Raw genomic sequence first — 46,207 nt, forward strand, 5'->3', positions numbered from 1 at the left:
CCGCGGCGAGAAGTTCTAGGGAGTAGCCGATCATGCGTGACAAGATCAAACTGGTTTCCAGTGCCGGCACCGGCCACTTCTACACCACCGACAAGAACAAGCGGAACACGCCGCACAAGCTCGAGTTCAAGAAGTTCGACCCGGTGGTGCGCAAGCACGTGACCTACAAGGAAGCCAAGATCAAGTAAGCCTTGATCGCGGTTTTCGGAAAAGGCCCGCGACGTGCGGGCTTTTTTGTATCTGTCGAAACGGGGGCTGGCGGAGATGGTGGAAGACTGGGCCGGCACGGCCGACGCCGCAGCCCTGCGTGCCTCGGGGCTTGATCGCTTCGCCGCCTTTTGGGAGCTGCCCCGGGACTGGTTCGAAGCGCCCAATCGGCGCGGTGCCGGTTGGAGCGGTGTCAGCCGACATGTGCTGAGCGGGGAGATGGCGATATTCCTCAAGCGTCAGCAAGACTACCTCGTCGACCGGCCCCTGGCTCGCCTGCGCGGCCTGACGACCTTTCGCGCCGAATGGCGCAATCTCCGCCGTCTGCAATTGCTGGGTATCCCCACCGCGCCGCTGCTCTACTTCGGCCTTCGCAAGGAGGCGGGCCGTTGGCGCGCGCTGCTGGTGCTGCGGGAGCTGGATGGCTATCGCTCGCTGGAGGCGCTGATGGCGGCCTGGCGGGAGGGCGAGCTGGATCGGGCGCAGGCCGCCCGCCTCGCCGATGCGCTGGCCATTTTGCTTGGCCGCCTGCACAAGGCGCGGTTGTGCTTCAACGCGCTCTATCCCAAGCATATTTACGTGCACGCGGGCTGGTTGGCGCAGGGGCGCGGTGAAGAGCCGGCTCTGCGGCTGATTGATCTGGAGCGGGTTCGCTGGCGCCCGACCCGTCGGGCCTGCGTGCTGGAAGATATCGAAAAACTCAACCGCCATTGCGAGGCGCTGCCCCGCGGTTTGCGTCTGCGATTCTTCAAGGCCTACCGGGGTGTGGAGCGTTTGGGCGGGAGTGACAAGCGCCTGTTGCGTGCGCTGCTGCGAAAGACCGCGCGCAAGCGCAAGGCCTGACCCTCGGGCGGCCAGGCCCCTGGGGTGGGCTCAGGCCGGTTGCGCCAGCGTGTAGCCGCGCAGGCTGCGGGCGAAGTCCTGCAGTGCCCGCACGCCGCTGGCCTCGGCCTGGGCACACCAGTCGGCCAACTGCTTGCGCAGGGTCTCGTGGCTGTGACTGGATCGGGCCCAGAGCGCCTGCAAACGCTGCTTGTACTCGTAGACCAGCTCCAGTTGCTGGCTGCGGCTTAGTACCTGCTGCAGGCGGTTGCGCTGGCGTTCATTGATCAGCGAATCCTCGCGAATCAGCAGCCGCTTGGCCGGGCGGTAGAGCTTGCGGCAGGTCTGGTCTGCCCGGTGCAGTTCCTCGCGCACGGTGGGCAGCACCACTTCACGGCCATAGCGCGCCAGCACGTGCAGTCGGTTGACCACCACGGCACTGACCGTGTCACGGTCGATCTCCTGTTTCCCCGGGGCGATCACCGGCTTGGGTGCCACGCGTTTCACCCGGGCCAGGCCCACCCGCTCCAGGCCGCGGATGTACGCCCAGCCCAGGTCGAACTCGCCCCGGCGCAGCGCGAATTTGGCGCTGCTCGGGAAAGCATGGTGATTGTTGTGCAGTTCCTCGCCGCCCACCAGGATGCCCCAGGGGGTGAGATTGGTGGAGGCGTCACTGGGCTCGAAGTTGCGATAGCCCCAGTAATGGCCCACACCGTTGATGACACCCGCCGCCCAGAAGGGGATCCACACCATCTGGATGGCCCAGATGGTCAGCCCAATCGCGCCGAACAGGGCCACGTCGATCACTGCCATGAGGGTGATGCCGAGAAAGGGGTAGCGGCCGTAGACGTGGCGCTCGATCCAGTCGTTCGGTGTGCCGTGGGCATACTTGCGCACGGTTTCCTCTCGCGCCGCCTCTTCCCGATACAGCTCGGAGCCGCGCCACATCACCGTGCTCAGGCCTTTCACTATGGGGCTGTGGGGGTCGTCCTCGGTTTCGCACCGGGCGTGGTGCTTGCGATGCACCGCCACCCACTCGGCGGTGACCATGCCGGTGGTCAGCCACAGCCAGAAGCGAAAGAAATGCGCCACACTCGGATGCAGCTCCAGGCCGCGATGGGCCTGATGCCGGTGCAGATAGATGGTGACGCTGGCGATGGTGATGTGGGTCAGGCCCAGGGTTGCGAGCACGTAGCCCCACCAGGGCAAATCGAGGAATCCGTTGAGCATCTGTGTTTATATCCGGGGCGTGGTGATGGAAGCTAGGACAATACGCTACAGTCACTGGTTCCACGCACTATAGTGGATGGCGCCGACTTGCGGCCAGCAATACTCATAAATCCGGGCTCAGTTGCATGCACGATATCTACCTGGCCAGGCAGCCGATATTCGACCGTGAACTGAACGTTTACGGTTACGAGCTGTTGTTTCGCCCGGCGGACACCGACCGGGCCGGTGTCATCGACGGCGACCAGGCGACCTCGGAGGTGATCCTCAACGCCTTCACCGTCATCGGCCTCGATACCCTGGTGGGGCACCGCAAGGCCTTCATCAACTTCACCCGGGATTTCTTTACCAGCCCTCACCGCCTGCCCCTGCCGCCGGAGCGGGTGGTGCTGGAGGTGCTGGAAGACATAGAGCCGGACGCGGACTTCATCGAATCGCTAAGGGGCTGGGTGGGCGAAGGTTACCAGCTCTCGCTGGATGATTTTATCTGGCATGAGCGCTTGCGCCCGCTGGTGGAGCTGGCCAGCCTGGTGAAGGTGGAGGTGAGCGCGCTGAGCGATGAGCAGATCGCCGAGCACGTGCGTCAGCTGCGCCCCTACGGCGTGGAACTGCTGGCCGAGAAGGTGGAGACCCGGGAGCGTTACGAGTTTTGTCACCGGCTGGGTTTCGACTACTTCCAGGGCTATTTCCTTAGTCGGCCGCGGGTGATGCGCGGCCAGTCCATTGCCGGTCAGCGCCTGCCCACGCTGAACCTGCTGGCCGCTCTGCACCGCCCGGATGTGGGGCTGGCGGAGCTCGAGGAGCTGATTGCCCGGGATGTCTCCCTCAGCTACAAGCTGCTGCGTTATCTGAACTCCGCTTTCTTCAGCATGCCCCGGCGCATCGATTCGATCCGCGAGGGGGTGCTCTACCTGGGCGTGCAGAAACTGCGTACCTGGGCGACCTTGCTCGCGCTCTCGGCCATGCCGGGGCAGTCGGAGGAGCTGCTTACCAGCTTGATGATTCGCGCGCGCATGTGCGAGGCGCTGGCCCAGGCGCTGGGGCGAGAGTCGGCGAGTCATTACTTCACGGTGGGGCTGCTCTCCGGCCTGGATGCGGTGATGGATGCGCCCCTGGAGGAGATCCTCGCCGCCTTGCCCTTGAGTGACGAGACTCTGGCGGCGCTGCTGCATCAGCAGGGGCCGGCCGGAGAGCTGCTGGCGCTGACCCTGGCCTATGAGCGGGGTGACTGGGAGGCGTGCCGCGGTGCGGCGCTCTCGGAGGAGCAATTGCTGCAGGCCTACCTGGGGGCGGTGGCCTGGAGCGAGCGGGTCAAGTTCGATTGAGCTTCAGGTGCAGATTGCCCTGCGTATCCACCCGACAGTGCCAGCCCGGCGCCAGCCAGGTGGTGGAAACGGTCTCGGTGATCAGCGCTGGTCCCGCCAGCTCCGCGCCCGCCGCCAGCGCTTCTCGGGGCCATACCGGCACCGCGCCCAGGCCGTGTAGTTCGGCGTGTTGGGGTTGCACCCGGGCATTGCCCGGTGCGTCCAGTGCCAGGTTCGCGCTCGGGCCCTGCAGGCCCAGGCGCAGATTGACCAGTTCCACGCCTTCGCGCAGACGATGTCCGTAGCGCGCGGCGTGGGCCGCGTGGAAAGCCGCCGTGGTGGCCTCCCGGCCCTGCCAGGGCACGCTCAGGGTGTAGGCCTGGCCCAGATAGCGCAGATCGGCGCTGGCCTGTGCCCGCAGTTCTGACGCCGCAAAGCCCTCTTGGGCCAGCGCGGCTTCGCCCCGGGCGCGCAGTTCGCCCAGCGCGGCGTCGATCTCCGCCTCCTCCAGGTCGGCGAGCGGCCCGCGCAGGGTGCGCGAGAGCTGGCGCCCCCGGGGTGCGGCGAGCATGCCCAGCGCCGACAGCACCCCGGCGTGCACCGGGACCAGCGCCCGGTCCATCCCCAGGCTTTCCGCCAGTGCGCAGACATGCAGCCCGCCGGCGCCGCCGAAGGAGCTCAAGGTGAACGTGCGCGGGTCGCTGCCCCGCTGCACGGAGATCACCCGCAGGGCGCGGGCCATGTGCTCGTTGGCGAGCCGGACGATGCCCTCGGCGGTTTCTTCCAGCGCCAGGCCCAGCTCCGTGGCGAGCGCGGCCACCGCCTGCCGGGCGGCGGCCAGGTCCAGTTGCATATGACCGCCCAGGAAGGCGTCCGGGCGCAGCCGGCCCAGTACCAGATTGGCATCGGTCACGGTGGGCCGTTGCCCGCCCCGGCCATAGCAGGCGGGGCCCGGGTCGGCGCCGGCGGACTCCGGCCCCACCTGGAGCATGCCGCCGGCGTCCCGATAGGCAATGGAGCCGCCGCCGGCGCCTATGGTGTGCATGTCCACCATGGGCACCGCCACCGGATACTCGCCGATGCGCCCCTCGGTGGTGAGCTGGATGGCGCCATCGATCAGCGCCACGTCGGTGGAGGTGCCTCCCATATCGAAGGTCAGCAAGCGTTCCACCCCCGCGGCGCGGCCGATGAAACGCGCCCCCGCCAGGCCGCCGGCGGGCCCGGAGAGCAGCATATGCACGGCGAGCGCCCCGGCCTGCTCGGCGTCGGCGGTCTCGCCGGAGCTTTGCATCACCGCAAGCCGCGCGCCGCGCGCACCGGCGGCGAGCCGGCGCAGATACCGCTGGATCAGCGGGCCCACGTAGCTGTTGAGCCAGGTGGTGAGGCCGCGTTCGTACTCCCGGTATTCGGGCAGGACTTCGCTGGAGCGGGAGATGAACAGCTCCTCGGGCAGTGCCGCCGCTACGCGGCGCTCGAAGCGATCATCGAGAAAGGAGAACAGCAGATTGATGGCCACCGCTTCCGGTTGCAGCGCTCGCACAGCTTGGGCGAGCTTGCGCAGATCCGCGTCGCTCAGCTCTTCCACCACCGAGCCGTCCGCCCCCAGTCGGCCGCCGGTCTCCAGGCACAGCGCCGGGGGCACCGGCGGCGGTGTCTTCGGCGGCTGCAGATCGTAGAGCCGGGCGCGGTTCTGCCGGCCCAGAGTGAGCAGATCGCCCAGGCCGTGGTTGCTGATGAACACGGTGCGCACACCCTTGCCCTCCAGCACCGCGTTGGTGGCCACGGTGGAGCCGTGCACCAGGCGGATAGCCTGGTCGGCCAGGCCCAGCTCCCGAATCCCCTGCAGGATGGCCTGTTCCGGGGCGGCGGGAGTGGAGAGCACCTTGTGGATGCGTAGACGCAGGCCGTCGTAATGGACGAAGTCGGTGAAGGTGCCACCGGTATCCACCCCCAGCAGGTGGGGGTTCTCGCGGGCGTTTGGCTGGGCGTCGCTTTTCGTCATAATGGCCGGATGATAACGAATGGCGAGGGTGAAATCCTGCTGCAGGCCGAGGGTCTGACGCGCGCTTACGGGGAGCGCCAGGCCCTGCATGCGCTGGATCTGACGGTACGTCGGGGGGAAGTGCTGGGCCTGCTCGGCCCCAACGGGGCGGGCAAGTCCACCACCTTGCGCCTGCTCAGTGGCTGTCTGCCGCCCTCCGCCGGGCGAATCCGCCTGGGGGGCGTGGACCTGCTGGCCGAGCCCGCCCGGGCCAAGCGACGGCTGGGCTATCTGCCGGAGCATCCGCCCCTGCACCCGGAGTTGAGCGTCCAGGCTTACCTCGCCTTCTGCGCCCGGCTGCGCGGCGTGCCGCGAGGCCGCCGGGCGGCGGCAGTGGAGCGTGCCTTGGAGCGCTGCGGGCTGGGCGAGGTGCGCCGGCGGCTGATCGGTCGACTCTCCAAGGGCTATCAGCAGCGGGTGGGCATTGCCCAGGCGCTGGTGCATGACCCCGCCCTGGTCATTCTGGACGAGCCCACCGTGGGGCTGGACCCGCTGCAGCTGCGGGCGGTGCGGGCGCTGATCGGTGAGCTGCGCGGGGAGCATGCGGTGGTGTTCTCCAGCCATATCCTCTCCGAGGTGCAGGCCCTGTGTGATCGGGTGCTGATCCTCGCCCGCGGGCGGGTGGTCTACAGCGGCGCGGTGCGCGAGCAGGCCCGGGCCGACCAGGTGGTGGTGGCCTTCGCGCCGGATCCCGGTGCCGAGGCGCTGGCCACTGTGGATGGCATTACGGTGGAGCAGGCCGTGGGCGAGGGTGAGTGGCTGCTGCGCCTTGCCAATGAGGCCGCCCGCGAGGCTCTGTTGCGCCGTGCGCTGGCCCGGGGTTGGCAGCTGCGGGAGTGGCGCTCGCCGGCCTCGTCCCTGGAGCAGCTCTTCCTGCGGGCGACCCAGCAGGAGGCGGCCTGATGTACGCCATCCTCGCCCGGGAGTTGCGCAGCCTGTTCGCCTCGCCGCTGGCCTGGCTGATCCTGGGCAGCACCCAGTTCGCCCTGGCCTGGTGGTTCATGCTGCTGGTGGATCAGTACGAGCAGGACTATCAGCCCCTGCTGGGCGGACTGAACAGCCCCCTGGGCGTGACCGACCTGGTGGTGGCGCCCTTCTTCTCGGGGCTCCCGCTGCTGGCGGTGCTTTTGCTGATGGTGGCCCTGCTGGCCATGCGCTTGCTGGCCGAAGAGCGGCGCTCGGGCACCTTGCCTTTGCTGCTGAGCAGCCCGGTATCGGGCACGGGCATCGTGTTAGGCAAGTACCTGGGGGGGCTGGCGTTCCTGGCGCTGCTGGTGCTGCTGTGGTCGCTGATGCCGCTCTCGCTGCTGCTGGTAACGGGGCTGGATGTTGCCCGGGTACTGGCCATGATGCTGGGTCTGCTGCTGCTCGCCGCGGCCCTGCTGGCGCCGGCACTGTACCTGTCCAGTCTGAGCGAGCAACCGGCCGGGGCGGCGGCGGCGAGCTTCGTGCTGAGCCTGATGCTGCTGATGCTCGGCCAAGGGGCGGGTGGCGAGGGGGCGCTGTCCTATCTGGGTGCGCTTGGCCATTATCAGGGCTTCACCCGCGGGGTCGTGGCCAGCCCGGCGCTGGCCTACTATCTGCTGCTCATCGTCGGTTTTCTCGGATTCACCGTGCGGCGCCTGGACGCGCTGCGCCTGCAGGCCTGAACCATGCGCATGAACTCGCGCCTACGCTGGTCGCTGCGGCTCAACGCCGTGCTCTTCACCATCCTCTTCCTGGCACTGCTGGGGGGGCTTGCCTGGTTGAGCACGCTCTACTCGGTGCAGTGGCGCTGGGCGGGGGCGGCCTACACCGAGCTCTCCCAACCCAGCCGAGCCCTGCTGGCCCGCCTGGAAGAGCCGCTGCAGGCGGTGGTCTTCGCACCCCGGGAAGGCACGGTAGCCGAACATCTGCAGCGGCTGCTGCGCCGCTACGCCGATCAGGCCCCCGCCGGCCTGCAGCTGGAGTGGGTGGATCCGCGCACCCGGCCCGATCTGGTGCGGGAGCTGGGCATAGAGCGCGCCGGTGAACTGGTGCTGCGCTACCGGGGCGCCCAGCAGCGGGTGCGGGTGCCCACCGAGCAGCACATCAGCGCCGCCATCGAGCGGCTGTTGCGCACCGGCGAGGCCTATATCGCTTATCTGACCGGCCACGGCGAGCGCTCGCTGGAAGGGGAGACCAACCATGACCTGGGCCGGTTCGGCGAGGCGCTGCGACGCAAGGGCTACCGGCTGCAGGCGCTGAACCTGGCCCGCATGCCGGCGCTGCCCGATAACCTCGCGCTGCTGGTACTGGCCGACCCCCAGGTGGAGCTGCTGCCGGGCGAACAGAGCATCGTCCAGCGCTATCTGCGCGAGGGCGGTTCGCTGCTGCTGCTGGCCGAGGCCGCGGATGCCAAGCATCTGGCCTTTCTGGAGCCGGTGTTGGGGCTGCGCATCCGCGCGGGGCTGATCCGCGACCCGCAGGCCCGGGAGCTGCTGGCCCTGGAGGACCAGCAATTGCTGGTGATCTCCGCCTACCCCGAGCACCCCGCCACCCGGGCGCTGGAGGCGCCCAGCCTGTTGCCTCGGGCCACCATGCTCAGCCCCGCCGGGCAATCGGACTGGGTGCCCTTGCTGCGCACCGGCACGGCGCAGCGCTGGGAGCCGTTGCCGGGCGTGACCGCCAAGGCCGAGGGCGGGCCGCTGTGGGTGGCGGCCACGGCTGAAAGGGCCGGCCATGAGGGCCGGCGCCAGCGCCTGGCGGTGCTGGGGGATGCGGATTTCCTCTCCAATGCCTACCTGGGCAACGGCGCCAACCTGCCTCTGGGACTGAACTTGGTGGACTGGCTGGCAGAGGCCGAGGGCTTCATCGGCAGCTATGCGCGCCCCAGCCCGGATCAGCGCCTGAGCTTTGCGCCCTGGAGCCGGTATCTGATCGGCTTCGGCTTTCTGCTGGGGCTGCCGCTGCTGTTCCTGGGGCTTGCCCTGTGGCGCTGGTGGCGGCGGCGCGCCGGATGAACGCCCGGCGCGCGTTGCTCAATCTGGCCCTGGCCCTGGCGCTGCTGCTGGTGGCCTGGCTGATCGTGGAGGCGCGCAAACCGCCCCCCACGGTGGCGGAGCAGCCGGTTTCGGAGATATCCCGCATCCAGGTCGATGAGCGTTTCACCTTGCGCCGGGAAGGGGCGCGCTGGTGGCTCGCCGAGCCCCGGCGCCTGCCCGCCAGCCCCGAGCAACTGCAGCGCCTGCTGGATTTCCTGGGCACGCCGGTGGGCGAAACCCTGCGCGTCGCGGAGCTTGAACTTGCCCCCTTGGGGCTGGAGGCGCCACGCCTCACGCTGCGCCTGAATGGCGAGTCGCTCGCCTTCGGCACCCTGGACCCGATGAGCAAACAGCGTTATCTGCAACGAGGCGATCAGGTACTGCGGGTGCTGGACCCGATATCCTCCACACTGGGCGGCCCCTGGTGGAACTTCGTGGACCGGCGCCTGTTCGCCGAAGGGGCGAGGGTGCGCTCGGTGGCGTTCTCCGACGGGCGCCGTCTGGGTAGCGAGGACGCCCAGGGCTGGGAGGCGCTGCGCGCCACCATCGTCAGCCCGGAACCCGCCGCGCCCGTCGCGGCCCCATGGGTGCGCATCGTCACCGAGCAGGGCGAGCGCCGGCTACGCCTGCGTCGCGAGACGCCCGCCGGCCTTTGGGATGTGGAGCAGAAAATGCTTTACCAGTTGCCCCGGCGCTGGCTGGATGAATGGTTTGGCCCGGAGGCGGACGATGCCTGAGTTGCCCGAGGTGGAAACCACCCGCCGTGGCGTCGCCCCCCATGTGCTGGGCCGAGCTGTCGTCGAGGTGCGGGTGCGCGAGCCCCGCCTGCGCTGGCCGGTGCCCCCGGAGTTGGCCGAGGGGCTCACGGGGCAGCGCATTCAGGCCGTGGAGCGTCGGGGCAAGTACCTGCTGTTCGCGACCGCCGCGGGCACCCTGCTGCTGCATCTGGGTATGTCCGGCAGCCTGCGAGTGCTCCCCCACTGGGAAGCGCCGGCGCGCCATGCCCATGTGGATCTGGGCTTCGAGCATGGCCACTGGTTGCGCTACACCGACCCGCGCCGCTTCGGCAGCCTGCACTGGTGGCTCGGTGATCCGCTGCAGCACCCCCTGCTCGCCCACCTGGGGCCCGAGCCGCTGGCGGAGGAAGGCGGTTTCGACGGCGCCTGGTTGTATGCCCGGGCGAAGGGGCGGCGGGTGAGCGTCAAGGCGCTGCTGATGGACAGCCGCACCGTAGTGGGCGTGGGGAATATCTATGCCAACGAGGCGCTGTTTCTCGCCGGTATACGCCCGGACCGGGCGGCGGGGCGCATCAGCCGGGCGCGCTACGAGCGGCTGGCGCAGACGGTGCGAGAGGTGCTGGCCCGGGCGATCGAGGCGGGTGGTACGACCTTGCGGGATTTCACCTCCGGCGAGGGCAAGCCCGGCTATTTTGCCCAGCAGTTGCATGTTTACGGCAGGGGTGGGCAGCCCTGCCCCCGGTGTGGCGATGCGTTGCGGGAGCAGCGCCTGGGCCAGCGCGCCACCACCTGGTGCCCACGCTGCCAGCGTTAGGGATGCACGGATCGGCGCCCTGCTGCCCCGCCCAACGCAAGAAGGGCCGCGATGTGCGGCCCTTCTCTTGGTGTCACGCCTCGGCTGACGCTTATCCCTTGACCAGCGGGCACTCCGGGTTCGGCGGGGCGAAGGCCACGTCGCCGGGGATGACCCGCAGCAGCTCGTAGTAGTCCAGGGCCTGATCCACTTCGCTGGGGCGGCGGATCCGCATGTAGTTCATGTCGTGCACCACACGGCCGTCTTCGCGGATGTAGCCGTTGCGGGTGATGCCGTCATCGATGGGGATCTCGCGCATCTTCGCCACCACCTCCGTGCCCCGGTCGGAGCCACTGGCCTGCACGGCCTTGAGGTAGTGCTTGATGCTCACGTAGGCGGAGATCTGCGCCGAGGACGGCGGGCTGCCGTTGCGCTGCCGGAAGCGCTCGGAGAACTCGCGAGCCGCTTCGTTCTGACCCCAGTAGTAGGGTACGCCGAACTGCAGACCGGCGGCGGCGTAGTTGCCGATGGCGCGCACGTCCTGGAGCAGGGTCATGACGCTGGCGAGCTTGTGGCCACGGGCCGTCACGCCCATTTCGCTGGCCTGGCGCACCGCGGCGATCAGGCCCGCGCCGGCGTTGCCGATGGCGATGACGTCCGCGCCACTGTCCATGGCCTTCTGCAGGATGGGGAAGAAGTTCGATTCGGTAAAGCCGTGGTAGGTATGGCCGATGACCTTGGCCCCATGGGGCGCGATGGCCTTCTCCAGCCCTTCCTTGATGCCGTAACCGAAGGGATGGTCCAGGGTTATCACGTACCAGGTCTTGGCGTCGTCCTCGCGAGCCAGGGCATCGCCCAGGGAAGAGGTGAACGCGCCGGTGTTGTACTGCCACTGGATGCTCTGGGCCCGGCAATGCTTGCCGGTGAGCAGCTCCGTGCCCGCGCCGTTGTGGATGACGATGGTGTCGCTGTCGCCGGCGGCGGCCTGCACGGCCAGCGCGGCGGCGGAGGAGGGAATGCCGACGATCACGTCGATATTGTCCTCGTCGATGTAGGCACGGGTTTGCTCGGTGGCCACATCCGGGGTGTTCTTGTGATCGCGCAGCAGGACCTGGATGGGCTTGCCGTTGATCTTGCCGCCAAATTCCTCGGCGGCCATCTCGGCGGCGACCTGCTCGCCCTGGCCGGCGGAGTCGGAATAGGGGCCCACCACATCGGTGAGCACGCCCACCTTGATGACGCCGTCGGTGATATCGGCCTGGCCGATGGCCGGCAGGCCCAGCGCGGCGGCGAGGGCCGCGCCTTGCAGCAGGGGCCGCAGGGTGGTGAATCGATGGCTCAGCATGTCTAGGAGTCTCCCCAAAAGGATTCTGTGCGGTTGCCTGCGGTGGTTACCGGCGATAGTACGCTTCGCGGGGCGTATCTTGCTCTGTTCGCTGGGCGTGGCGGACCGCTGTTCTTGTTACCCCTACAAACATATCAGCACTCCGGGGCTTGCGCACGTTTTGTGATGGGCTCGGCAAAGGCCCATGGGAACTGATCAGTCTCCCGCGTACGGACCCTGATAGCTGATGGCGCTGATCAGGTACTCGCGGGGGCCGGCCGGGGTGTCCAGATGGAAGGTTTCATCCAGCGCCTTGCCGAGCACCGCCCGGCCCATGGGCGAGTCCATGCTGATCCAGCCTCGTGCCGGGTCGAACTCATCCGGGCCCACCACCCGTAAGCTCAGCTCCTCGCCCTGCTCGTCCTCCAGCCGGAACCAGGCGCCGAAGTAGATGCGGGAAGTATCGTCCGGCGGGCGGTCCACCACCGTGATGCCGTCCAGGCGCTTGCGCAGGAAACGCACCCGACGATCGATCTCGCGCAGCTGCTTTTTGCCGTAGATGTACTCGGCGTTCTCGGAACGATCGCCCTGGGCCGCGGCCTCGGAGACGGCGCGGGTGACTTCCGGGCGTTTGTGCCGCCAGAGATAGTCCAGTTCCTCGCGCAGGCGCCGGTGGCCCTCCGGCGTGATGTAGGGCGAGCTGGGCGCTTGGGGTGGACGGTAGCGGCCCATGGGCTCAGCGGCTCGGCGCCGGCGCGAAGACCTGGGCCTGCCCCACGCCCCGGGGGTCGGCGGCGGCCTTGAGACCGTCGCCGTCGCGCCGTACCGCCTGCATGTCGCCATAGCGCCGCTGCCGCGCCTTCAGCGCGTGGCCCATGGCGCGCAGTTGATCCCGCACGGCTTCGGGCAGGGCGCCGGGCTCGAACTGGATATGATCCGGCAGGTACTGGTGGTGGTAGCGCGGCAGGCTCACCCAGCGGGTCGGTTCCTCGCCGTCGGCGAAGCTCAACGCGCCCAGCAACACCATGGTGATGATGCGGCTGCCACCCGGCGTGCCCAGCACGGCGACACGCTCACCGTCGACCAGGAAAGTGGGCGTCATGCTGGAAAGCGGCCGCTTGCCCGGGGCGATGGTGTTCGGCGCCGTGCCCACCAGCCCGTAGGCATTGGCCTTGCCCACGGCGGCGGCGAAGTCGTCCATCTCGTTGTTCAGCAGAATGCCGGTGCCCGGTGCCATGAAGCCGCTGCCGAAGGGATAGTTGATGGACAGGGTGGCGGCCACCCGGTTGCCGTCGGCGTCGATGATGGAAAAGTGGGTGGTGTCTTCGCCGCCCGGGCGCTGCGGGTTGACCGGGGCGAGCAGCTCGCTGGGCGTGGCGCGCCGCGGGTGTATGCCTTGGGCCAGGCCCGCCGCGTAATCCTTGCTCAGCAAACGGGCCAGCGGCATGGCCACATGGTCCGGGTCGCCCAGATACTCGGCCCGGTCGCGGTAGGCGCGGCGCATGGCCTCGACGATGAGGTGAATGCGCTGGGTGGGCTCCAGGGTGCTCAGGTCATAATGCTCGAGGATGTTGAGCATGCCGATCAGCCCCACGCCCCCCGCCGAGGGTGGTGGCGCGCTGATCACCTCGATGCCGTGATAGCGCCCGCGCACCGGTTCGCGCTCCACCACCCGGTATTCCCGCAGATCTTGCAGGCGCCAGATGCCGCCGGCGGCTCGCACCTCCGCGACCAGATCGCGGGCAATGGGGCCGCGATAGAAGCCGTCGTGGCCCTGCGCCGCGAGCCGCTCCAGAGTTTGGGCCAGCTCCGGCTGACGCAGGCGCCAGCCGGGCGCGGGGAGCGCCCCCTGGTCCAGCAGCAGGCGGCGGGCTTCCTCGTTGAGGGCATCACGGCGCCAGTGGAGCATTTGCAGAAAATGCGCGTCCACCGGAAAGCCCGCGCGGGCAAGGTGTATGGCGGGGCGCAGGCTGCGCGCCAGAGGCAGGCGGCCATAGTGTTCCGCCAGGTGCGCCAGAGCCGCCGGTGTGCCGGGAATCGCCGCGGCCAGCGGGCCGTGGAGGGAAGCCTTGGGAAGGACTTGGCCTTCGGCATCTTGGTAGAGCGCTGCATGTGCCGCCAGCGGGGCACGTTCGCGGCCGTCGAGCATCACATCGCGGCCGTCTTTCGCCCGGTGCAGCAACCAGAAGCCCCCGCCGCCCAGCCCCGAGCCGTAGGGTTCCACCACGGCCAGCGTGGCGCTTACGGCGACCGCGGCATCGAACGCATTGCCACCGGCTTCCAGGATCTCGCGCCCGGCGGAGGTGGCCAGCGGATGGGCGCTGGCGATGGCAGCCTGCGGACCGCGCTCGGCGAGCGCCGGGTCGGCAAGAAAGAGCAGCAGCAGGAGCAGCAGGCGGGCCGGGCGCATCGCCATGGGCTCACGCGCCCTGCTTGTAGCGTTCGTGAAGGGCCGCGGCCACATCCGGGTGGACGAACTTCTCGATGTCCCCGCCCAGGACCGCGACTTCCTTTACCAGGCTGGAGGAGATGTACGCATATTGCTCGGAGGGGGTGAGGAAGATGGTTTCCACGTTCTCGATGAGCTGGCGGTTCATGCTGGCCAGCTGGAATTCGTACTCGAAGTCGGACACTGCCCGCAGGCCGCGCATGATGACCTGGGCGCCGCAGTTCTCCACGAAGCGCGCCAGCAGTGTGTCGAAGCTGCGCACTTCCACGTTGGGGACGTGAGCCAGCACCCGCTGCGCCAGTTCCAGGCGCTGTTCGGTGCTGAAAGCCGGGCGCTTGCTGGGGCTGGGGTAGGCGGCCACGCCGATGATCAGCCGGTCGAACAGCCGCGAGGCCCGCTCCACCAGGTCGCTGTGACCGCGGGTGATGGGGTCGAAGGTGCCGGGATAGACCGCGGTGACGCTCATGTTGTTTCCTGTTCGCTGTGTTCCCGCGCCGCCAGGTAATAGGCCACCTCGCCGGCGCGTTTTTCCCGCAGCAAATGCCATGAGGCCGGCAGGGGCGGCAGCGGGCGTTTTGCGGGCTGTTCCAGATAGATGCGCGCGTCGGCGCTCAGCCAGCCGCCCTCTTCCAGGCGCTGACAACACGGGGCGATGATATCGGAGTCGAAGGGCGGATCAAGGAAGACCAGGTGGAAGGGGCGTGCAGGCCCCCGCAGAAAACCCAGGGCGTCGGCCTGCACGAGCTGGGCCCGGTCGGCGCCCAGCCGGGCGATGTTTTCCCGCAGCAGCGTGGCGGCGCGACGATCTCGCTCCACCAGCACCGCTTCCGAGGCTCCCCGGGAGAGGGCCTCCAGCCCCAGCGCGCCGCTGCCAGCGAACAGGTCCAGGCAACGGGCGGCGGGCAGGAGGGGTTGCAGCCAGTTGAACAGGGTCTCGCGAATCCGGTCCCCGGTGGGGCGCAGCCCCACCGTGGCGGGGAAATCGAGCTTTCGGCCGCGCCAGTGGCCGCCGATGATCCGCAGGCTCTGTTTGCCGCCGCTCATGGGGTTTTCGCCGCCTCGGGGCCTACCAGCACCCGGGTCATGCGCGCCGGGTCCAGATGGCGACGAAAGGCCTCGCGGATCTCCTCGGCGCTCACCGCTCGCACCCGGCTCACATAACGCTCCAGATAATCGAGCGGCAGGCCGTAGAAGCCGATCACCGACAGATACCCCACCAGATCGTTGTTGCTGTCGAGCTGCAGCGGAAAGCCGCCGGCGAGATTGGCGATGGCCATATCCAGCTGTTGCTGGCTGGGGCCCTCGTCACGCAGCGAGCGCAGGGAATCGTGGAGTACGCCCAGCGCCTCGTCCGCGCGGTCGGCGCGCACCTGGGTGCTCATCAGGAAGGGGCCGGGGCGCTCCATGAAGCTGAATCGGCTGGCGCTGCTGTAGGAAAGCCCACGCTCCTCGCGCAGCTCCCGGGCGAGCACCGAGTTCAGGCCGCTGCCGCCGAGGATGTGGTTGCCCACCAGCAGCGGGAAGTAGTCGGGGCTGTCGCGGCTCGCCGCCGGTTGGCCGAGGAGGATGTGGGTCTGACTGGCATCGAAGGGGATGTGCACCGCCTGCGTCTCGGCCGGCGGCACCTCGGGCAGGGCGGGCGGCGCTTCGCCGGCGGGGAGCTCATCGAGCAGGCGCCCCACCAGATGCTCGGCCTGGCTGCGGGTCAGATCGCCCACCAGGGCGACCGTGGCATTGGCGGCCACATAGTGGCGGCGGTAGAACTCGCGCAGGTCCTCCTCGTCCAGCGCGCGCAGGCTCTCGGCCGTGCCCGCCGGGGGCGTGGCGTAGGGGTGGTCGCCGTAAAGTGCCTTATAGAAGGCCTTCTCCGCGAGGGCGGCGGGTGATTGCTGCTGGCTGCGCAGGTACACCAGCATGCGCCGGCGCTCCCGCGCCAGCGCGTGGGCGGGAAAGTCCGGCTGGGTGAGGATCAGCTCCAGCGTATCCAGTGCCGGCGCCAGGGCCTCCGCCCGGCTCAGGCTGCGCAGATGCAACCAGGCCATGTCCCGGGCACTGCCGATGTTCAGGCGCGCCCCAACCTGTTCCAGTGCCTGCGCCAGTTCGTCGGCGGAGCGCCCGCCCGCGCCCTGGTCCAGCAGGCTGTTGGTCAGCGCGGCCAGCCCCGGCTGCTCGCCGTCACGGGCGGCGCCGGCGCGGAAGGTGAGCCGCAGATCGACGATGGGCAGGGTGTCGGCGGCGATGAAATACACGTCGGCTCCCTGGGCGCTGCGCCAGTGTTGCACGGGCGGCGTGGCCAGGGCGGGCAGGGTGGCGAGCAGGCCGAGCAACAGCAGGGTCAGGCGCATCATTCGCTCTCCTCGGCGGGCAGCAGGCGGGCGACGGTGAGCCGCTCATCGCGCAGGAAGCGGCGGGCCGCCTCGCGGACCTGCTCGGCGGTGACCGCCCGGACCCGCTGCTCGTAACGGTCCAGTTCCTCCCAGCCGATGCCGGTGGTCTCCAGCACGCCGAGCTGCATGGCCTGATAGAACACGGAATCGAGTTGGAAAAGCGTGTCGGCGATCAGCTGGTTTCGGGCCCGCTCCAGGGTGGATTCGTCCACCAGCTCGTTGCGCAGGCGGGTGATTTCCTCGTCCAGCGCCTGCTCCAGCGCGTCCAGCGTGGCGTCGCCCGCCGGACGGGCGCTGAACAGGAACAGGCTGTCGAGCCGACTGGCAGCGGCGTAGCTTGCAGCGGCTGACGCGGCGATCTCGCGGCCACGCACCAGGCCGGCCTGCAGCCGGGCGGCGGAACCGCCGTCGAGGATGCCGGCCAGTACCTCCAGGGCGTAGGCATCCTCGGGGCGCTCGGCGGTGGCCAGCGAAGGCACGTTGTAGCCGAGCAGGATCTGCGGCACTTCGGCGTTGGGCAGGCGCAGGGTGTAGCGGCGCAGGCCGGGTGCCGTCAGGCGCGGCGGGTCACGGGGGGTGTCGCTGTCCCGCGCGGGCACGGCGCCAAAATGCTTCTGCGCCAGGGCATGCACCACGGCGGGTTCCACATCGCCGGCCACCACCACGGTGGCATTGCCGGGGCTGTACCAGCGCTGGTACCAGCGCTGCAGGTCCGTCAACCGCAGCTGCTGCAGGTCCTCCATCCAGCCGATCACCGGGATGCGGTAGGGGCTGACCGGTTCAGCCTGGAACATGAAGCGTTCGATGAACAGGCTCCGGGGGCGGTCTTCCACCCGCAGGCGGCGCTCTTCGCGCACCACCTCCAGCTCCTTGGTGAATTGGGCTTCGCGCAATTGCAGCCGGTGCATGCGTTCGGCCTCCAGGCGAAAGGCCGTGTCCAGGCGGTCGGCGGCCAGTTGCTGGTAGTAGGCGGTGTAGTCGCGGCTGGTAAAGGCGTTGTCCCGGCCGCCCTCGGCGGCGATCAGCCGGGAAAACTCGCCGGGCTCCAGGTTCTCGGTGCCCTGGAACATCATGTGTTCGAGCACGTGAGAGACGCCGCTGATGCCCCGGTGTTCATAGCTGGAGCCCACCCGGTACCAGACCATGGAGACCGCCACCGGGGCGCGGTGATCCTCGCGCACCAGCAGGCGCAGGCCGTTGTCCAGGGTGTATTCGTGTACCGGGGGCGGGGCGGCGAGAGCGCCGCCGCTGACCAGGGCCAGCATCAGGCCCAGGGAGGCGAATATCGTGCGCATGCTGTCTCTGCCTGGGTTTCGAGGAGTGTTAGGATAGCCGACACTTTCCCCGACCGTTAAGGATGATCATCCGCCACCATGTGGGGTTTCAGGAAAAAGGACAAGACCGGGTCCAAGAAGCCGGTCGAACCGCAGACGCCTGCCGCTGCCGAGGCCCTGGATGAGTCGAGCGCCTCGCCGGCTCCGGAGTCGGCGCCCGAGCGACCGTCCGCCGTACCGGCGCCCGCCGCGCCGGCCGAGGCCGGCGAGCGGGCCGCGCCCGATACGCAGGACGAGTCCGCCGAGCCCCGGCGCCGCCCGGGCCTGTTCGCCCGTCTGAAGGCGGGGCTCAGCCGTACCGGCAGTGGTCTCACCGAGGGGCTGTCGTCGCTGTTCCTCGGCAAGAAGGTCATCGACGATGAGTTGCTGGAGGAGCTGGAAACGCGCTTGTTGATGGCCGACGTGGGGGTGGAAGCCACCCAGCGCATCATCGATGGCGTCACCGAGCGGCTGAAGCGCAAGGAACTCAACGATGTGGAGGCGCTGCTCGCGGGCCTGCAGGCCGATATGCGCGCCATACTCGCACCCTGCGCCCGGCCGCTGGTGCTGGATGAACGTCACCAGCCCTTCGTCATTCTCATGGTGGGGGTCAACGGCGCCGGCAAGACCACCACCATCGGCAAGCTGGCCAAGCGCTTCCAGGGCGAGGGTCGCGCGGTAATGCTGGCCGCGGGGGACACCTTCCGCGCCGCGGCGGTGGAGCAGCTCCAGGTCTGGGGCGAGCGCAGTGGCATACCCGTGGTGGCGCAGCACACCGGCGCCGATTCGGCCTCCGTGTGCTTCGACGCGCTGCAGGCGGCGCGGGCGCGGCAGATGGACGTGCTTATCGCCGACACCGCGGGGCGGCTGCATACCCAGAGCAACCTCATGGACGAGCTGGCCAAGGTCAAGCGGGTGCTGGGCAAGCAGGACGCCACGGCCCCCCACGAGACCCTGCTGGTGCTGGATGCCAGCAACGGTCAGAACGCCCTGGCCCAGGCCCGGCAGTTCCACCAGGCGGTGGGCGTGGACGGGGTGGTGCTCACCAAGCTGGACGGCACCGCCAAGGGCGGCGTGATCTTCGCCATCGCCGAGCAGCTGGGCCTGCCGGTGCGCTTCATCGGCGTGGGCGAGGGGGCGGAGGATCTGCGCCCCTTCGATGCCGACGAGTTCGTGCGCGCCCTGTTGGGCCGGGACTGAGCGGCGGCCGTGATCCAGTTCGATGGGGTCAGCAAGCGCTATCCGGGCGGCCACGAGGCGCTTTTGGATGTCAGTCTGCGCATACAGCAGGGCGAGATGGTGTTCGTGACCGGTCATTCCGGTGCCGGCAAGAGCAGCCTGCTGCGGCTGATCCCGTTGCTGGAGCGCCCCAGCCGGGGCCACATCATGGTGGCGCGCATCAATCTCTCCCGGCTCGCCCCCCGGCGCATTCCGCGATTACGCCGGCGCATCGGCATGATCTTTCAGGATCACCGCCTGCTTCACGATCGCAGTATCTTCGATAATGTCGCGCTTCCTCTGGTGATCGCCGGTGTGCCCCATCGGGAGATGGGCCGGCGTGTACGTGCCGCCCTGGACAAGGTGGGCTTGCTGCATCGCGAGCGCGCGCTGCCGATGACCCTCTCGGGCGGTGAGCAGCAGCGAGTGGGCATCGCCCGGGCGGTGGTGAGCCGCCCGCCGATCCTGCTCGCCGACGAGCCCACCGGTAACCTGGACCCGGAGCTCTCGGCGGAGATCATGGGCCTGTTCGAGGCCTTCAACCGGGTCGGAGTGACCACCGTGATCGCCAGCCACGACATCGCCCTGATCGAGCGCCTGGGGCACCGGCGCGTCACCCTGGAGCAGGGGCGGGTAGTGAACGATCAGCCCCGCAGGTGTGCCTGATGGCAGTGGGCGGGCGCTTGCAGCGGTTGCTCGAGGTGTGGCTGCTCCAGCACCTGCAGGCGCTGGTGGGGGCGCTGGGGCGGCTGTGGCGCACCCCCGTGGCCGCCGCCATGACCGCCGGGGTGATCGGTATCAGCCTGGCGCTGCCCGCCGGTTTCATGCTGCTGCTGGGCAACCTGGAGCGAAGCCTGGGGGGCTGGGAAGGCGGCGTGCGAATTTCGGTGTTCCTGGAGCAGGGGACCGGCGCCGAGAGCTATCGCCGGGTGCACGAATCGCTGCGGGGCCTGGAGCTGGTGGAGGAAGCCCGCCTGATCACCCCGGAGCAGGCGCGGGCGGAGTTCGAACAACTCAGTGGTTTCAGCGAGGCGCTGGCTCTGCTGGAAGAGAACCCGCTGCCCCCGGTGGTGGAGCTCAAACCGGTGGCCGGGGCGCAAGCGCGGCAACTTGATGGGCTGTTGCAACGGCTGGAGGCGCGCCCCGAGGTGGCCAGCGCCCGCATGGACCGGGAATGGCTGCAGCGCCTGCAGGCCATGATGGCTCTTGCCGAGCGGGGCGTGCAGGTGGTCGCGCTGTTGCTGGCGCTGGCGGTGCTGCTGGTGGTGGGCAATACCATACGGCTGGCCATCGAGAACCGGCGCGACGAGATCATCATTCAGAAGCTCATCGGTGCCTCCAACGGTTTCGTGCGCCGCCCCTTTCTCTACGAGGGGCTGTGGTACGGCTTGCTGGGCAGTCTTCTGGCCTGGCTGCTGGTGCAGCTCGGGCGCTGGGCGCTGGCCGGGCCAGCCGAGCGCCTCGCCGGGCTGTACCAGCGGGGAATATCACTCCAGGGGCTGGATTTCTCCCAAAGCCTGCTACTCTTGTTGGCAGGTGTGCTGCTCGGTTTGCTGGGCTCCTGGATCGCGGTGGGCAGACACCTCTCGGCAATCGAACCGCACTGAGCCCGGCAATGGCTGGCAGGCACGCCGGCCCGGGCGCCCCCGGGGCGCCGCAATATCCCGTAGACATGGAGTCATTAGGGGGAATCACGGATGACTACCGCTCAAAGCCTTTTCGGCAATACCGCCCGTTCCCGTTCCACGCAGCCGCGCAGCAAGCTGGGTGTGCGGCCCCGCGCCAGCGTGCGCATTCCGCTGCAGGCCGGCAGCGAGGACGCCTACATCAAGGCCGTCAATCGTATCCAGATGCTCGACGCCGAGCAGGAGCGCCAACTGGCGGTGCGCTACCGCGACCTGGATGACGAGGGTGCCGCCCGCCAACTGGTTATGTCCCATCTTCGCTTCGTGGTGCACATCGCCCGCAGTTACAAGGGCTACGGCCTGCCGTTGGCCGACCTGATCCAGGAGGGCAACATCGGCCTGATGAAGGCGGTCAAGCGCTTCGACCCGGAAGTACGGGTGCGCCTGGTATCCTTCGCCGTGCACTGGATCCGCGCGGAGATCCACGAATTCATTCTGCGCAACTGGCGTATCGTCAAGGTGGCCACCACCAAGGCCCAGCGCAAGCTGTTCTTCAATCTGCGCGGCTCCAAGAAACGTCTGGGCTGGCTGAACCACGCCGAGGTCCAGAAAGTGGCCGCCGACCTGGGTGTCAAACCGGAAACGGTGCTGGAGATGGAAAGCCGGCTCAGCGGCCAGGACGTGGGCTTCGATGCCCGCCCCGATGATGACGAGGACAGCATTATCCGTTCTCCGGCCGCGTATCTGCAGGACGGTCGCGACGATCCGGCTACCGAGGTGGAGGCCATGGACTGGCGTGGCCACCTCTCGGGTGCGCTGTCCCAGGCGCTGTTGGGGCTGGATCCGCGCAGTCGGGATATCGTGCACCGGCGTTGGCTGGGCGAGCACAAGTCCACCTTGCAAGAGTTGGCCGACCAGTACGAGGTCTCCGCCGAGCGCATCCGCCAGTTGGAGAAGAACGCCATGAAGAAGCTGCGCAACGCCATGTTGTTGAATAGCTGAAGGCCCCCGGGAGCCGCTCACAGGGTCGGCCCGCGGGTCGGCCCTGTTGCCAAGCGCCGCGCGAGCCAACACAATCGGCCTGAATCCCGACGGACAGGCCTCATGCCGAACAGCAATGCCGCACGGTCGATTGGCCTCGATGCCGTATTGAACGCTTTTTTCGGGTGCTTCCTTCTGTGGCTCCTGCTGGCTCCCCGGGCCGTGGGGGCCGAGGTGCTGGATGTGGCGTCCCTGGAGCCCAGGCACCGCCTCGGCGAGGAAGTGCGCTGGCTCCATGACCCGCAAGCCGTTTACGGTGCGGGCCGCCTTCCCGGTGGCGATCTCCCCGCCTGGCGGCCGGTCACCCAGGATGTGGCCAATTTCGGCTATTCCGAGGACGCCTACTGGTTCCGCCTGAGTCTGCGCAACAGCGGCGACGAAGCCGTGGCGCGACTGCTGGAAGTGGCCTATCCCCTGCTGGACCAGGTGGATCTGTATTGGCGCGGCGCGCAGGGCAAGTGGCGCGTTTGGCAGACCGGTGATACCCGGCCATTCGATATCCGTCCGGTACGGCACCGCCATTTCGTGTTTCCGCTGAACATCCCGCCGGGCGAGAGCCTGGAGCTGCGCCTTCGCGTACAGAGCAGCAGCTCCACCCAGGTGCCCTTGGTGCTGTGGGAGCCCGATGCCTTCTACGTCCACGCCCAGCGTGATAATGCGGTGGTTGCGCTGTACGCCGGCATCATGCTGGCGATGATGCTCTACAACCTGTTCATCTACATCGGCACCCGCATCCGCGCCTATCTGTATTACGTGGTCTTCATCGGCGCATCGGGCCTATTGATGACCGAATTGCGGGGCTTCACCTATCAGTTTCTCTGGCCCGAGGCGATCTGGTGGCAGCAGCACGGTATCGCGGTTGTATTGTCGGCGTTGTCGGCGGTGGGCGCCCTGTTCGCCGCGGAGTTCCTGCGCCTGCGCCGACATGCGCCCTGGATGGACAGGGCACTGCGTGTACAGGCGACGCTGGGCTTTCTGGGTGCGGTGGCCGCCCTGTTTTTCGACTACGCCATCGCAGTGCGCCTGGGCGTCGTCCTGGTCATACTCTGGGCACCCTTGCTGTTGCTGGCCGGCTTGATCGCCTTGTTGCGCGGCGAGCGTGCGGCCCGATACTACCTGTTGGCCTGGGTGACCTTCCTGGCGGCCGCGTTCTTCACTGCCATCTACCAGTTCGGCGTCATTCCTCGCGCCTTCGTCGGCGAGTACTCCCTGCTCATCGGCTCCGCGCTGGAGGCGCTGCTGCTCTCCTTTGCCCTGGGCGACCGGTTGAATCAGCTTCGCGAGGCCAAGGACACCGCCCAGCGCGAAGCCCTGCGGAACCTGGGCCGTTATCAGACGCTCTATGAGCGGGCCCGCTACGGCATTTTCACCACCAGCCTGGATGGGCGCATCATCGGCGGCAATCCGGCTTTCGTGGAAATGTTGGGTTACGACAGCCTCCCCCGGATGCAGCGGGAGGTGGCGGACCTGGAGCGTGATCTGTACCTGCAGCCCGAGGATCGCCGGCGTATGCTCGCCGAACTCGATCAGCGGGGGCAGGTGCATGCCTTCGAGACGCGCATGCGCCGACGCGACGGCACACCGGTCTGGGTCGCCATCTCGGCCCATCGCCTGGGGCAGGGTGAGGACGGCCACATCGAAGGCTCGCTGCTCGATATCACCGAGCGCAAGCAACGTGAAGCGGCCGAACGGGCGCGGGCCCTGGCCGAGAAGGAGAAGGAAGCCGCCAAGGCCGCCGCCCAGGCGAAGAGCAGTTTCCTCTCCAATATGAGCCACGAGATCCGCACCCCGCTCACCGCCGTGATCGGGTATGGCGAGTACCTGTTGGAGCCGGCGCTGGATCCGGCGCGGCGCGAGCAGTTCGCCCGCACCATCGTGCGCAGCGGCAAGCATCTGCTCGCCTTGCTCAACGACGTGCTGGATCTGTCCAAGATCGAGGCCGAGCGACTGCGTGTGGAATGCCTGCCCGTGAGCCTGTTCAGGCAGATGGCCGATGTGCAGTCGGTATTCGAGGTTCGAGCCCGGGAACGGGGTCTGGGTTTCCGCCTGGTTTACCACTGGCCCCTGCCCGAGACCATCAGCACCGACCCTACCCGGCTGCGCCAGATTCTCTACAATCTTTGCGGCAACGCCATGAAGTTCACCGAGCGTGGTGGCGTGACCCTGGAAGTGCGCTGCCAGCCGGAGACGAACCGCCTGAGCATCGCCGTGGTGGATACCGGCATCGGCATTCCCGCGTACAAGCAGCGGCAGATCTTCCAGGCCTTTACCCAGGCTGATGTGTCCACCACCCGCCGTCATGGTGGCACGGGGCTGGGCTTGACCATCTCCCGCCAACTGGCCGAGCGCATGGGCGGCGAGCTGCGCTGCAGCAGCGAGCCGGGCTTGGGCAGCCGCTTCGAGCTCGAGCTGCCCACCGGGGATCTCGAAGGAGTGCGCCTGGTGCATGACGTGCCGCACACGCCGCGCGCGGAGCTGGCCGACGAGCAGGCCGTCAGGGTGCCGCAGTTGCGCGGCAGCATTCTCCATGCCGAAGATAACCCGGACAGCCGTGAGCTGGTCGCCATGATGGTGCGGCGCACCGGCGCCGAGATCGTCTGCGTGGCCGATGGCGCCGAGGCCGTGGCCCGTGCCTGGGAGCGCCCCTATGATCTGGTGCTGATGGACGTGCAGATGCCGGTGCTGGACGGCTTCGGCGCACTGGCCGAGTTGCGTGCCCAGGGTTTTGGCGCGCCGGTGGTGGCGTTGACCGCCAATGTCATGGCCGAGGACCGGGTCCGCTATCACCAGGCGGGCTTCATCGCCTGTGAACCCAAGCCGATCCGCCGCGAGAGCTTCTATCGATTGCTGGCGCGGCATCTGCCGGCCGCTACAGCGGCGGGCGCGGCACTGCGCGGCCGGGTGCTGCTCGCCGAGGACAACCCGGACAACCAGGCCCTGATCCGCTGGCAGCTGGAGACGCTCGGTGCGGAGGTGCTGGTCGCGAGCGATGGCGAGCAGGCTCTGGCCCTGGCCGAGAGCGGCGAGATCGAGCTGGTGCTCCTGGATCTGGACATGCCGGTACTCGATGGCGCGACCGCCGCCCGCCGCCTGCACGCCCGCCAACCCGAATTACCCGTGTATCTGCTCACCGCCACCGACGCCGCGGAAGCCCGCCGTGTCGCCGCCGAGTGCGGTTGCCTCGGCAGCCTCGGCAAGCCCCTGGATGCGCAGGCACTGCGCGAGGTGCTGGCCCGGCATCTGCGCGCCGAGGCCTGCGCGCCGCCGTCGGAACCACCGACGCCCCCCGCCCAGGACTACGATGATCTTTCCGATCTGATTCAGCGTTTCGTGGATGGGCTGCCGGAGACGCTGCGCGCCATGGATTCCGCGCGGGCCGCGCGGGATTGGGCCGCGCTGCGCAGCCTGGCGCATCAGTTGAAGGGCGCGGGCGGCAGTTTCGGGCATCCCGAGCTCAGCCGTCTGGCCGCATCGCGGTTGTATTGTCGGCGTTGTCGGCGGTGGGCGCCCTGTTCGCCGCGGAGTTCCTGCGCCTGCGCCGACATGCGCCCTGGATGGACAGGGCACTGCGTGTACAGGCGACGCTGGGCTTTCTGGGTGCGGTGGCCGCCCTGTTTTTCGACTACGCCATCGCAGTGCGCCTGGGCGTCGTCCTGGTCATACTCTGGGCACCCTTGCTGTTGCTGGCCGGCTTGATCGCCTTGTTGCGCGGCGAGCGTGCGGCCCGATACTACCTGTTGGCCTGGGTGACCTTCCTGGCGGCCGCGTTCTTCACTGCCATCTACCAGTTCGGCGTCATTCCTCGCGCCTTCGTCGGCGAGTACTCCCTGCTCATCGGCTCCGCGCTGGAGGCGCTGCTGCTCTCCTTTGCCCTGGGCGACCGGTTGAATCAGCTTCGCGAGGCCAAGGACACCGCCCAGCGCGAAGCCCTGCGGAACCTGGGCCGTTATCAGACGCTCTATGAGCGGGCCCGCTACGGCATTTTCACCACCAGCCTGGATGGGCGCATCATCGGCGGCAATCCGGCTTTCGTGGAAATGTTGGGTTACGACAGCCTCCCCCGGATGCAGCGGGAGGTGGCGGACCTGGAGCGTGATCTGTACCTGCAGCCCGAGGATCGCCGGCGTATGCTCGCCGAACTCGATCAGCGGGGGCAGGTGCATGCCTTCGAGACGCGCATGCGCCGACGCGACGGCACACCGGTCTGGGTCGCCATCTCGGCCCATCGCCTGGGGCAGGGTGAGGACGGCCACATCGAAGGCTCGCTGCTCGATATCACCGAGCGCAAGCAACGTGAAGCGGCCGAACGGGCGCGGGCCCTGGCCGAGAAGGAGAAGGAAGCCGCCAAGGCCGCCGCCCAGGCGAAGAGCAGTTTCCTCTCCAATATGAGCCACGAGATCCGCACCCCGCTCACCGCCGTGATCGGGTATGGCGAGTACCTGTTGGAGCCGGCGCTGGATCCGGCGCGGCGCGAGCAGTTCGCCCGCACCATCGTGCGCAGCGGCAAGCATCTGCTCGCCTTGCTCAACGACGTGCTGGATCTGTCCAAGATCGAGGCCGAGCGACTGCGTGTGGAATGCCTGCCCGTGAGCCTGTTCAGGCAGATGGCCGATGTGCAGTCGGTATTCGAGGTTCGAGCCCGGGAACGGGGTCTGGGTTTCCGCCTGGTTTACCACTGGCCCCTGCCCGAGACCATCAGCACCGACCCTACCCGGCTGCGCCAGATTCTCTACAATCTTTGCGGCAACGCCATGAAGTTCACCGAGCGTGGTGGCGTGACCCTGGAAGTGCGCTGCCAGCCGGAGACGAACCGCCTGAGCATCGCCGTGGTGGATACCGGCATCGGCATTCCCGCGTACAAGCAGCGGCAGATCTTCCAGGCCTTTACCCAGGCTGATGTGTCCACCACCCGCCGTCATGGTGGCACGGGGCTGGGCTTGACCATCTCCCGCCAACTGGCCGAGCGCATGGGCGGCGAGCTGCGCTGCAGCAGCGAGCCGGGCTTGGGCAGCCGCTTCGAGCTCGAGCTGCCCACCGGGGATCTCGAAGGAGTGCGCCTGGTGCATGACGTGCCGCACACGCCGCGCGCGGAGCTGGCCGACGAGCAGGCCGTCAGGGTGCCGCAGTTGCGCGGCAGCATTCTCCATGCCGAAGATAACCCGGACAGCCGTGAGCTGGTCGCCATGATGGTGCGGCGCACCGGCGCCGAGATCGTCTGCGTGGCCGATGGCGCCGAGGCCGTGGCCCGTGCCTGGGAGCGCCCCTATGATCTGGTGCTGATGGACGTGCAGATGCCGGTGCTGGACGGCTTCGGCGCACTGGCCGAGTTGCGTGCCCAGGGTTTTGGCGCGCCGGTGGTGGCGTTGACCGCCAATGTCATGGCCGAGGACCGGGTCCGCTATCACCAGGCGGGCTTCATCGCCTGTGAACCCAAGCCGATCCGCCGCGAGAGCTTCTATCGATTGCTGGCGCGGCATCTGCCGGCCGCTACAGCGGCGGGCGCGGCACTGCGCGGCCGGGTGCTGCTCGCCGGGGACAACCCGGACAACCAGGCCCTGATCCGCTGGCAGCTGGAGACGCTCGGTGCGGAGGTGCTGGTCGCGAGCGATGGCGAGCAGGCTCTGGCCCTGGCCGAGAGCGGCGAGATCGAGCTGGTGCTCCTGGATCTGGACATGCCGGTACTCGATGGCGCGACCGCCGCCCGCCGCCTGCACGCCCGCCAACCCGAATTACCCGTGTATCTGCTCACCGCCACCGACGCCGCGGAAGCCCGCCGTGTCGCCGCCGAGTGCGGTTGCCTCGGCAGCCTCGGCAAGCCCCTGGATGCGCAGGCACTGCGCGAGGTGCTGGCCCGGCATCTGCGCGCCGAGGCCTGCGCGCCGCCGTCGGAACCACCGACGCCCCCCGCCCAGGACTACGATGATCTTTCCGATCTGATTCAGCGTTTCGTGGATGGGCTGCCGGAGACGCTGCGCGCCATGGATTCCGCGCGGGCCGCGCGGGATTGGGCCGCGCTGCGCAGCCTGGCGCATCAGTTGAAGGGCGCGGGCGGCAGTTTCGGGCATCCCGAGCTCAGCCGTCTGGCCGCCGGACTGGGCAAGGCGGTGAAGGCCGGCGATCCCTCGGCGGTGGACCAACAGTTGGCGGCGCTGCGCGAGGCGGTGGCGCGTGCCGGCAAGGGCTGAGGGAAGCAGACGGGCAGAGGGCGCGGCAACGGAGCAGCCGCGCACGGGAAAATGCGACGATGTGCTCGGCATCACCCGCCGCTCGGTGGGCTTTCATCAGGGGGTGGGGCGCGGCGCCGTGCTCTTCAGGGGCGATATGCGCGCCATGCGCATACGCTTTCCCGGCGGCCGTCCCTCGCCCCTTTTCCCGGGCGAATCGTGAGGGGCACGAGCCCTTGGTGTGGCAGTCAGCGCCCGAGGAGATGGCTCAGGGGAGGTGAGCAGTGCTTCTCCCCAGTGTTCGGTTGCCGTGGGTCGCCGGCCACCGGCGCCGGGAAATCCCTCAAGCCTGCTCCGGGTCGTCCAGGGCGAGGCTATGGCCCAGCCGCTGCTGTTTGGTGCGCAGATACTCGCGGTTTTCGGGGTTGGGCGCTATGCGCAGCGGAATGCGCGCGTCGATGCGCAGACCCAGCGACTCCAGTTCGGCGAACTTGAGCGGGTTGTTGGAGATCAGCCGCAGGCTCTCCACGCCCAGATCGCGCAGGATGGTGACGCCGGCATCGTAGCTGCGCGCATCCACCGCCAGGCCCAGCGCCTCGTTGGCCTGCACCGTGTCATAGCCCCGGTCCTGCAGCGCATAGGCGCGCAACTTGGCGCTCAGACCGATGCCCCGGCCCTCGTGGCCGCGCAGGTAGACCAGCACACCCCGGCCCTCCTCGGTCATCATCGCCAGCGCCCGGTCCAGTTGCTCGCCACAGTCACAGCGCAGCGAACCGAAGACATCGCCGGTCAGGCATTCGGAGTGCAGCCGAACCAGCACTCCCTCCTGCCCGCGCACCTCGCCCCGCACCAGCACCATGTGCTCCGTCTGATCCGTGCGGTTGCGGTAGATGTGCGCGGTGAACTCGCCATGCCGGGTAGGCAGGCGGGCGGTGGCCACATGGGTCACGTCGCCGGGCGCGCCGGTTCCTGGGGTGTCGTCCTGATCGCTGCTCATACTGAATGTCCTGTGGGGCCGGCTCAACCCGTGAGCCGGCCGTCCCGGTAGTCCTGCAGTGCTTGTTCCAACTCTTCCACGGTGTTCATCACGAAGGGACCGTACTGGCGGATGGGTTCGCCCAGTGGTTTCGCGGCCAGCACCAGGACGCGCCCGCCCTGATCCGCGGCGCTCATGTCTATCGAGTCGCCGTCCCCCAGCACCACCATCTGGCCGCGGCGGATGCCTCGACCGCCGAACACCAGCTCGCCCTCGAACACATAGGCCAGCGCCGTGTGCGTCGTGGGAATTGGCAGGCTGAGCTCGGCGCCGGCGGTGAGCGCCGCGTCCAGCACCATGGGTTCGGTGGCGATGCCGTGCACCGCGCCCTGGGTGGTGCCGCCCGCATGGGCCAGTTCTCCGGCGATGAGCTTGACCCGGGCGCCGGGCAGGTCCACCACTGGGATTTCCCCGGGCGTGATGTCCCGATAGCTGGCCGGTTTCATCTTCTCCGCCGCCGGCAGATTGATCCACAACTGGAAGCCATGCATGCGCCCGGCCTCCTGCTGGGGCATCTCGGAATGGATGATACCCCGTCCGGCGGTCATCCATTGTACGCCACCGCTCTCCAGCAGGCCCTGGTTGCCCAGATGGTCCTCGTGGAGCATGCGCCCCTCGAGCATGTAGGTCACCGTCTCGAAACCCCGGTGGGGGTGGGCGGGGAAACCGGCGATGTAGTCATCGGCCCGCTCGGAGTTGAACTCGTCGAGCATCAGGAACGGATCCAGCGGCTGCTGGGGGTTGAGAATGCGCAGCAGTTTCACGCCGGCGCCGTCGGAGGCGGGCTGGCCGTTGAGGATATGCCGTACTTCGCGCGTTTTCATGGGAGCCTCCCGTGGCTTGTGCCTTGACTTGCACACAGCTTACCGCCTGGCCAGGGTGCGAAGGGGTGCCGAAAATGACTGTTTCATTTTCGGCACTAATTATCGCCTCACGGGTACTTCACCGGTGCCGGCTTGGGCCCCGGCAGGGGCAGCGGGTCGTGCTCATCGGGCACGGCGGCGAAACGCCCGGCCGCCCAATCGGCCTTGGCCTGCTCGATGCTCGCTCGTTCGCTGGCGACGAAGTTCCACCAGATGTGCCGATGGCCATCCAACGGTGCGCCGCCCAGCAGCATGGCGTGCACCGGGCCCGTCTCGGCATGCAGCTCCACGGGCGTGCCAGGGGCGAGGACCAGCAGTTCGCCCGCTTCGTAGGCAGTGTCGGCGTCGGCGGGCAGACGGCCGGCGAGCAGATACAGGGCGCGTTCCTCGTGCTCGGCGGGGAAGGTGAAGCGGGCCCCGGCCTGCAGCGACAGTTCAGCGTAGAACAGCGGGGAATGGGTGGTCACCGGCGAGCGTTCCCCGGCCCAGTCTCCCGCGATCAGTGTGAGGCGCGCACCGTCCTGCTCGATGCGGGGCAGCTCTTCACGGCCATGATGGGCGAAGCTGGGGGCTGTTGCCTCCAGGTCCCGCGGCAGCGCCACCCAGGCCTGCAGCCCGTAGAGTTCGTGCTCGCCACGGCGAACGCTGGCAGGGCTGCGCTCGGAGTGGGCGATGCCCCGGCCGGCGGTCATCCAATTTACCTCGCCCGGGCGTATGGGCTGCACCGTGCCCAGGCTGTCCCGGTGCAGCAGCTCGCCGCTGAACAGCCAGGTCACGGTAGCCAGGCCGATATGGGGATGGGCCGGCACGTCCAGGCCCGCGCCCGCGGGGAAGCGGGTAGGGCCCATCCGGTCCAGGAACACGAAGGGGCCGACCCGGCGGCAGGCCGCCGAGGGCAGGGCACGCTGCACGTCGAAATGCTCGCCCAGTTTGCCGGGTCGCGGCTGGATCCGGGTCAGAACCCGGGGGTCGCCGGCTGTGTCTGTGTTCATGCTGATGCCTCGCCGAGTGCGTTCATCGTTCATGTTACTACCGCGATGGCTGTGCAGGCACGGCGTATGGCCCGGGTCTTGTCTGTCATGCCAGCAGCCCCCGCTCGGCGAAGGAGACGGCCTCACCGTCTCCCACCACGAAATGATCCAGCAAGCGAATATCCACCAGCCCCAGTGCCTCCCCCAGGCGGCGGGTAAGCAATTCGTCGGCCCGGCTGGGTTCGGCCACCCCGGAGGGGTGGTTGTGGGCGAGGATCAGTGCGGCGGCGTTCAGCGCCAGGGCACGCTTGACCACCTCACGCGGGTAGACGCTGGCCGCGTCGATGGTGCCGCGGAAAAGCTCCTCGAAGGCGAGCACCCGGTGGCGGTTGTCCAGGAACAGGCAGGCGAACACCTCGTGCGGGTGATGGCGCAGTTTGGCCGTCAGGTAGGCCCGGGTGTCCGCCGGGCTGCCCAGGGCCTCGCCGCGCTGCAGTTTTGCCCACAAGTGCCGCCGCCCCATCTCCAGCACCGCCTGCAACTGGGTGTACTTGGCCGGCCCCAGCCCGCGCTCCCGGCAAAACTCCGTCAGATCCGCCTCCAGCAGCGCGCGCAGCCCGCCGAAGCGTTGCAGCAGCTCCCGAGCCAGGCCCACCGCGCTCAGGCCTGGGCGGCCGGTGCGCAGGAAGATCGCGAGCAGTTCGGCATCGGACAGTGCCGCCACCCCCTGGGCGAGCAGTTTTTCCCGTGGGCGCTCGGCCAGAGGCCAGTCGGTGATGGGCATCGTCCCTCCTTCGCTATTGTTGATCGTTCTCGCCGGGGCGGGATTTTTGCCGCCGGCCCGCTTTGCCGCTAACCTTGAGCGCACCTGCCCGCTGAGCCGAACGAGCCCGAAGAGCATGAGCGCCCTTGCCGAACGCCACATCCTGCTGGGAGTCACCGGCGGCATTGCCGCGTACAAGGCCGCCGACCTGGTGCGCAAGCTGCGCGAGGCCGGCGCCCGGGTGCGGGTGGCAATGACGGCGGGGGCCGCCGAATTCGTCACGCCGCTTACCTTCCAGGCTCTCTCCGGCGAGCCGGTGCACCAGAATCTGTTGGACCCGGACGCCGAGGCCGCCATGGGGCATATCGAGCTTGCCCGCTGGGCCGATGCCCTGCTGATCGCCCCCGCCAGCGCGGATTTCATGGCGCGGCTGGCCCATGGCCACGCCAGCGATCTGCTGAGCACCGTCTGTCTTGCCACCGACGCTCCCCTGTTCCTCGCCCCGGCCATGAACCGGCTGATGTGGGCCAACGCCGCCACCCAGGCCAATGCCCGGCTGCTGGCTGAGCGGGGTGTGCGCCTGCTGGGGCCCGGCGCCGGTCAACAGGCCTGCGGCGAGGTGGGCGACGGCCGCATGCTGGAACCGCCCGAATTGGTCGCCGCCTTGGGCGCGCACTACGCGGGCGGCGCGCTGCGCGGGCGCACCGTGCTGATCACCGCCGGCCCTACCCGGGAGCCGCTGGACCCGGTGCGTTACATCAGCAACCGCAGCTCGGGGAAAATGGGCTTCGCCCTGGCGGAGGCCGCCAGAACGGCCGGCGCCCGGGTGCTGCTGGTCGCCGGGCCCTGCGCGCTGGCCACACCCGCCGGCGTGGAGCGTATCGACGTGGAAACCGCCGAACAGATGCACCGGGCGGTGATGGGCCGGGTGGCCGAAGCCGATATCTTCATCGCCAGCGCCGCGGTGTCGGATTACCGAGCGGTGGAGGCGGCCGAGCGCAAGATCAAGAAGAGCGAGGACAGCCTCGCCCTGAGCTTGCGGCGCAACCCGGACATCCTGCGCGACGTGGCCGCCCTGCCCGCACCGCCCTTCACCGTGGGCTTCGCCGCCGAAACCCATGAGCTGGCCCACTACGCCGAGGGCAAGCGCCGGAGCAAGAAACTGGACATGATCGCCGCCAACTGGGTGGGGGAGGGCCGGGGCTTCGACGCCAACGACAATGCGCTGGAGGTCTTCTGGGAGGGCGGCCGGCGCGCACTGGCGCAGCAGCCCAAGACGCAGCTCGCCCGGGAGCTGATTACACTGATAACGGAACGCCATGAAGCGCAATATTGAGCTGAAGATCCTGGACCCGCGCCTGGGCACGGAATTCCCGCTCCCCGACTACGCCACCGAAGGCTCCGCCGGGCTGGACCTGCGCGCCTGCCTGGATGCGGACACCGAGCTGGCGCCGGGCGAGACGCTACTCATTCCCACCGGCATGGCGATACACATCGCCGACCCGGCGCTGGCGGCGGTGATCCTGCCCCGCTCCGGCTTGGGCCACAAACACGGCATCGTGCTGGGCAATCTGGTGGGGCTGATCGACTCCGACTACCAGGGGCAGCTGTTCGTGTCCTGCTGGAACCGCGGCGCTGACAGCTTCACCATCCAGCCCGGCGAGCGGATCGCCCAGCTGGTGTTGGTGCCGGTGGTGCATGCGCGCTTCGAGCTGGTGGACGAGTTCCGGCCCAGCCGCCGGGGGGACGGCGGCTTCGGGCATTCCGGACGGGGCTGAAAAGGAATCAGGGGGGCATCATGAAGGCGTTGCGCATGAAGATCGGCCGGGTCGTGCCGGCGGCGGGGCAGCCGCTGTGGCTATATGGCCTGGCGTGGGCGGGCCTGGCCATGGTGGTGTTGCTGGCAAGCCTGAGCTGGCTGGCGCGGGGCGCGGACCAACAGGCCGAGAAGCAACTGGTCGCGGCGCAGCAGACCCAGGCGGAGCTGCAGGCCGCCCGGGTCGGGCGCTGGCTGAGCGAGCGCCAGCAGGCGCTGGCGAGCATTGCCCAGAGTGCCGAACTGCGGGCGGCCTGGGCGGACCCGGTGCGGCGAGAAACGCGTCTGGAAATGCTGCGCAGCGCCTTCCCCGAGGCGCTGCGGCTGATGAGCGTGGAGCCGGGGCGCAGCCAGCCTGATCTTCAGGCCACCCCGCCGATGGGTTACGCACTGCTGGACATGCTGCGCCGCGCCGAGGAAAGCGGCGAGGCGCCGGCCGTTGAGGCGCATTTGCCCGGCAGTGAGCAGGCGCACCTCAACCTGGTCCAGCCGGTGTCGATCGCGGAGCAGGTGCTGGGGAGCCTGGTGTTGAGCTATCCGCCGTCGGCCTTGCGCGCGGCGCTGCCCGGTGACGGCAGTGGCAGCCTGCTGCTGGAGCACCGAGGTGGCGCGCGCGTACTGGCGCTGGGCAATGCGGGCGAGGCTCAGGCCTTCGTCGCCCCGGTGCCCGGTACGCCCTGGCAACTGCGTTACTGGCCCGCCGACTTGAAGGGGGCCGGCGCGACCGCCACTGTGGCAGGGGTGCTGCTGGTGGCACTGGTGCTTCTGTTGATCGGTAGCCTGGGCATCGTGGCGCTCCTGGGGCGCCGCCTGCGTGCCGACAGCGGGCGATTGGCGGAGATCGTGGAGGATCTGCAGGCCGGCCAGCTGAAGCTGGAGTACCCGGTGGGGCTCGGCCTGTTCCGCCCGGCGATCGCCCGCGGTGTACGCGCCGCCCGCGCTGTGGAAGAGCGGCTGGACTCCGGGGCGCCCGGCCCCGATGGCGGCCCGTTCGCCCAGGCGTCGCCACGTGCCGTCACCGAAGCCCTTGACGACATGGGCGGCTTGGTGGTGGAAACCGTGGACATGGAACCGGAAACAATCAGCAAATCCAGGGAAGGAAACATGAATGAAGTCCTGAAGGCTCCGGTCGCCGGCAATGGCGTGCTGGACCCCGCCATTCTGCGTGCCTACGACATACGCGGCATTGTCGGCCCGGCCTTGAACGCCGGGGTGATGCGCCTTTTGGGCCAGGCCATCGGCAGCGAGGCTGCCGCCCTGGGCCAGCAGGAGATCGTGGTCGGGCGTGACGGGCGGCTGAGCAGCGAGGAGCTGGCGGCGGCGCTGATCGAGGGGCTGCGCGCCGCCGGGCGCGATGTGATCGATGTGGGCCAGGTGCCCACGCCGGTGACCTACTTCGCCTGCCACCACCTGGGCACCCAGGCCGGGGTCATGGTCACCGGCAGCCACAACCCCAAGGATTACAACGGCCTGAAGATCATGCTGGGGGGCGAGACCCTGTCCGGCGAGGCCATACAGGCGCTGGGCCGGCGGGTGGAACAGGGGGATTTCATCAGCGGCGAGGGCGGGCTTCGCAGCCAGGAGGTGGTGGCCGATTACATCGACCGAATCGCCGGCGACATTACCCTGCATCGGCCGCTGAAAGTGGTGCTGGACTGCGGCAACGGGGTGGCCGGCGCCATAGGGCCGCAATTGCTGCGGACGCTGGGCTGCGAGGTGGAAGAGCTGTTCTGCGAGGTGGACGGCCACTTCCCCAACCATCACCCGGACCCCACCGTGCCGGAGAACCTGGAAGCGCTGGCCAGCCTGGTGCGCTTGCAGGGCGCGGACCTGGGCCTGGCCTACGACGGCGATGCCGACCGCATCGGCGTGGTGGACGCCACCGGCAAGATCATCTGGCCGGACCGGCAGATGATGCTCTATGCGCGTGATATCCTCGGCCGCCAGCCGGGTGCGGAGATCGTCTACGACATCAAGTGCAGCGCGCAGCTGGAGCAGCTCATCCGCGAGGAAGGCGGCAAGCCGCTGATGTGGAAGACCGGCCACTCGCTGATCAAGGGCAAGCTGAAGGAGACGGGCGCGCCGCTGGCCGGTGAGATGAGCGGCCACATCTTCTTCCAGGAGCGCTGGTACGGCTTCGATGACGCCATGTACAGCTCCGCGCGCCTGCTGGAGATCCTCTCCCGGGATCCGCGCAGCAGCACCGAGGTCTTCGCCGAGCTGCCCGAGGCCCTGGGCACCCCGGAATTGCGGGTGGATCTGGACGAGGGCGAGCCGCCGCGGCTCATGGCCGAGTTGGAGCAGCGCCTGGCCGAGGAGTTTCGGGAGGCGCGGATCAGCACCATCGACGGCATCCGCGCCGACTTCGACGACGGCTGGGGGCTGGTCCGCGCGTCCAACACCACGCCGTGTCTGGTGCTGCGCTTCGAGGCCGATGATCAGGCGGCGCTGGAGCGGATCCAGGCGGCCTTCCGCAAGCACCTGCAGGCGGTGAAGCCGGGTATTGACCTGCCGTTCTGAACCGCTGTTCGCGGTACACGGTATTTCACGGTATAACATCACGCGCGAAGCGCCCGGCGATGGCCGCCGGCGCGCTTCGCGCTGTTTCATTTCAGATCGGAATCCCTTACGCCATGACCGATGACGCCAGCTCCCTGTCCAGCGCCCAGGACGTCGCCCGGGTACTCACCGAGGCCCTGCCCTACATACAACGTTTCCGCGGCAAGACCATCGTCGTCAAATACGGCGGCAACGCCATGGTCGAGGAGGAGCTGAAACGCAGCTTCGCTCGGGACATCGTGCTGATGAAGCTGGTGGGCTTCAATCCGGTGGTGGTGCATGGCGGTGGCCCGCAGATCGGACGGCTGCTCGAGCGTCTGGGCAAGCAGAGCCGCTTCATCGACGGCATGCGCGTGACCGACGCCGAGACCATGGATGTGGTGGAAATGGTGCTGGGCGGCGCGGTGAACAAGGAAATCGTCAGCATGATCAACAGCCACGGTGGGCGAGCGGTGGGGCTCACCGGCAAGGACGGTGGCCTGATCCGTGCTCGCAAGCTCACCCTTGGCGGCGCCAGGGAAGATGCCGGGCGGGACATCGGTCATGTGGGTGAAGTGGCCTCCATCGACGCCTCCGTGGTGGACATGCTGGAACACGGCAGTTTCATCCCCGTCATCGCGCCCATCGGCGTCGGGGAGGACGGTCGCGCCTACAACATCAACGCCGACACCGTCGCCGGAAAGCTGGCCGAGGTGCTGAAGGCGGAGAAGCTGATGCTGCTCACCAATACCCGCGGGTTGCTGGACAAGGAAGGGGGGCTGCTCACCGGCCTGGACGCGCCGCAGGTGGAGGCGCTGATCGCCGATGGCACCATCCATGGCGGTATGCTGCCGAAGATTCGCTGCGCCCTGGATGCGGTGCAGAACGGCGTGCGCTCAGCCCATATCGTCGACGGGCGTGTGCGTCACGCGGTGCTGCTGGAACTGTTCACGGATTCGGGTGTGGGCACGCTGATCGAGGCGCAAGTCTCACGGCCCTGAGCCGCCGCTGATCAATCCCCGCCGCCGCCGCGCAATTCCCGGTAGCGGCGGATCTCCCGCTCGAAACGCTCGGCCTGCGCCGCGCGCTTCTCGCGCTGCGCGGCGATGTGGCGCTGCTGTTCGGCGATCTGCTCTTCCAGTTCCTCTATGCGCTGGTGTTGGCGCCGGGGCGAGCCGCCGTTGCGCTCGGCGCGCGCCGCCCGCTGCATCGCCTGCGCGATTTGTTCGCGCAGGCTGGCAACCCGCTGCTCACCGATGTTGATGCGCCCATCCAGCGTGTCCAGGCGCTCATCCCGCGCCGCTTCGATATCCTTTGCGCTGGACCAGGTCAGCAGCAGGCGCCGGTCCTCTTCGGCCTGCTGCCGGCGCGCCTCGCGCCGCGCGGCCTCGGCTTTCGCCTGGCGGCGTTGCGCTTCCAACTCCTCCGCCGTGGGGGGTGGCGCGACACGGTCCACCGTGGCGCCGGTCTCGCCGGATTTCACCTCTCGCTCGCGGCGCGCATCCTGCGGAGGCACCTTGTCGCTATAATGCACATTGCCCTGATCATCCACCCATTTGTAGAGCCTCGCCGACGCCGGGCCGGTGGCGAGCAAGGCGCCCAGGCAGAGCAGGGTCAGTGGCAGCTTCGGATTCATGGGTATTCACCCCTTGTGTACTCTGGCATTGCGGCGAAGCGGGCGCCGCGGCGGTGCGAGGTTCGCGCCCCTCCCTGGCGCGTCGCAATAGTGCCCTCCCAAACGAACGGCTATGCCCTCTTGATGGACGTTTTATCACAACTACTGCTGTTTATCGTCGCCTTCGCCGCCAACGCCGCCTCGGCACTGGCCGGCGGGGGCGCGGGCTTGCTGCAGCTGCCGGCGATCATCTTCCTGGGCTTGCCTTTCCCGGTGGCGCTGGCGACCCATAAGGTGGCCACCGTCGCCCTGGGGCTGGGCGCCGGTGGGCGGCATTTCCGCGAGCGTCTGCTGGAGAAGCCCTTTGTGCTGCTGATGCTGCTGGCCGGTCTGCCCGGGGTGGTGCTGGGTGCGCGGCTGGTGGTGGGAGTTCCCCAGCGTAGTGCTGAGCTGGCGTTGGGTGGCCTGACCGTGGCCCTGGCGCTCTATTCCGCGCTGCGGCCGCAGCTGGGGCAGCATTGGCGTCCGCGTCACCGGGACGTGCCGGGCTACCTGATCGGGGCCGTGCCGCTGTTCCTGTGCGGCATGCTGAACGGTTCGCTGACTTCCGGTAGCGGCCTGTTCGTGACGCTTTGGCTGGTGCGCTGGTTCGGACTGGACTACAAGCGGGCGGTGGCGCACACCATGGTGATGGTGGGGCTGTTCTGGAATGGCACCGGTGCGCTGACCCTGGGGCTGGTGAGCGAGATTCACTGGCCCTGGCTGCCGGTATTGATCGCCGGCAGCCTGTTGGGCGGCTATGTCGGCGCGCACTGGGGGATAGCGCGGGGCAGTGGGTTCATCAAGCGGGTCTTCGAGGTGGTGACCTTGCTGGTGGGGTTGAAACTGCTGCTCGGGTAACCGTGGGTTCCCGAATCGGCGCACGCCTTGAGTCGCCTTTTCCCGCCGTCAGCCATGGACCGAGGTCACTCGGCCTGCGCCACCAGGGCCCGTAGGGCTTGGCCCGCGCCGCTCTCCTAGGTGGCCAGCACCCGCGCCACCTCCAGCAGCGCTTCGGGTGTCTGCCTGCGCCGACTGATGACCTCGCTCAAGGGGACGCCCAGCACGCGGTTTTCCTGCACCCCCAGCATTATATTGCTGAGGCCGGCCTGCAGGTGATCCACCGCCGCATAGCCCAGGCAGGAAGCGAGCACCCGGTCGTGCCCGGTGGGGCTGCCACCACGCTGAATGTGGCCGAGGATGCAGGCGCGAGCCTGATAACCCGCGGCGTTCAGGTGCTCGTTCAGGCGATTGATGAATTGCGGATCCTCGCCCTCCGCCACCACGATCAGGCTGGAGTGCTTGCCCCGCTCCTGGCTCAAATTCAGTGCTTCCAGCACCGTTTCATCATCCACCGGCCGCTCGGGGGTGATGACGATTTCCGCACCCCCCGCGATTCCCACCGTGGCGGCGATGAAGCCCGAATTGCGGCCCATGACCTCCACGAGGAACACCCGCTCGTGGGAGGTGGCGGTATCGCGCAACCGGTCGATGGCTTCCAGGGCCGTGTTCACCGCCGTGTCGAAGCCGATGGTGTCCTCGGTGCCCCAGATGTCATTGTCGATGGTCCCGGGCAGGCCCAGCACGGAGAAGCCCGTTTCCTGCTCCAGCAGGTGCGCGCCGGAGAGCGAGCCATCCCCACCGATCACCACCAGCGCCTCCAGGCCGGCGCCGCGCAGCCGCGCGGCGGTGTCGGCGCGTACGGTGGGGTCATGGAAGGCATCGCAACGGTCGGTCTTCAGCGCCGTTCCCCCGGTTTGCAGAATGTTCGCCACCGAGGCGCGGTCCATGTCCACCCAGTGGCCGGCCACCAGGCCGGAATACCCTTTCTGCACACCGCGCACTTCGATGCCGCGGGACAGGGCCGTGCGCACCACCGCGCGGATGGCGGCGTTCATGCCCGGCGCATCGCCGCCGCTGGTGAGCAGGCCGATGCGCTTCAAGGTGCGGGTGCGGGGCAGTTGCGGCAAGGACCACATGGGCTGTCGGGCTCCGGGCTCTGTGTATAGGCGCTACGTTAACAGGTTGGGGTTGGGACCGCTGCTTTGCAGGGGCTTGCGGGCGTCTGGCCCTGGCGCGAACGGCGACCCACCCCGGAACCGGCGCCACAGGCCCTCCGGATCTGCCTGCTCGCCCTGCTTTTGTGCGCTGATCTACATGTGTCTGCCGTGTTTCTTGAGCCGATAGGCCAGCTGCGGGCGGGTCAGCCCCAGCATGCGGGCGGCCGAGCTGAGGTTGCCCTCGGCCTTCTCAACGGCGGCCTCCATCAACCGAAGCTCCAGTTCCTCGAGCGAGGTTTCCCGCCCCAGGGCCTGGTCCACCAGGGAGTCCAGAGGTTCCGACGGTTCCGGCTCGGCTGCTTGCGCGGGGGGCGGGTGCAGGGTCGAGAACAGATGCTCTACCTCGATCTCGCCCCCCGGTGGGGCGATAATCACACCGCGTTCGATCATGTTCTGCAGTTCGCGGATATTGCCGGGCCAGGGATATTGCTGCAGGGCGGTGAGGGCGGCCGAGCTGACGCCGCGCACGCTCTTGCCGTGGCGGGCGGTGTGCTTATCGAGAAAACGCAGGGCCAGTAACGGGATATCCTCGCGGCGATCGCGCAGCGGGGGCAGGAGCACCGGGTAGATGTTGAGTCGGTAGTACAGATCGGCGCGGAAGCGGCCGGCCTCCACGGCCTGGGCCAGTTCCACGTTGGTGGCGGCCACCAGGCGCACGTCCACCCGCCGGGTCTGGGTATCGCCCACCCGCTCGAACTCGCCTTCCTGCAGCACCCGCAGCAGCTTGGCCTGGGCGGCGGGGGAGAGTTCGCCCACTTCATCCAGGAACAGCGTACCGCCATGGGCGCGCTCGAAACGCCCGGGACGTGATTGGGCCGCGCCGGTGAAGGCCCCTTTTTCCACGCCGAAGAGTTCGGATTCGATCAGTTCCTCGGGAATCGCCGCGCAGTTGATGGGCACGAAGGCCTTCTCGGCGCGGGCGCTCAGCCCATGCAGGGCGCGGGCGAACATCTCCTTGCCCACGCCGGTCTCGCCCAGCAGCAGCACGGTGATCTGACTCCGGGCGGCCTTGGCGACCATCTCGGCGGCATCCTTGAAGGCCTCCGAGGTGCCGACCATATCGCCCAGGCCCAGTTGTTCGTCGATGTTGTAGCGCAGCTGCTCCACTTGGGTTTGCAGGGCGATGAGCTGATCGGCCACCCGGTCGGGGCGGTAGTACTTGAGGTCCCGCTCGGCGTCGGCCCAGTCCTCCGCGGGCTTGCCGATGATGTAGCAGCGCTTGTCGCCGCGGCCGCGGCATTCGGTTTCGCGATACATGATGAAGCGGCCCATCACTGCGCTGGTGTAGCCCGAGGCGTAGCCAATCTGGATCCAGCACACCGGGTCCACGTCCAGACCGAAGGTTTCCAGGTGCACGTCGGCCTCGAAGCTGTTGCGCCAGATGAACTCGCCGTAATAACGCCCGGCGGTGATGTCGATGTCCAACTCCGCCGGTTCCACCTCCACCACCCCTTCCAGCGAATGCAGCGCGGGGCCCAGGTGCATCAGTTCCTCGTCGGAGGCGTTGGGAATCATGCGCCGGCACATCTGCGCATCCCGCTGGCCCGAGGCATAACCCATGCGGGTGAGCACGCCCCGGGCCCGGTCCAGCCCCAGGCTCTCCACCAACTCCTTGCGCAGCGCGGCGATCGCGCCGGTGTGGAGCAACACCATGCGCTGCTTCTCGAGCAGGATGCGGCCGTGCTCGAAGCGCAGTTTGAGCTGCTCGAAGAGCTGGTCGAAGTTCTTGGGTACGGGGGCGCCGGACATGGGCCGATGATCTCCGCTGCTTCCCTGGTGCACTCCAGCATAGGCGCAGGCGGGGCGCATTGCATGCTGCACCGGCACACGTGCTGTGCCCCTTTATCAAATCATCAAATGCTGCGCCGCAGCTTGATGAATTGCTCAGCTCAGACGCCTGCGGGCGTTTTTGTTGCGACCGCAATAAAGCCCGGAAAAACAATCCGTTACTCATTTGGCACGGACCCTGCTATAGCCCTCCCCGAGGCACGGTGCGCAGACAGGGACGCACCGGCCCGAACTGACAGGAGGAGCCCCGGCCATGGCCAGTACCGATCAGCAGCAACGCTATGTGCGGGTCACCGATAGGCGGCTCGACGGCTTTGTCGAGTTCGATTTTTCCGTGGGTGACCCGGAGCTCTACGTGGAGCTGATTCTGCCCCAGGCCGCCTTTCAGGAGTTCTGCCGCGCCAACCGAGTGGAGCACCTGAGCGAGGCCGCCGCCCAGCGGGTGGACATGGATCGCAAGAAGTGGCGCGAAGCCGGTCTATAGAGCCGGCTCGCATTCATTCAGGAGGAGATTGCATGAGCATCGACATCAAGACTTCGTCCATCGAGCCGCTGCGGCACACGTTCGCCAACGTGGCCCGACGGCTGGGTGCGGACAAGCCCGCCTCTCGTTACCTGGAGGCCATGTACGACCTGCAGCCGACGGTGAACTTCCACTACCGCCCCCTGTGGGATTCCGAGCACGAGCTCTATGACACCGGCCGCACCCGGATCGCCATGGAGGACTGGTACGCGCTGAAGGACCCGCGCCAGTACTACTACGGCACCTGGGTCATGACCCGTTCCAGGCAGCAGGAAGTGGCCGAGCGCAATTTCGCCTTCGTGGAAAAGCGCAAGCTGCTGGGGACCATGAGCGAGGCCTCCCGCGACAAGGCGGCGAAGCTGCTGGTGCCCCTGCGGCATCTGGAATACGCGGCCAACCTCAACAACACCTACATCTGCGCCTACGGCTACGGCACCGCCACCACCCAGGCGGCCATGTTCACCGGGATGGACCGGCTGGCGATCGCCCAGTACCTCTCGCGCATCGGCCTGATGATCGACGGCAACAGCGCCGAGACCCTGGATGCGGGCAAGCAGGCCTGGACCGATGAGCCCCTGTGGCAGCCCCTGCGCCAGCTGGCCGAGGAGCTGATGGTGCAGAAGGACTGGTTCGAGCTGCTGGTGGCCCAGGACTACGTGCTGGACGGCCTGCTCTATCCGCTGGTCTACGACCGCATCGATGCGGTGTTCGAGCGCGAATCCGGCGCCGGGCTGTCCATGCTCACCGAGTTCATGAGCGAGTGGTACACCGAGCACTGTCGCTGGACCGATGCGGTGCTGAAGGTGGCGGCGAAGGAGTCCGATGCCAACAAGCAGCAGATCGAGCAGTGGATCAATGCCTGGATGCCCCGGGTGGCCGCGGCGCTCGCGCCCGTCGCCGAATACGGGCTGGGCGGCGAGGCCCAGTCGGTGATGAGCGAGCTGCAGGACGAACTCAAGGCCCGCGCGGCGAAGAAATCCGGTCTGGACCTGTAAGGCCCGCCGGCGGAGGAGACCCCCATGACGAACAACACCGTCTACATCGCCCTGCAGAACAATGAAGAGGCCCGACCGATCATCGAGGCCATCGAGCAGGACAACCGCGACGCCACCATCGAGCACTTTCCGGCGATGGTGAAGATCGACGCCCCCGGGCAACTGGTGATCAAGCGCGAGACCGTGGAGGAGCTGATCGGCCGCGACTGGGACCCCCAGGAAATCCACATCAACCTGATCTCCATTTCCGGCAACGTCGACGAGACCGAGGACGCATTCCGCCTCGAGCGTCTGCGCTAATCGAAGGAGGAGCACGATCATGAGCAACGCCAAACGCATGAACCTGCGCGAGAAGTACCAGCGCCTGACCCGCGACCTGGGCTGGGAGCCGAGCTACCAGGACAAGTCCGCCATCTATCCCCAGGCGGAGTTCGAGGGCATCAAGATCCATGACTGGAGCAAGTGGGAGGATCCCTTCCGCCTGACCATGGACGCCTACTGGAAGTACCAGGCGGAGAAGGAGCGCAAGCTCTACTCCATCATCGACGCCTTCGCCCAGAACAACGGCCAGCTGAACGTGACGGATGCGCGCTACATCAACGCGCTCAAATTGTTCCTGACGGGGGTCAGCCCACTGGAGTACGCCGCCCATCGCGGTTTCGCCATGGCCGGGCGGCAGTTCCCGGGCGTGGGCGCCCAGGTGGCCTGCCAGATGCAGAGCATCGACGAGCTGCGCCACGTGCAGACCCAGATCCACACCATTGCCCAGTACAACAAGTACTTCAACGGCTTCCACGACTGGCAGCACATGCATGATCGGGTCTGGTACCTGTCCGTGCCCAAGTCCTTCTTCGACGACGCCATGTCCGCCGGGCCCTTCGAGTTCGTCACCGCCATCTCGTTCAGCTTCGAGTACGTGCTGACCAACCTGCTGTTCATGCCCTTCATGAGCGGGGCGGCCTACAACGGCGACATGGCCACCGTGACCTTCGGCTTCTCGGCCCAGTCCGATGAATCCCGCCACATGACCCTGGGGCTGGAAGTCATCAAGTTCATGCTGGAGCAGGACCCGGACAATGTGCCCATCGTCCAGAAGTGGATCGACAAGTGGTTCTGGCGCGGTTATCGGCTGCTGAGCCTGGTCTCCATGATGATGGACTACATGCTGCCCAAGCGGGTCATGTCCTGGCAGGAGGCCTGGGAGATGTACTTCGAGCAGAACGGCGGCGCGCTGTTCGACGACCTGGAGCGCTATGGCATCCGCAAGCCCAAGTACTGGGAGGTCTCGGTCAAGGAGAAGAAGCGCCTCTCCCACGAGGTTTGGAGCGTGTTCTACAACTACGGCCATGCCGCGGCCTTCCACAGCTGGTTGCCGGATGAGTCCGAGATGGCCTGGCTGTCCGAGAAGTACCCGGAGACCTTCGACAAGTACTACCGGCCGCGCTTCGAATACTGGGCCGAGCAGCACGCGCGGGGCAACCGCTACTACAACGATTCCCTGCCGCAGCTGTGTCAGACCTGCCAGATCCCGATGGCGTTCACCGAACCGGACGACCCGACCACCATCTGCTACCGCAGCAGCGAGTACCAGGGCGAGCGGTATCACTTCTGCTCCGACGGCTGCAAGGACATCTTCGACGATGAGCCGGAGAAGTACGTGCAGGCCTGGCTGCCGGTGCATCAGATCTACCAGGGCAACTGCGGCGGCGCCTCGGTGCCCGAGGTGCTGGAGTGGTACCACCTGGTCCACGGCCAGGACAACCTGGACTACCGCGATTCCCAGGATTACGCCAACTGGATGCGCTGGAAGGGGCTGGCCGAAGAGGCCGAGGAGACCCTGGCCAAGGCCGCCAACGAGTAAAACACCTGTCGTCGTCGCCCCGGCGGAAACCGTCGGGGCAACGGCCTGGAGGAGCAACACATGCCTGTACAAGCGATGTATGACTACCAGGGCACGCCCAAGGACGTGCAGGAGAACTTTCACGGCAAGCAGCTGGTGTACCTCGGCTGGGACAAGCACCTGATGTTCTGCTCGCCGGTGGCCCTCCCTCTGCCCCCCGAGATGCCCTTCGAGGCGCTGGTGAAAGAGGTGCTGCCTAGCGCCTACGGCAAGCACCCGGACTTCGAGAAGATCGACTGGGACGCCGTGGCGTGGACGGTGAATCAGCAGCCCTTCACGCCCGACATGGACAAGGGCCTGGCGGAGCAGGGCATAGAGCACAAGTCCGTGATCCGCATGCGCACCCCGGGCCTGGAGGGCATCAAGGGCAGCGCCACCTGAGGCCGAGCCTGATGCGAGCCCGCCCGCACCGGGCGGGCCGCGGCTCGGCAAGGCCTGGAGGATAGACATGAGTTACGAGCTCACCGTAGAACCCCTCGGCGAGACCATCGAAGTCGAGGAAGGACAAACCGTGTTGGATGCGGCCCTGCGCGCCGGCGTCTGGCTGCCCCACGCCTGCTGTCATGGCCTGTGCGGTACCTGCAAGGTGCAGGTGGTGGAGGGCGAGTACGAGCACGGCGACGCCTCACCCTTCGCGCTGATGGATTTCGAGCGCGAGGAGAACATCACCCTCGCCTGCTGCGCCACCGCCGAATCCGACCTGGTGATCGAGGCGGACGTGGAAGAGGAGCCGGATGCCGAGCGCCACGCGGTACGGGACTATACCGGCACCGTCACCGCCATCGAGGACATCACCCCCACGGCCAAAGCCGTGTTCATCGAACTGGACGGCGAGGGCATCGACTTCCAGGCGGGGATGTACATCAACCTGCGCCTGCCGGAGGTGGCCCAGGCACGCGCCTTCAGCCTGTCCAACCCGCCATCCGGAAAGAAGCTCATTGAGCTGAACATCCGCAAGGTGCCCGGCGGCGAGGCCACCACCTACATCCACGAGAAGCTCAAGGTGGGCGACAAGCTGGAGCTCTCCGGCCCCTACGGCCGCTTCTTCGTGCGCCGCTCCGCCCCGGAGAATCTGCTGTTTCTCGCCGGCGGCACGGGGCTTTCCAGCCCCCGTTGCATGATCAAGGACCTGCTGGAGCGCGGCGAGACCCGCCCCATCACCCTGGTCTACGGCGCCCGCAACCGCGGTGAGCTCTATTATCACGAGGAATTCGTGGCGCTTGCCGAGCAGCACGAGAACTTCACCTACGTGCCGGCGCTCTCCGAGCCCGAAGGCAGCGATGCCTGGGAAGGGGCCACCGGCTTCGTTCACGACGTGGCGAAACAGCATTTCAACGGCGACTTCCAAGGCTGGAAGGCCTATCTGTGCGGGCCGCCGCCGATGATCGATGCCTGTATCACCACCCTGATTCGCGGACGCCTGTACGAGCGGGACATGTACATGGAGAAGTTCATCACCGCCGCGGATGCGGCGCAGAACGCGCGCAAGAGTCCCTTTTTCAAGAGCATCTAGGAGGAGAACCACATGGGCGTTATGCGCATAGGTCACATCAATCTGCGTGTGCTGGACATGAAGGCGGCGCGGCATCATTACGAGAACGTGCTGGGCCTGCTGCCCACCGATGTGGACTCGGCGGGCAATGTGT

At 67.9% G+C, this 46,207-nt stretch carries 40 protein-coding genes and 2 pseudogenes (1 of these 42 running past the window's edge); 26 read left to right on the plus strand and 16 right to left on the minus strand.

What is annotated here, in order from left to right:
- The 3 genes in view from rpmB to GBG68_RS05405 are tightly spaced (at most 46 nt apart) and all read left to right on the plus strand, a layout consistent with a single transcriptional unit that may run on beyond the window.
- On the plus strand, positions 1-19 hold the 3' end of the coding sequence (rpmB, locus tag GBG68_RS05395) for a 50S ribosomal protein L28 (RefSeq protein WP_152145903.1). It extends 218 nt beyond the left edge of the window; 19 of the gene's 237 nt are visible here — the last part of the coding sequence; its start codon lies beyond the left edge, outside the window; its stop codon occupies positions 17-19.
- A gap of 13 nt (positions 20-32) precedes the next feature.
- Positions 33-188 carry a 50S ribosomal protein L33 gene (gene rpmG / locus GBG68_RS05400; RefSeq protein ID WP_152145904.1) on the plus strand — a complete coding sequence of 52 codons (156 nt, stop codon included), beginning with the start codon at positions 33-35 and terminating at the stop codon, positions 186-188.
- 46 nt (positions 189-234) lie between these two features.
- Positions 235-1,050: a lipopolysaccharide kinase InaA family protein gene (locus GBG68_RS05405; protein ID WP_152145905.1), complete on the plus strand. Its 816-nt coding sequence runs from the start codon at positions 235-237 to the stop codon at positions 1,048-1,050.
- 30 nt (positions 1,051-1,080) lie between these two features.
- Here GBG68_RS05405 and GBG68_RS05410 read toward each other — a convergent pair whose 3' ends face one another.
- Positions 1,081-2,259 carry a fatty acid desaturase gene (locus GBG68_RS05410; protein ID WP_152145906.1) on the minus strand — a complete coding sequence of 393 codons (1,179 nt, stop codon included), beginning with the start codon at positions 2,257-2,259 and terminating at the stop codon, positions 1,081-1,083.
- Positions 2,260-2,384: 125 nt separating this feature from the next.
- Here GBG68_RS05410 and GBG68_RS05415 point away from each other — a divergent pair, with 125 nt between their 5' ends.
- On the plus strand, positions 2,385-3,581 hold the full coding sequence (locus GBG68_RS05415; protein ID WP_152145907.1) for an EAL and HDOD domain-containing protein: 1,197 nt from the start codon (positions 2,385-2,387) through the stop codon (positions 3,579-3,581).
- Here GBG68_RS05415 and GBG68_RS05420 read toward each other — a convergent pair.
- On the minus strand, positions 3,568-5,562 hold the full coding sequence (locus GBG68_RS05420; protein WP_152145908.1) for a hydantoinase/oxoprolinase family protein: 1,995 nt from the start codon (positions 5,560-5,562) through the stop codon (positions 3,568-3,570). The genes GBG68_RS05415 and GBG68_RS05420 overlap by 14 nt on opposite strands.
- 99 nt (positions 5,563-5,661) lie before the next feature.
- Between GBG68_RS05420 and GBG68_RS05425 the strand changes: the two are divergent.
- The 5 genes and pseudogenes from GBG68_RS05425 to mutM form a co-directional block, all read left to right on the plus strand.
- Positions 5,662-6,504: pseudogene (locus GBG68_RS05425) on the plus strand (ABC transporter ATP-binding protein); the annotation flags it as partial.
- A complete protein-coding gene (locus GBG68_RS05430) occupies positions 6,504-7,250 on the plus strand; it encodes an ABC transporter permease (protein ID WP_152145909.1) in 747 nt (248 codons plus the stop codon). The pseudogene GBG68_RS05425 and the gene GBG68_RS05430, both read left to right, overlap by 1 nt.
- 9 nt (positions 7,251-7,259) lie before the next feature.
- Positions 7,260-8,582 carry a Gldg family protein gene (locus GBG68_RS05435; protein WP_193222228.1) on the plus strand — a complete coding sequence of 441 codons (1,323 nt, stop codon included), beginning with the start codon at positions 7,260-7,262 and terminating at the stop codon, positions 8,580-8,582.
- Positions 8,579-9,340, plus strand: coding sequence for a DUF4340 domain-containing protein (locus tag GBG68_RS05440; RefSeq protein WP_152145911.1), 762 nt, complete (start codon positions 8,579-8,581; stop codon positions 9,338-9,340). Before GBG68_RS05435 ends, GBG68_RS05440 begins: the two co-directional genes overlap by 4 nt.
- On the plus strand, positions 9,333-10,154 hold the full coding sequence (gene mutM, locus GBG68_RS05445; protein ID WP_152145912.1) for a bifunctional DNA-formamidopyrimidine glycosylase/DNA-(apurinic or apyrimidinic site) lyase: 822 nt from the start codon (positions 9,333-9,335) through the stop codon (positions 10,152-10,154). Before GBG68_RS05440 ends, mutM begins: the two co-directional genes overlap by 8 nt.
- A 91-nt stretch (positions 10,155-10,245) precedes the next feature.
- Here mutM and GBG68_RS05450 read toward each other — a convergent pair whose 3' ends face one another.
- The 7 genes from GBG68_RS05450 to GBG68_RS05480 form a co-directional block, all read right to left on the minus strand.
- Entirely contained in the window at positions 10,246-11,478 is a 1,233-nt protein-coding gene (locus GBG68_RS05450) for an ABC transporter substrate-binding protein (protein ID WP_152145913.1), read from the minus strand.
- Between the two features lie 195 nt (positions 11,479-11,673).
- Positions 11,674-12,189 carry a transcription elongation factor GreB gene (gene greB / locus GBG68_RS05455; RefSeq protein ID WP_152145914.1) on the minus strand — a complete coding sequence of 172 codons (516 nt, stop codon included), beginning with the start codon at positions 12,187-12,189 and terminating at the stop codon, positions 11,674-11,676.
- 4 nt (positions 12,190-12,193) lie between these two features.
- On the minus strand, positions 12,194-13,873 hold the full coding sequence (gene ggt, locus GBG68_RS05460) for a gamma-glutamyltransferase (RefSeq protein ID WP_152145915.1): 1,680 nt from the start codon (positions 13,871-13,873) through the stop codon (positions 12,194-12,196).
- 4 nt (positions 13,874-13,877) lie between these two features.
- Positions 13,878-14,372, minus strand: a complete 495-nt coding sequence (gene coaD / locus GBG68_RS05465) for a pantetheine-phosphate adenylyltransferase (RefSeq protein WP_152145916.1) — start codon at positions 14,370-14,372, stop codon at positions 13,878-13,880.
- Positions 14,369-14,950, minus strand: a complete 582-nt coding sequence (gene rsmD / locus GBG68_RS05470) for a 16S rRNA (guanine(966)-N(2))-methyltransferase RsmD (RefSeq protein ID WP_152145917.1) — start codon at positions 14,948-14,950, stop codon at positions 14,369-14,371. Before rsmD ends, coaD begins: the two co-directional genes overlap by 4 nt.
- Complete coding sequence (locus GBG68_RS05475; protein ID WP_152145918.1) at positions 14,947-16,254, minus strand: M16 family metallopeptidase; 1,308 nt, start codon at positions 16,252-16,254, stop codon at positions 14,947-14,949. Before GBG68_RS05475 ends, rsmD begins: the two co-directional genes overlap by 4 nt.
- Positions 16,251-17,588 carry a M16 family metallopeptidase gene (locus GBG68_RS05480; RefSeq protein ID WP_152145919.1) on the minus strand — a complete coding sequence of 446 codons (1,338 nt, stop codon included), beginning with the start codon at positions 17,586-17,588 and terminating at the stop codon, positions 16,251-16,253. Before GBG68_RS05480 ends, GBG68_RS05475 begins: the two co-directional genes overlap by 4 nt.
- Positions 17,589-17,666: 78 nt before the next feature.
- Here GBG68_RS05480 and ftsY point away from each other — a divergent pair, with 78 nt between their 5' ends.
- From ftsY to GBG68_RS05510, 6 genes and pseudogenes are all read left to right on the plus strand, one after another.
- Positions 17,667-18,806: a signal recognition particle-docking protein FtsY gene (ftsY, locus tag GBG68_RS05485; protein WP_152145920.1), complete on the plus strand. Its 1,140-nt coding sequence runs from the start codon at positions 17,667-17,669 to the stop codon at positions 18,804-18,806.
- Between the two features lie 9 nt (positions 18,807-18,815).
- Positions 18,816-19,490, plus strand: a complete 675-nt coding sequence (gene ftsE / locus GBG68_RS05490; protein WP_152145921.1) for a cell division ATP-binding protein FtsE — start codon at positions 18,816-18,818, stop codon at positions 19,488-19,490.
- Entirely contained in the window at positions 19,490-20,431 is a 942-nt protein-coding gene (ftsX, locus tag GBG68_RS05495) for a permease-like cell division protein FtsX (RefSeq protein ID WP_152145922.1), read from the plus strand. Before ftsE ends, ftsX begins: the two co-directional genes overlap by 1 nt.
- Positions 20,432-20,521: 90 nt before the next feature.
- A complete protein-coding gene (rpoH, locus tag GBG68_RS05500) occupies positions 20,522-21,451 on the plus strand; it encodes an RNA polymerase sigma factor RpoH (protein WP_152145923.1) in 930 nt (309 codons plus the stop codon).
- A 102-nt stretch (positions 21,452-21,553) separates the two neighbouring features.
- Positions 21,554-24,949, plus strand: a pseudogene (locus GBG68_RS14320) (7TM diverse intracellular signaling domain-containing protein); the annotation flags it as partial.
- 41 nt (positions 24,950-24,990) lie between these two features.
- On the plus strand, positions 24,991-27,675 hold the full coding sequence (locus GBG68_RS05510; protein WP_264297978.1) for a response regulator: 2,685 nt from the start codon (positions 24,991-24,993) through the stop codon (positions 27,673-27,675).
- Positions 27,676-27,997: 322 nt separating this feature from the next.
- Here the strand turns inward: GBG68_RS05510 and ribA are convergent, their stop codons facing one another.
- The 4 genes from ribA to radC all read right to left on the minus strand — a co-directional run bounded on the left by ribA (position 27,998) and on the right by radC (position 31,308).
- Positions 27,998-28,651: a GTP cyclohydrolase II gene (gene ribA / locus GBG68_RS05515; RefSeq protein WP_152145926.1), complete on the minus strand. Its 654-nt coding sequence runs from the start codon at positions 28,649-28,651 to the stop codon at positions 27,998-28,000.
- Between the two features lie 23 nt (positions 28,652-28,674).
- Positions 28,675-29,514, minus strand: coding sequence for a pirin family protein (locus tag GBG68_RS05520; RefSeq protein WP_152145927.1), 840 nt, complete (start codon positions 29,512-29,514; stop codon positions 28,675-28,677).
- 107 nt (positions 29,515-29,621) lie between these two features.
- Positions 29,622-30,545 carry a pirin family protein gene (locus GBG68_RS05525; protein WP_152145928.1) on the minus strand — a complete coding sequence of 308 codons (924 nt, stop codon included), beginning with the start codon at positions 30,543-30,545 and terminating at the stop codon, positions 29,622-29,624.
- A gap of 85 nt (positions 30,546-30,630) precedes the next feature.
- The gene (gene radC / locus GBG68_RS05530; protein WP_152145929.1) at positions 30,631-31,308 is read right to left on the minus strand and encodes a RadC family protein; all 678 of its coding nucleotides are present in this window, start codon (positions 31,306-31,308) and stop codon (positions 30,631-30,633) included.
- A 115-nt stretch (positions 31,309-31,423) separates the two neighbouring features.
- Between radC and coaBC the strand changes: the two genes are divergently transcribed.
- The 4 genes from coaBC to argB all read left to right on the plus strand — a co-directional run bounded on the left by coaBC (position 31,424) and on the right by argB (position 36,642).
- Positions 31,424-32,623 carry a bifunctional phosphopantothenoylcysteine decarboxylase/phosphopantothenate--cysteine ligase CoaBC gene (gene coaBC, locus GBG68_RS05535; protein WP_152145930.1) on the plus strand — a complete coding sequence of 400 codons (1,200 nt, stop codon included), beginning with the start codon at positions 31,424-31,426 and terminating at the stop codon, positions 32,621-32,623.
- Complete coding sequence (gene dut, locus GBG68_RS05540) at positions 32,607-33,065, plus strand: dUTP diphosphatase (protein ID WP_152145931.1); 459 nt, start codon at positions 32,607-32,609, stop codon at positions 33,063-33,065. The genes coaBC and dut overlap by 17 nt, the downstream gene beginning before the upstream one ends.
- Positions 33,066-33,085: 20 nt before the next feature.
- On the plus strand, positions 33,086-35,623 hold the full coding sequence (locus tag GBG68_RS05545) for a phosphomannomutase/phosphoglucomutase (protein WP_226801667.1): 2,538 nt from the start codon (positions 33,086-33,088) through the stop codon (positions 35,621-35,623).
- Between the two features lie 113 nt (positions 35,624-35,736).
- Positions 35,737-36,642 carry an acetylglutamate kinase gene (argB, locus tag GBG68_RS05550; RefSeq protein ID WP_152145932.1) on the plus strand — a complete coding sequence of 302 codons (906 nt, stop codon included), beginning with the start codon at positions 35,737-35,739 and terminating at the stop codon, positions 36,640-36,642.
- 11 nt (positions 36,643-36,653) lie between these two features.
- Here argB and GBG68_RS05555 read toward each other — a convergent pair whose 3' ends face one another.
- On the minus strand, positions 36,654-37,277 hold the full coding sequence (locus GBG68_RS05555) for a DUF4124 domain-containing protein (protein WP_152145933.1): 624 nt from the start codon (positions 37,275-37,277) through the stop codon (positions 36,654-36,656).
- A gap of 123 nt (positions 37,278-37,400) precedes the next feature.
- Between GBG68_RS05555 and GBG68_RS05560 the strand changes: the two genes are divergently transcribed.
- Positions 37,401-38,156 carry a sulfite exporter TauE/SafE family protein gene (locus tag GBG68_RS05560; RefSeq protein ID WP_152145934.1) on the plus strand — a complete coding sequence of 252 codons (756 nt, stop codon included), beginning with the start codon at positions 37,401-37,403 and terminating at the stop codon, positions 38,154-38,156.
- Between the two features lie 116 nt (positions 38,157-38,272).
- On the opposite strand, the gene pfkA is transcribed toward GBG68_RS05560, so the two are convergent.
- Together pfkA and GBG68_RS05570 are read right to left on the minus strand one after the other, a co-directional pair.
- Positions 38,273-39,274 (minus strand): 6-phosphofructokinase, encoded by a 1,002-nt coding sequence (gene pfkA, locus GBG68_RS05565; protein WP_152145935.1) that lies wholly within the window; start codon positions 39,272-39,274, stop codon positions 38,273-38,275.
- Positions 39,275-39,448: 174 nt separating this feature from the next.
- A complete protein-coding gene (locus tag GBG68_RS05570; protein WP_152145936.1) occupies positions 39,449-41,104 on the minus strand; it encodes a sigma-54-dependent Fis family transcriptional regulator in 1,656 nt (551 codons plus the stop codon).
- A 292-nt stretch (positions 41,105-41,396) separates the two neighbouring features.
- On the opposite strand from GBG68_RS05570, the gene GBG68_RS05575 reads away from it, so the two are divergent.
- The 6 genes from GBG68_RS05575 (at position 41,397) to GBG68_RS05600 (ending at position 46,074) form a co-directional block, all read left to right on the plus strand.
- A complete protein-coding gene (locus GBG68_RS05575; protein ID WP_152145937.1) occupies positions 41,397-41,627 on the plus strand; it encodes a phenol hydroxylase subunit in 231 nt (76 codons plus the stop codon).
- 32 nt (positions 41,628-41,659) lie between these two features.
- Positions 41,660-42,661 (plus strand): aromatic/alkene monooxygenase hydroxylase subunit beta, encoded by a 1,002-nt coding sequence (locus GBG68_RS05580; RefSeq protein WP_152145938.1) that lies wholly within the window; start codon positions 41,660-41,662, stop codon positions 42,659-42,661.
- Between the two features lie 24 nt (positions 42,662-42,685).
- Entirely contained in the window at positions 42,686-42,961 is a 276-nt protein-coding gene (locus tag GBG68_RS05585) for an MmoB/DmpM family protein (RefSeq protein WP_152145939.1), read from the plus strand.
- Between the two features lie 19 nt (positions 42,962-42,980).
- Positions 42,981-44,522: an aromatic/alkene/methane monooxygenase hydroxylase/oxygenase subunit alpha gene (locus GBG68_RS05590; protein WP_152145940.1), complete on the plus strand. Its 1,542-nt coding sequence runs from the start codon at positions 42,981-42,983 to the stop codon at positions 44,520-44,522.
- Positions 44,523-44,582: 60 nt separating this feature from the next.
- Positions 44,583-44,942, plus strand: coding sequence for a phenol hydroxylase subunit P4 (locus tag GBG68_RS05595; protein WP_152145941.1), 360 nt, complete (start codon positions 44,583-44,585; stop codon positions 44,940-44,942).
- Between the two features lie 67 nt (positions 44,943-45,009).
- Positions 45,010-46,074: an NADH:ubiquinone reductase (Na(+)-transporting) subunit F gene (locus GBG68_RS05600; protein WP_152145942.1), complete on the plus strand. Its 1,065-nt coding sequence runs from the start codon at positions 45,010-45,012 to the stop codon at positions 46,072-46,074.
- The last annotated feature ends 133 nt before the right edge of the window (positions 46,075-46,207 follow it).

The sequence above is a fragment of the Alkalilimnicola sp. S0819 genome, assembly GCF_009295635.1.
Classification (GTDB): domain Bacteria; phylum Pseudomonadota; class Gammaproteobacteria; order Nitrococcales; family WHIW01; genus S0819.

Excerpts from the sequence above, each read along its gene's own strand:
- rpmG (WP_152145904.1), top strand. The coding sequence starts at position 33 with ATGCGTGACAAGATCAAACTGGTTTCCAGTGCCGGCACCGGCCACTTC.
- GBG68_RS05410 (WP_152145906.1), bottom strand. The coding sequence starts at position 2,259 with ATGCTCAACGGATTCCTCGATTTGCCCTGGTGGGGCTACGTGCTCGCA.
- GBG68_RS05415 (WP_152145907.1), top strand. The coding sequence starts at position 2,385 with ATGCACGATATCTACCTGGCCAGGCAGCCGATATTCGACCGTGAACTG.
- GBG68_RS05420 (WP_152145908.1), bottom strand. The coding sequence starts at position 5,562 with ATGACGAAAAGCGACGCCCAGCCAAACGCCCGCGAGAACCCCCACCTG.
- GBG68_RS05430 (WP_152145909.1), top strand. The coding sequence starts at position 6,504 with ATGTACGCCATCCTCGCCCGGGAGTTGCGCAGCCTGTTCGCCTCGCCG.
- GBG68_RS05435 (WP_193222228.1), top strand. The coding sequence starts at position 7,260 with ATGAACTCGCGCCTACGCTGGTCGCTGCGGCTCAACGCCGTGCTCTTC.
- GBG68_RS05440 (WP_152145911.1), top strand. The coding sequence starts at position 8,579 with ATGAACGCCCGGCGCGCGTTGCTCAATCTGGCCCTGGCCCTGGCGCTG.
- mutM (WP_152145912.1), top strand. The coding sequence starts at position 9,333 with ATGCCTGAGTTGCCCGAGGTGGAAACCACCCGCCGTGGCGTCGCCCCC.
- GBG68_RS05450 (WP_152145913.1), bottom strand. The coding sequence starts at position 11,478 with ATGCTGAGCCATCGATTCACCACCCTGCGGCCCCTGCTGCAAGGCGCG.
- greB (WP_152145914.1), bottom strand. The coding sequence starts at position 12,189 with ATGGGCCGCTACCGTCCACCCCAAGCGCCCAGCTCGCCCTACATCACG.
- ggt (WP_152145915.1), bottom strand. The coding sequence starts at position 13,873 with ATGGCGATGCGCCCGGCCCGCCTGCTGCTCCTGCTGCTGCTCTTTCTT.
- coaD (WP_152145916.1), bottom strand. The coding sequence starts at position 14,372 with ATGAGCGTCACCGCGGTCTATCCCGGCACCTTCGACCCCATCACCCGC.
- rsmD (WP_152145917.1), bottom strand. The coding sequence starts at position 14,950 with ATGAGCGGCGGCAAACAGAGCCTGCGGATCATCGGCGGCCACTGGCGC.
- GBG68_RS05475 (WP_152145918.1), bottom strand. The coding sequence starts at position 16,254 with ATGATGCGCCTGACCCTGCTGTTGCTCGGCCTGCTCGCCACCCTGCCC.
- GBG68_RS05480 (WP_152145919.1), bottom strand. The coding sequence starts at position 17,588 with ATGCGCACGATATTCGCCTCCCTGGGCCTGATGCTGGCCCTGGTCAGC.
- ftsY (WP_152145920.1), top strand. The coding sequence starts at position 17,667 with ATGTGGGGTTTCAGGAAAAAGGACAAGACCGGGTCCAAGAAGCCGGTC.
- ftsX (WP_152145922.1), top strand. The coding sequence starts at position 19,490 with ATGGCAGTGGGCGGGCGCTTGCAGCGGTTGCTCGAGGTGTGGCTGCTC.
- rpoH (WP_152145923.1), top strand. The coding sequence starts at position 20,522 with ATGACTACCGCTCAAAGCCTTTTCGGCAATACCGCCCGTTCCCGTTCC.
- ribA (WP_152145926.1), bottom strand. The coding sequence starts at position 28,651 with ATGAGCAGCGATCAGGACGACACCCCAGGAACCGGCGCGCCCGGCGAC.
- GBG68_RS05520 (WP_152145927.1), bottom strand. The coding sequence starts at position 29,514 with ATGAAAACGCGCGAAGTACGGCATATCCTCAACGGCCAGCCCGCCTCC.
- GBG68_RS05525 (WP_152145928.1), bottom strand. The coding sequence starts at position 30,545 with ATGAACACAGACACAGCCGGCGACCCCCGGGTTCTGACCCGGATCCAG.
- radC (WP_152145929.1), bottom strand. The coding sequence starts at position 31,308 with ATGCCCATCACCGACTGGCCTCTGGCCGAGCGCCCACGGGAAAAACTG.
- coaBC (WP_152145930.1), top strand. The coding sequence starts at position 31,424 with ATGAGCGCCCTTGCCGAACGCCACATCCTGCTGGGAGTCACCGGCGGC.
- dut (WP_152145931.1), top strand. The coding sequence starts at position 32,607 with ATGAAGCGCAATATTGAGCTGAAGATCCTGGACCCGCGCCTGGGCACG.
- GBG68_RS05545 (WP_226801667.1), top strand. The coding sequence starts at position 33,086 with ATGAAGGCGTTGCGCATGAAGATCGGCCGGGTCGTGCCGGCGGCGGGG.
- argB (WP_152145932.1), top strand. The coding sequence starts at position 35,737 with ATGACCGATGACGCCAGCTCCCTGTCCAGCGCCCAGGACGTCGCCCGG.
- GBG68_RS05555 (WP_152145933.1), bottom strand. The coding sequence starts at position 37,277 with ATGAATCCGAAGCTGCCACTGACCCTGCTCTGCCTGGGCGCCTTGCTC.
- GBG68_RS05560 (WP_152145934.1), top strand. The coding sequence starts at position 37,401 with ATGGACGTTTTATCACAACTACTGCTGTTTATCGTCGCCTTCGCCGCC.
- pfkA (WP_152145935.1), bottom strand. The coding sequence starts at position 39,274 with ATGTGGTCCTTGCCGCAACTGCCCCGCACCCGCACCTTGAAGCGCATC.
- GBG68_RS05570 (WP_152145936.1), bottom strand. The coding sequence starts at position 41,104 with ATGTCCGGCGCCCCCGTACCCAAGAACTTCGACCAGCTCTTCGAGCAG.
- GBG68_RS05575 (WP_152145937.1), top strand. The coding sequence starts at position 41,397 with ATGGCCAGTACCGATCAGCAGCAACGCTATGTGCGGGTCACCGATAGG.
- GBG68_RS05580 (WP_152145938.1), top strand. The coding sequence starts at position 41,660 with ATGAGCATCGACATCAAGACTTCGTCCATCGAGCCGCTGCGGCACACG.
- GBG68_RS05585 (WP_152145939.1), top strand. The coding sequence starts at position 42,686 with ATGACGAACAACACCGTCTACATCGCCCTGCAGAACAATGAAGAGGCC.
- GBG68_RS05590 (WP_152145940.1), top strand. The coding sequence starts at position 42,981 with ATGAGCAACGCCAAACGCATGAACCTGCGCGAGAAGTACCAGCGCCTG.
- GBG68_RS05595 (WP_152145941.1), top strand. The coding sequence starts at position 44,583 with ATGCCTGTACAAGCGATGTATGACTACCAGGGCACGCCCAAGGACGTG.
- GBG68_RS05600 (WP_152145942.1), top strand. The coding sequence starts at position 45,010 with ATGAGTTACGAGCTCACCGTAGAACCCCTCGGCGAGACCATCGAAGTC.